The following is a 57,671-nucleotide window of genomic DNA, read 5'->3' as shown; positions in this document are numbered from 1 at the left end:
GCAATGATTTAACTAAAATTTCCAAAGAAACATTGGATTTGGTCAGTAATAGCGAAATGATAGCAATCCACCAAAGTGACTATGTGTACCAGGCGAGACGTTTGGTTGACTATGGAGAGATGGAGGTTTGGGCCAAACCGCTAACAGATTCAATGAGTGGTGATGTTGTGGTTGGCTTACTTAACCGATCGGATAAACAGGATTTTATTACTGTTAACCTTTCGGATATTGGTATTGATGCCTCGGAAGGATATACTATTCGGGATATTTGGGCAGCTAAAAACTATGAAACCTCCAAAAGTCTAACTATTCGTATGGAGGTCCCTTCCCACGGGATTGTGGTGCTCAGGATTAAAGGCAAGGCCAAGCCCTTTAATGTTTTTCAATTCAATGACAAGAATAGTTGATGAAATTATAAGGGTCGGGCTACCATGATTCCCGTATTGCTCTTAATTCCTTTTAGGTAAGCGGCCAAGGGCTGTTTGGATACTTCTACCGCCATAGATCCGGTAGAAGCATGCAATAAATGTATTCTCCCATCGGATTCCCTAGTAGCTATTCCCGTGTGTGTAATATCTAGCCCTTTTATAGAAGTGGTAAGGGCAATTATATCACCAGATTGAATTAGATGTTCATTTGCTTTTATATTGTCCTGCGGAAGGATACAGATGGATTGCATTTTTAAAAATTCCTCTGAGGCCTTAATTTTGTCAAAGTTGTCAGCATCTTTTAGAAATGGATAAAGTTCCCTGTGCGTACTCATAAAATTGATGGCCTTACTACTTTCCACACCACCTATTTCGGAGGTCATATCCCTTAAAAGACCTTTTTTCTCATTGTTGGCGATCCATTCCGAAAAATAATGAAGCCTTGATGCATAGCCGTTGAGTTTGCCATCCTTATACCGAATGGTTTCTAAATAATTGAGGTAGGAATTGAAGTCCGTTTTATGATTTTTTACCATTAGGCTAAAGGCCAAAACGTTCTCTACAAAGGTGGTGCAATCCAACCCATGCAAATTGACAACCAAAGATTCCGTCTCCCCAATTTCCAAGGTTTTGGCTACATACGGAATCCCGATAAACGTTTTACCAATAGCTACAACAGTGGCCCCAATGTCATGTTTATCCAACTCTGAAATTGCCATAATCTTGGAATTGAAGGCTTCTTTGTCCTTTGGGGAGCATATTAAATTTTGTGCAGATCCATGAGGGATAATGCATAGGAGAAAGAGAAATAGGAAGGAATATTTCATTTTAAGTAATAGTTTAATTATAGTTCTATATCTTTTTGTATTTAAAATAATTAAGTACAATTGTTTTAACAAATTGTTCTCAACGGTTTAAATATTTTGTACTGCCAAGTATACAATTTTTGGTAATCCTTGATGCATAATTAATATCCTTGTATAAAATTCATCAAATAAATAATTTATAAATCAGCTTTAGCTCGTCTTCTTGCGCATTTCATTGGGAACACAATAGGCATTTATACAGATTCTGACAATATGTTATAATCTACTGGTTAGATAGCCTTACAACTAATGGATAAATCCGGTATATGTTGAAGGGTTGTTCACAATGGCACGTTGTCTATCTTTTAAATTATACTCTTCGGTAGTTAACTGTAATACTTCTTCTTCTGTATTAATGTCAGCTATGTTAAAACCCTTGTTGATATAATAGGGTTCGGACTGAACTCGGTTAGTATTTTTGAACACTAACATATACATTTTTAAGTTATTACTATAGTTATCTTTATCTCTTACTTTAAAGAAATATGCATGATGCCCCATAGTGGGATAATACATTTTTAGGTCCTTAACAAATGTTATGGCATGTTGCTCAGGGTTTAATTCCAAATTCTTATAAAGGATAGATTCGGCAATATCCTGTTGGTTTCTGTATTGGGAAGGGAAAAAATTACTTTTCCCAATACGCTTTAATTTTTCAAACAGCAGTAAGCGGGTTTCTGGATTTTCGGCCAGGGATATTATTAAACTTTTCGGTATTTTATTTTCTCCGCCAAACGGATTTTCTTCGTTTTTTAACAGAAGGGCAATGTAGGAAGATTGTATTTGTGGGTCGTTGACCGTGGATAGACGGTTAAAAAACATGGCTACCTCTGTTTCTTTTATGAAAGGGTAGAGCAACACGGCATAATTTTCAAGAATGTCATAATTATTATCTCGGGGACTTATTGTGGACTCCTCGTTCAATAGGTCCATCGAAAGACTTAGTTGTCTTTTCAATTGGATCTTGGCATCATTTAAAATCTGATTTTTGTATTTCTTGTAGCTCTTTGGTTTTATAAATCCGCGTGCCTTAAGCTTGGCAAGCATTGAGAAAATAGGCGATTTATATTCTTCTATGGCACTATAGTCTAGGATTTCGGGAAACAAAAGGTTGGCAAGGGGTAGACTGTCCAGATAGGGTTGGAATATATTTTGGATCTCCTGCTTGCTCGATACCAAAGGCAAATCGGTCGACATAAGTCGCAAGAGCAGCTCTAACGAGCTTTCATCTTGTTTTTTGCTGATGGCTTGTAGTATTTTCGTTTGTGCCTTGGAGTTGTTGTAGGATCTGGTATAGTAGCTCTCAAAGAATCTTGTGGCATCGATGTCTGGCATTTCTGCCAATTTTTGGATTAAATAAGCCTGGAGATATTTCTGATTGTCCTTAAAGTCGAACTCCGATATATAGTATTTAAGGGAATCCGAGTGCTTTTTGTTAAATTTCAGAAATGCAAATCCATCGTGGACTATACTGTCGTTCTGTCTAATGGCCTTAAAGAAGGCTGAAGTTTTATCGCTTAAAATGGATGAACCGATAAGGGTATCGTTGGGTTCAAAATTGTTAAAGAAATCCGTGACGAATTTGCTGGGGGTTATAACGGTATCTATTAATGCTTTTACTTCGTATAGAAGCCCTCCCTTTACTATATTCTTTATCATTATTCCCCTAGTACTGGCGGTGTCTGTCAGGGTTAGGTTAATTTCATGATATTTTTCGTTGTATTTCGGGCGGTCTTCCCGAATTATATTAAAGGTATTTTGGCGGTACAATTTTCTCCTAAGTTGCCAGACCGAGTCTATATTGGGAAACATTAGAAAATCATGGGCCTTATTGACCGTTACCAAGATGGCCTCGTTATTCTTATTCTGATAGACAGATTTCTTAGTATAGGCGCTATAAGGTTTGGGCTTTTTATGGCGTTCGTAGTAGTTATTGCTATTCTCTACAAATTTTGGGGGGTCAATGGGGCTGATTGTCGAGAAGAATAGAGCTGTATCCAGGACTTTTTTGAACTCTTCGGTATATTTTGGTTGCTTGATCTTAAAAGAATCGAAAAATTGCTTTGCGTCAGTGCTATCATTGGTTAAACTGCCAAGGAGATAGTAGTTATTTTCCTGTATAATGGTCTTTAAATAGAGCTTTTGCAATCCTTTTGGACCAAACTTGGCAGAAGAGGTCAAACTTTGGCCATCAAAAGGGTGATATTCCGGTTTCAGTTTAAGATCTTGATAAAATCGGGATTGAATTTGTTTTAGCTCAAAGGTGTCTGCCTCAATAAAATTGAAATCATTGAGAGTGGCCTTTTTTAGAAAGTTGTAGGAGGGGGTATCTGAATGCACTCCTTCAATAAATCGATTGCCCTTTCTATTGCGATTTGTGAAATTGTAAATAGTAGGCATTTCAATCTCGAAGTCATCGAAATCCGAAAAAAGTACCGTTCGTTTTTTTTCTAATGCTTTGAAGCTGATGCTGTTAAAAATGGTATCCGAATGTTTTACAACATAATCCCCTTGGCCGCTCATTTTAAACATAAGGATTTCCAGTGGGGTAATGTAAATGTGATACCGTTGAAAATCGCCGTTTTTCAGTTGATTTTTTATATCCAATCCAGGGTATATCCCGTTTTCTATTTTTCTCTTTTCCAGGATCTTTCCAGGAATGTTCTCAAACAGCAGTTTGTCAACATCGTCCAAGGAGAAGGTGTAATCCTTTTTTAGATGGGAAAACGTGGGAATACGGTTCACCATAAGATAGCTTCCGTTGGCCAAATCGGGGGAGATGTAAGTGGTATTGGTGTATTCGGCTATGGGATATAGCTGGTTGGGCAAAAGAATGGTAAAAAGTCCATCATCAGGAGTCCTGCTACCATATTCATTGCTGAGGATTTTGGTTTCCAATGAATCCTTTAAGGCTCGTCCTTTTGAGGAAAACCTGGAGGTAAGGGGCTTAACCTGGTACCCCATATTTCTTAGCAAGTGTATTACACCTTTTTTTCCCGGGAGGTGGGCGGCCCCAATCCCTGCAAATACTTTTGCCGTATGCATTAGGGAATCCAACCGTCTTGCCATATTCTTGTTTCGGGCATAGAGCATGTTCTGCAAATAATATTCGGTATACATTGCTTGGTCAAGGGAGTCAATAAGATTTATATTGCGTTCCCTATAAGCATCCTGTAAAAGTGACATTACATCCTGGGTCTGCATCTTTTTTTGGAGCCATTCGTCAGGTTTGGGTTTCATGGCATTCATGTTGGCCCTACCCACCAAGGCACTGGATTCCTCTAAATCCTCCAAAGCTTCTATGGGTTTGGAAAACTTCTTGCCTGCTTGATAAATGTACATATCAAGATAAGTTTCTTCTTCAAAGTTTTGGGAACTTTCATTAGTTCGGTACAAGATATTGTTCACCAAACGGTCATCCAAGGATAGATAGGAAGATACTATTTCCTTGGTGGGGTTTTTAAAGGTAAAGGGGTAGATATAGAAGCCCTTAGTGACAAATCCGGTGCCATATCCTATGCCACTACTGCGTATTTTTCCATATTCCTCAAGCCAGGAATCCGGATCTGATTCCAAGGCCACAATTTCACTTTTGTACAAGGCCTCGTAAAAAACGTCGTCCAATCTGAAGGCAATTTTTTGACTTACGTGCATTGTTCCGTACAAGTAAGATGATTCCTTTAGGTTGTTTCCGGATATCTCCCAAAGAAGACTCTTTTCTTCTTGGGCAAAAATTCCATTTGATAGGATCAGTAATAGAACACCTAAGTAATAACGCATACCGCAATCCAAATTTTAGTTAAAAATGCTTCAAAAATTATTAGGAATAAAAGCTTAGTGCATAATTAACGTTTTATTTGTACTAAAACAGCACGATCCATGCCAATCTATGGCGTACACCCACTATTTTTTAGGAAAGTTGGGATTAGTGTATTCGTTAATATACAAACGTGTGTGAGGTAAGCTGTCAGGGTAATTTTCTTGTAAAAAACCAATCAGTTTTTCCCGTACAAAAACCCTTAGATCCCAGGCCGTAGGTGAATCCACGGCACTCATTAGTGCCCTAATCTCTACACTTTGGGCCTTGGCATCAGTAACCTGGAGTACATTTACATTTCCGTCCCATAAATCTGTCGAGGATAATACCCTAGTAAGTTCTTCCCTTAGTTTATCGAAGGGAACATGATAATCGGTATGAATAAATACGGTTCCCAAAATATCTGCCGATGTTTTGGTCCAATTCTGAAATGGTTTTTCAATAAAATAGGTAGTTGGGACAATGAGTCGCCTTTTGTCCCAGATTTTAATCACTACATAAGTCAGCGTTATCTCTTCTATCCTGCCCCATTCGCCCTCCACAATTACTACATCATCAAACTTAATGGGTTGGGTAAAGGCAATTTGTATTCCGGCCAGGATACTTCCTATGAGTTTCTGTGCCGAGAACCCAATGATTATACCTGCTACCCCGGCGGAAGCAAATAGACTCACTCCAATTTCCCGAATACTTTCGAAACTCATTAGGGCCGCTCCCAACGCCAATACCACCACAATTACAATAAAAATTCGCTCCAGAATGTTGAATTGGGTGTATATTTTCCTCGCCTTTAAATTGTCCGAAGTTTCTACGTCGTAATTTTTTATTATTAATTTTTTGGCAACTGCGAGGGCTACCAAAATTAGCCAAGTGATGGAAAATATAATCAGAAGATTACTGGTCTTCTTAATGATTAAACTAAAATCGTCTAGATACAATAAGGTGTGAAGTGATTTTGAGCGGATCAAAAAGGATAGGAATAGGATGAAAAGAGGCTTGCCCACTCTCTTCATGGCATCCTTTGGAATAAGGTATTTTGGATTACTACCTAATTTTCGAAGGGTAAAATAGGTGCTGATGTATAATATCGCCAAAATTACAAAGGTTCCCGCAGCGTATAATAGGGCCTGGTTGTCAACGTTTTTAAATATATTTTCCATCTAGGTCTGGCTTATGTTCAATTATTATCAGTAACATACTGAAATCTATTCAATATAAAAATTTCGAGTTGTTATAAGGCCAGTTTATCTTTCAAAAACCCTTGTGATATTTTCTTAGGGCTTCGAAATAGGCTACTTCCGCACCTATCTGGTTCAAGAAACCTCCATTTTTTGGTACATCAAAATTAATATTCTTAACGGTATAAAAAGATAAATCTTTTTTCAACATCTTTAAATTGCCCCTGTCTATTCCAGTATAGATAAACTATTTGAAGGATTTAAATTATAGTTGCTCCGCAAGTGTTATTTTTGTTGTGTACGTAAATTAATAAAAAAGGAAGAATGAAAGGAGTTTTGTTGGTAAACTTGGGTTCCCCGGATAGTCCCACACCTAAGGATGTTAAACCTTATTTGGATGAATTTTTAATGGACGAAAGAGTTATTGATGTTCCCAATTGGCTTAGGAATATTATAGTTCGCGGGATTATTCTACAAACAAGACCCAAGAAATCTGCCGAAGCCTATAAGAAGATATGGTGGGAAGAGGGATCTCCCTTGATCGTTATTTCCCAAAGATTTGCGGACAAAGTAAAAAAGCAAAGTGAAATTCCGGTGGCCTTGGGTATGCGTTATGGCAGTATGACTATTAAGAACGCTCTCGAGGAGCTGTCCGAAAAAGGGGTAGATGAGGTGCTCTTAGTTCCGCTATATCCACACTATGCAATGTCCTCTTTTGAAACCGTGGTGGTAAAGACCATGGAGGTACAAGAAGAATTTTTCCCGAAAATTAAAATTACAACACTACCCGCGTTCTATAATAACGAAGATTATATCGAAGTACTTTCAGAAAGTATTGCTGCAGGATTAAAGGACTTTGAATATGATCATATTTTATTTTCATATCACGGCATTCCAGAAAGACATATAACAAAATCCGATCCCACAAAATTTCATTGCAAGATAAATGATAGCTGCTGTAAGACCAATTCGGTGGCGCATCATACCTGTTATCGTCATCAATGTTACGAGATGACCGAAAAGGTAAAGGAGAATCTCGGTCTTTCCAATCACAAGGTAAGTCTTTCCTTTCAGTCGCGATTACCGAACGATCCTTGGTTGAAGCCTTATACCGATTTTGAATTTGAGCGTTTTGGGAAAGAGGGTATTAAGCGTTTGGCGGTAATTACTCCGGCCTTTGTTGCGGATTGTTTGGAAACCTTGGAAGAGATTGCCATGGAAGGCAAACATCAGTTCCAGGAAGCTGGAGGGGAAGATTATAAGCATATTCCCTGTCTTAACGATAACGAGGCATGGGTGAATTTAATGGTAAAGTGGATCGGGGATTGGCAGAGTAAGGAAACCCTTCCTGCGTAATGGCCAAGGTTTCCTCAGAACAGTTGGGTAGAGAACCTATAGGGAAATTGCTGGTAAAACAGGCGGTACCGGCTTCAATAGGTATTTTGGTCATGTCACTTAACGTTCTGGTCGATTCCATTTTTGTCGGTAACTGGATCGGTTCCATAGCCATTGCGGCCATCAATGTAGTACTTCCGGTTTCCTTTTTTATAGCGGCCCTTGGTATGGCCATTGGTATTGGAGGTTCCAGTATTATTTCACGTGCCTTGGGTGAAAACAATAAGGAAAAGGCCTTAAAAACCTTTGGAAATCAAATTAGCCTGACACTTCTGGTTACCATTGTTATGGTGATTTTGGGGCTGTATTATGTAAATAGCCTTATTCCGGCCTTTGGTGGCAAAGGGGATATTTTTGGACCTGCAAAGATATATTATATCATTGTGCTATACGGGGTTCCATTTTTGGCCCTATGCATGATGGGGAATACCGTAATTAGGGCGGAAGGCAAGCCTAGATTTGCCATGAATGCCATGATAATTCCCTCGGTGGGCAATCTATTAATGGATTATATCTTTATCTATGTTTTTGATTGGGGAATGGAAGGGGCAGCTTGGGCCACCACCATTGGGTATTTTCTTTGTTTTGCCTATATCCTATATTTTTTTCTTTCGAGAAATTCCGAACTTAAATTGAATTGGTCCCATTTTGGATTTGATCGTCCAATCTTAAAGGAAATTGGGGCTTTGGGTTTTGTTACCTTGTCCAGGCAGGCCGTAATAAGCTTAATTTATTTGTTGATGAACAATATCCTCTTTGGTTTGGGGGGCGAGGCTATGATTGCCGTTTATGCCATTATTGCTAGGATGCTGATGTTTGCCCTGTTCCCTGTTTTTGGGGTTACACAAGGATTTCTGCCCATTGCAGGTTTTAATTATGGTGCTAAAAAATACCAAAGGGTACGAGAATCGATCAATACTGCCATCCTCTATGCCGCTGGCCTGGCGTTTATTGTTTTTGTAGGGCTCATGATTTTTCCTGCTGAGATTGCCGCCTTGTTTTTAAGTAACCAGCCAGATATGTCGGCCTCAGAACTGGCCATGAATTCATATGTTCTGGAACACACCCCCTCTGCCATGCGCTGGGTCTTCGCTGCAACGCCCATTATAGCCGTTCAATTGATTGGTGCAGCTTATTTTCAGGCCATTGGGAAGGCGGTACCTGCGCTATTGTTGACCTTGAGTCGACAAGGCTTCTTTTTTATACCGCTCATTTTAATTTTGCCCAATTACTTGGGCGAGCTTGGGGTGTGGATTTCCTTTCCCATAGCAGATGTGCTGGCCACGATGGTAACGGGTTATTTTTTAAGGAAAGAGATTCGGGCTACTTTGGTGGAAAACTGATTAGAGGCTACGACTAAAATAACAACAATATAATAATCCGGGTTTTAATTAATTCAAAGCTTAAAAAAGGGGTTGGATTTCCTATTGCTATATCCATGAAATATTATTACGGATAACAGGAGAGCACTACACGCCAATGCCGTATATGCCAGTATTTCCAAACCGTCCCTGTGTCGAATATAGATGGCAAACAATGCCCATACCCCAACAGCCGCAAATTCACGCATGTTTCTTTTGTAAATGATGAGCAGATTTATCAAAGTGGCCACTACCATGAGCACAATGGTCCATTGCACTTCGGATAGAAACCCACCATTCCATCCTATTTTGGTGAGATAAAGGGCAATGTTGGCTATCATGGCAACCGTAATCCAACCGCTGTAAAGACATATTGGCCACCAGGAAAAGGCAATTATTTCTTTGGGGGCATCCCATCGTTCCATATTGGTATTGATAATGATTTTAAGTAAGGCGATCAAAATACCCACCATAATAATAACGGTTAAGCCCATATATTCATAGGCAAAGGTTATCACCCACAGCCCATTCAAAACATTGGCAAGGGCAAACCAATATCCGGTTTGTTCAATGTGTGCAAGTTCTTTCTTATCAAAAAAAACAACTTTAATTTGAAATAGGGCATAGGCCAATAAGCCTAAAAAGATTAGGCCCCAAATGGCAAATGCATAGCTGGCAGGGGTGAAGAGATTGGTATACCGTTGGCTTAATGCACCTATGGTGATATCGTTTATGCGGACAGCTTGTGACATATAATTTACGGCAATGACCATAATCACCGAGAGTAGGTTTGTTATGGATAATTTCTTTTGCATTTCCTCAAGTTACGCAACTTTTGCAGGTAATAAAATCCTATTGCTCTAAAAATTAATCTCAATTTAATCGTAGCAAAGACGGAGCACATTTTTGGAAAGTGAATGAAATTGGGATATTTATTACTTGGCGTTGACCCTTGTATTAGGGCCATAAATCAGTATGGATACCAAAGATTAGTTTTTCAGAAATCCGTCTACTATCTTTACGGATACAATAGACATTGTATGACCGACTATTACAATTATATTAAAGCCCTTCACCTCATTTTTGTTGTTACTTGGTTTGCGGGATTGTTCTATATCCCCCGTTTATTTATCTATCATATTGAGGCCGATCAAAAACCCCCGCCAGAGAGGGAAATCCTTACCCACCAACTAAAGTTGATGACCAAGAGATTGTGGTTTATTATTACCTGGCCTTCGGCCTTTTTAGCTACTTTTTTCGCTATTTGGTTGTTGATCTTGTATCCCGCCTGGTTGCAACAGCCGTGGATGCACATTAAACTTGCCTTTGTGGTTTTGTTAATTGCCTATCATCTAAAAAATCATCAAATATTTAAACAGTTGCAAAGGGATGAGGTGAAATACACATCAAAATTTATGCGCATATGGAACGAAGGGGCTACCTTAATTCTTTTTGCAGTGGTATTTTTGGTGATTTTAAAAGGGACCTTTAATTGGATTTTTGGTGTTGTCGGCATCATTGTACTGGGAGTGCTTTTAATGTTGGGGATAAGGCTCTACAAGCGGATCCGCGAAAAAAATCCAGAGGCTTAAGTGCCATTTCGCTTTAAATCGATATCCTTTTTGGCGTGATAATTGTTAACTTTAAGATTTAAAATAGATTTCAGTTGTTGAGAAACATTTCTTTGCGTTCCCGAATTTTTATCTCCATGATTTTTTGGGTGGTGATTGCGTTTGTTTTAATTGCATCGGTGACCATTTACCAATACAGTGAGCAAAACAGGGATTACCATGCCGAACGTATGGAACGTAAGGAGGAGCAGATAAAACAGAGTATAGATCTAGTACTACAAAAAACCACCTATCCCGTAACTACGGAAAATTTGGGCAATATATTTCGCGATGAAATATATGAGATCGCCTTGGTGCAGAATATAAATTTTAATATTTATGATCTTCAGGGCCAGTTGATTAAAAGTTCCAGACCCAAGTTCGAAGTAGATTCCATTTCTACCTGTTTGGATGCGGAGGTGTTGAACAACTTGGCTGCCACGCCCACCAAAAGGTACGTGGAACAAAAATCGGCCGCAGGCTATAATTACCAAGCATCCTATACCTATATCGATGACAAAAGGTTTAAACATGTTGGGATTTTAAACCTACCTTATTTTGAAGACAATTCCTTTAATGATAAGGAATTAAAGGAAATACTATTAAGGCTAACAGGAGCATATTTGTTGTTGATGCTCTTGGCCATTGGCCTTGCCTATTTTATTTCCAAATATATTACCAGGTCTTTGCAAACCATTTCGGACAGATTAAATCAGACCGATCTAACTAAACGGAACGAAAAGATTATTGTGGAGAATCCAAGTGAGGAAATTGGGAAATTGATTACCTCCTATAACGAAATGATAGATGAGCTGGAAATAAGTGCTGCAAAATTGGCCAAAGGGGAAAGGGAGCAGGCCTGGCGGGAAATGGCCAAGCAGGTGGCCCATGAAATCAAAAATCCGCTTACGCCCATGCGTTTAAGTGTGCAGAATTTTGAGCGCAAGTTCGATCCTAATGACCCGGACATTACAAAAAAGGTTTCGGAATATTCAAAAACATTGATTCAGCAGATTGATACAATGAGTAGTATCGCCTCTGCATTTTCTAACTTTGCCAATATGCCGGCCCAGCAGAACGAGACCTTAAATGTAGTGAAGATCGTAAAAATGGCGGTGGATATTTTTGATGAGAACTATATTCATTTTTCCTCGGACGAAGAAGAAATAATAGCCAAATTGGATCGGACACAATTAATAAGGGTAGTTACCAATCTAGTAAAAAATGCCACTCAGGCTATTGTAAATGTTGATGCTCCCAATGTTTTGGTTACTGTCACCAAAGACGGGGATTTTGTGAAGTTGACTGTAGAGGATAATGGTATGGGAATTTCAATGGAATCAAAGGACAAGGTGTTCGAACCTAAGTTCACCACCAAAACTAGCGGCATGGGACTTGGCCTTGGGATGGTCAAAAATATTGTGGAAACCTATAAAGGAACCATCAACTTTACTTCCGAACCTAATAAAGGCACTGTTTTTACCATTCGATTTCCTATTGCATAGGCTCAAGAAATAGATTGGCATGATCGGAAAATATAGTCAGTACTGAATATGTAAACATTATCAGGGAAATTTAAATTTATATAAATGCAATTCAAAAATTTACTTATTACTTCAGAAGGAAACACGGCCATTATCACAATAGATAGGCCAACCAAATTAAATGCACTTAACAAGGCAACCATTGAAGAGTTGCACTACGCATTTAAGGATTTGGAGAAAGATAAAAATGTAAAGGTCATCATTTTAACAGGCAGTGGAGAAAAGGCGTTCGTGGCAGGGGCCGATATTTCCGAGTTTGCCAATTTTTCTGAGAAGGAAGGTGGGAAACTGGCATCAAAAGGTCACAAACAATTGTTCGATTTTGTAGAAAACCTATCCACCCCGGTTATAGCCGCTGTTAACGGATTTGCCTTGGGGGGTGGCTTGGAATTGGCCATGGCCTGTCATTTTAGGGTAGCCAGCCATAATGCCAGGATGGGACTTCCAGAAGTTTCCTTGGGGGTTATACCAGGATATGGGGGTACACAGAGACTACCGCAGCTTATCGGTAGGGGCAGGGCCATGGAAATGATCCTAACCGCTAGCATGATCGATGCCGCCAAAGCATTGGAGTTTGGTTTGGTGAACTATGTGGTTGAACAGGAACATCTTATGGACCTTTGTATGAAATTTGCTGGTAAGATATCGAATAATTCACCGGTAGCGATTAGTTATGCAATAAAAGCGGTAAATGCTGGTTTTAACAATAGTATTAACGGGTTCAAAGCGGAAATAGAGGCTTTTGGCAGTTGTTTTGGTACTTCGGATTTTAAGGAAGGTACCACTGCTTTTTTGGAAAAAAGAAAGGCCAATTTTCCAGGTGCTTAGAAGGAAGCCCTAAATAGTTTGTTATGAAAATCGGGAAAAATCTTGGGTTGCCATTTTTGTTTTTTTGTTTTTTCTTCATTGCCCAAGGGCAGGAGTTGCCAGTAAAATATAGCTTTGGAGATAAATATAACGATAGGTATAAATATTCCAACCTATTGGAAATTTCAGATGACGGAATGGGAGGTTCTATTTTGGTGCGTTCCTATTACACGGGAATAATCTTAAAGCCCAGGGGATATTATATTGAACGTTACAATAAGGATTTAGAGCTGGTAAGTGAATATAATTACAAACTAAAGGACCTTGATTTTGTAAATGCCTTTGTTAAGAACGGACAACTCAATATATTGTTGTTGGAATACAATGCGGGTAAGGGGTCTTATGATTATGTGGTACATAGAAGTCCTTTGGACAATTTTAATTTTACCGTGGAGACTATTCTTTCCATTCCCTCCCAACAGGTAAACGAGCCCTTGGACCATAATTACTACAAGAGGAATTTTTCATCAGGTTTTACTACCACTGCTTTTCTTAATGAAGATAAGTCGGCTTTTGCCATTAGTACCCACTTTAAAAAGGGTAGGGATGAAAAACACTTTGTCTATCTCTTTAACAGTAGTTTGAACAAACTTATTGAATACGATTTTTCTGCGGAAATAGAGGAAAAAAATTATGCTTTTGAAAACATGGTTACTTCAAAAGACCTGAACCAAGTATATCTGGTAGGTAAGGCTTATTATAAAAAGAAGCGCTTCGCGGCTACGGAACGCAAATTTCAATACGAATTACTAAAGGTAGCGAAGAACGAGGCTATTACACAGACTTTTGATGATCCTGGCAAATTTTCTGAAGCCCTAAAACCCATTATTATCAATGGTAAATTGGTATGTGTTGGATTTTATGCGGACAGAAAGGACAATAGATATAATGGTTTGGCCTATTTTGAACTAGACAAGAACTCCCTAGGGATCACGGTTAAAAAATACAATCCGTTCTCACAACAATTTATGGCGGACAAGTTTGGAAGGGAAGACGATATAGAGATTAAGAATTTAGTCTTCAAAGATGTTAGTGTCACCAAGGATAATTCCATTCTTTTTAATGCCGAGGAATATTTTGTTACCTCCAGTGTCCAGCAAGATCCAACCGGTTCCAGGGTAAAGATTGAAAGGTTTCATTACAACGATATTGTCAGTGCCAAATTAAGTGCTGAAGGAGATATCATCTGGGCTAGGAACATTAACAAATCCGAGGTGACCCAGGGGGATGGAGCATATGCCTCCTATAGCTCCTGTGGCAATGGCGAAAACACCTATTACTTGATAAGCACGGCTTCGGAAAACCCGCAGTTGCTGAGCGGTGAGCGGTTGATTTTTAGACAGGGCTTAAGTCGCAACAGAAATGTGTTTATGATACAGTTGGACAAGGATGGGAAGATAAGCTATGAAAAAGTGATAGATGACCATGAGGCACGACTTCCGTTAATGGTTTCCATGCCACTAATAGACAAAGAAAACAGCAATATGCTTTATTACGCCAAAAGGGGATCTAAAAAGCAATTGGTCAAAGTTGAAATTACCGACCCAGGTAGATAGATGCTTTTCTGTTGACCAATTTTAGCAATGGCTTAGAAAAGTCCGTTATTTAACAGCTTTAAGTTTACGTGTAATGGAAATAATCCATAAATTTGGATTAAATCCATTATTTTGCACGAGAAGAATTTTATAAAGGGTAGAGGTGCCCAGAAGAATACAGACAATAGGTTTGCCGAATTTTCCAATGAATTAAGGGATGATTTTTTGGAATTTTGTCGCCTCGAAGGGGAAATATCGGACCATAATAAGACACAGTACCTACCCATTTTTCCTAAAACCGTAGTGAACAAGGTAAATAGTCCCGATGTGGGCATGAACTATTCCATGAATCCATACCAGGGTTGTGAACACGGTTGTATCTATTGTTATGCCCGGAATTCACACGAATATTGGGGGTATAGCGCCGGACTAGATTTTGAACGAAAAATTTTGGTCAAGAAGGATGCTCCTGCCTTATTGGAAGCCAAATTGAAAAGCAAAAAATGGAAGGCTGCTACCATTGTACTATCTGGGAATACGGATTGTTATCAACCAGCGGAACAGCAATTTAAGATTACAAGGGCCTGTTTGGAAGTGTTTTTAAAATACCGTCACCCTGTGGGGATAATTACCAAGAATGTTTTGGTTCTAAGGGATCTCGATATCCTGCACCAATTGGCGGAAGAGAATTTGATAGGGTTAAACATTTCCGTAACCTCTTTATCGGAAGATACCAGGCGCATCTTGGAGCCAAGGACGGCCACGATTAAAAAGAGAATGGAGGCCATTCGCATCTTGTCCGAGAATAATATTCCTGTCAATGCCATGTTGGCTCCCATAATTCCTGGGATAAACAGTCATGAAATACTTAATTTGGCCAAGGCCGTATCAGATGCAGGGGCTCTTTCCTTTGGGTTCACCGTGGTAAGGTTGAACGGGGCCATTGGCCAAATCTTTGAGGATTGGATAAAAAAGACCCTGCCAGACCGGGCCAATAAAGTATTGCAGCAGATAGCGGATTGCCATGGGGGAACTTTAAATGACAGTCGCTTTGGTATCCGCAACAGGGGCGAGGGTAAAATAGCCCAACAAATTAAGGATATGGCCCAATTGGCACGCCAAAAGTATTTTAGGGACAAAACCTTTCCAGAACTTAATACGAGCTTGTACGAGGAATATAAGGATGGCCAGTTAAAGTTATTTTAGCGCGAGTTTAAAATAAAAATAATTGCAAGACATTAATTTCGTGTAAATTAAAAAATGGCTATTGTCCCCTCGACCGGAGTCGAGAGGTATTTTTGACAGTTATATCTTTAAATTGAGGTCTCTCCCGATAACCATCGGGATGCGCCTGCCTGGCGGTAGCTAGGCTCGACCGGAGAAAATTATCATAAATAACTCATTAACAATTAAATATAATTAGAACTCACGTTATTTTAACACATGGTTTTTAATATTCTTGGAGGAAGTATTGAAAACAAGCTTGGGTATAGTGTTCAGTCAAGCCTAAACCTACGGGTAATTTAATTATATCGAAGAGAATTTACGCTGCATATTAGGCATTGCCGTTCCATTCCTTGTAGAATTGCTCCAAAAATTCCAACATAAATTGATGCCTTTTTTCGGCCAGTTTTTTACCAGATTCCGTATTCATTTTGTCTTTTAGGAGCAGTAATTTCTCATAAAAATGATTAATGGTAGGTGCCTTGGATTTTTTATATTCCTCCTTCGTCATTTTTAGGTTGGGGGCAATTTCGGGGTTATAGAGTTCCCTATTCTTAAATCCGCCATAGTTGAAGGCACGGGCTATTCCAATGGCGCCAATAGCATCTAAACGATCGGCATCCTGTACCACCTCAAGTTCTTTGGAAGTAAAACGCTTTTTTGATTCCAAACTGGATTTATAGGAGATGTTTTCGATAATTTTTACCACATGGTGTATTGTCTTTTTATCTACTTCTAAGGAAGTTAAAAATTCATAGGCCATCTTGGGACCAACGGATTCGTCTCCCCCATTAAACTTGGCATCCGCAATATCGTGTAAAAGTGATCCTAGACTAACCACAAGTACATCTACCTTTTCATCTTTTGCTATCAGCAAGGTGTTCTTAAAAACGCGTTGGATATGAAACCAATCGTGTCCACCCTCGGCTCCTTTCAGCGTTTCCTTGACGAAAGCAATGGTTTCTTCAATGATTTGGGTGTTGCTCATACAGATGGAGTTATGGCGCTGGTTATGGTAGTTTCTATGTTTTCAATAAGTACGTCCACATCTCCTGTGTTTTCCAATGGTTTATGCACGTCAAAAGTGATGTGATTCCCTATTCCGTAGGGAAATTTGCCATATCTTAACATTTTCCAGGAATTGTTGATGCTTATTGGGATTATTAGAGCGGAAGGAGCCTTTTTTAAAAGGACCTTTAATCCGGTAGTATGGAATTTTTTAGGTAGACCGGTCTTACTTCTGGTACCTTCAGGGAATATCACGGCCGAACGATTATATTTTTCAATATAAACCCCCAGTTTTGCAATTTCGGTCAATGACTGCCTACTGTCCTTTCTGTTTATGAGCACAGACCCGCCATGTCTTAAGTTATAGGATACACTGGGGATTCCTTTGCCCAATTCCATTTTACTAACAAACTTGGGATGATGATTCCGCATATACCAAATTACAGGAGGAATATCGTGCATGCTTTGATGGTTGAGCACTATAATTGCGGGTCTATCTGTCGGTATGTCCTGTGGGTTGTTAAAAGAATAACGTGTGCCCAGTACATGGGTGCATCGCAATAGGCAGAGGTTTAACAGGGCCACACTTTTTCTGTGGGCATTATAGCCAAACCAATTGAAGCAAACCCATTGAACGGGGTGGAACAGGAGCAATGTTGACCCAAATAATATGAGGTAAAGGGCCGACAAGGGAAGTGCCAATACTTTTTGCATGCTACAAAAATAAAAAACCGCTCTTTTACAAAGCGGTTTCATTCAAGAATATTTACCGAATATTAATGGGGCAAGCCCGCATTAACAAAATTCGTTGTAAGCTTCCATTAAATTTTCTGCAATTACCTCTGCAGGCCTACCTTCAATATGATGACGTTCTATCATATGAACTAGTTCCCCGTCCTTAAACAAGGCCATACTAGGCGAAGACGGTGGAAAAGGAATCATGGCATTCCTGGCAGCATTAACTGCCTCGGTATCTACACCCGCAAAAACAGTAACCAAATGATTTGGTTTTTTGGCATTCTGAAGGCTCATTTTGGCAGCAGGTCTTGCATTGGCTGCAGCACAGCCACAAACCGAATTGACTACTACCAGAGTAGTTCCTTTTTTACTTATTGCATTTTCAACCGCATCGGCCGTATATAATTCTTCAAAACCGGCAACTGCCAAGTCTTGTCTCATAGGTTTTACTAATTCCGCAGGATACATAGTATTATTTTTTATTCGATTATTAATAAAGTTTTCAAAGATAACCATTTTAGACTATCCTAACGAAATACCTTAACTTTTCATTAGACCTTCTGTTGTACCTTAAAATTATATCTTTGCCAAAATTTGGAATAAGGATGATTAAATGGTTTGCCGCAATTTTAGGATATTATGTCTTTAGATTTCCAGGGGCTATACTGGGATTTATTATTGGTAGCTTTTTCGATAATTTAAAAAGCTCTGGCGGTGGCGGAGGGCGTTCTGTTTTCAGGGATATCACCCAGCAAAATGTTTCTCCAGCCGATTTTGAGATTAATTTGCTTTCGCTTTGTTCCATTGTTATTAAAGCAGATGGTTCCGCTAGCCAGACCGAGATGGATTATGTTAGACGATATTTCGTAAGCACCTATGGGAAGGATAAGGCAAATGCTATTTTTAGGACTTTTAATGAGGTTGTTAAAAAAAGGGAAGTCTCGGCTGAGCGTATCTGCAACTACCTAAATCAAAGAACTAGATATGAAGTTAGGCTTCAATTATTACATTTTTTATTTGGCATAGCCCAGGCAGATGGAAGTTTGAGGCCGGCGGAAATAGATAAGATTTCGGAGATTGCCAGATATTTTAGGGTAAGTCGGATCGATTTTGAAAGTATTAAGGCCATGTTCGTCAAATCAGCGGATAATGCCTATAAAATTTTAGAAATTGAAAAATCTGTAACGGACGAGGAGGTTAAAAAGGCCTATAGGACCATGGCCAAAAAGTATCATCCAGATAGGGTAAATACCGAAAACGAAGCTATTAAGAAAGGGGCCGAGGAAAAGTTTAAGGAAGTTCAAAAGGCCTACGAGATTATTCAACAGGAAAGAGGTATTTAGAAGAAGCAATCAATTTAAATTTTATTCAGCACAATGGGAGGTTTTTGGTTTTACGTTCAGATGGGTTTGGAGCATGTTTTGGATTTGAATGCCTATGACCATATCCTGTTCTTGGCGGCCTTGGCGGTACCCTTTACCTTTGCAAATTGGAAAAAAGTATTGGTGCTCGCTACTATTTTTACCATTGCACATTGCATTTCCCTGGCCCTCTCGGTTTATGGAATAGTGGAGGTTGACGTTGGAGTAATAGAATTTCTTATCCCTGTTACTATTTTCTTTACGGCAATCCACAATTTATTCCATTTTAATAAGCCTGCGGAAACCAGGAATATGGTACTATACAGTGTAGCTACAGCTTTTTTTGGCCTAATTCATGGTTTTGGGTTCTCCAATTACTTTAAGATGTTGATGGCCGGGGAAGAGGAGAAAATTTCACCATTACTTGGTTTTGCGGCAGGGATCGAGTTATCTCAAATATTAATTCTAGTTGCTGTTTTGTGCGCCAATTATATTTTTAGATCACTATTCGTGGAGAAGCAATCCCTTTTTACGCAGCTAATGTCCATTATTATCCTATGTATTACAATACCTATGTTGTTTAATACGTTTCCTTGGTAGGATTTGGTTAAATCTTAACCTTTTAGGATTGTATGGGTTGTGGGGAGGAGCTATCTTAGTACGGAAAAGTTATTTTATTCCCTATTCGCTAATATTTTCAATAAAAAGTTCCCTTACCTTTGTAAAAACAAACTAGTGGGGAGCTACTAAGGGGTTTAGTGATATTTTACGAGGAAAAAGGCCCATAAGAAATGGGAAAAATTATCGGATGAAGGAACGTAAACAGGAAAAGTACGACAAGGCGTACTTACGAATGGCTAGTGAATGGGGCAAACTCTCCTTTTGCAAGCGTAAACAGGTTGGGGCCATTATTGTCAAGGATAGAATGATTATTTCGGATGGTTACAATGGGACTCCAACAGGTTTTGAAAATATTTGTGAGGACGAAGAAGGATATACCAAATGGTATGTACTTCATGCCGAAGCCAATGCCATATCCAAGGTCGCCTCTTCCACCCAATCCTGTGAAGGCGCTACATTATACATAACTTTGTCGCCTTGTAAGGAATGTAGTAAATTAATACATCAGTCTGGCATAAAACGTGTAGTATATCAGACAGCTTATAAAGACAACTCTGGTTTGCAATTTCTTGAAAAAGCTGGAGTTCAGCTCGTTCACCTGCCGGTCATAGTGAATGTATAAATACGATTTTGAATCATGAAGAGAAAAGTTTCCTACATATGGCCTACAATAATTGCCCTAGCTTTGGCTGCGGGTATTTTTGTGGGTGGAAAATTGAATTTTAACGATTCACCTGAGAAACTTTTTACGACCAACTCCAAAAAGGACAAGCTTAATAGGTTAATAGATTATATTGATTATGAGTACGTGGATGACATCAATACGGATAGTATTGTTGATGTTACCGTAAACAACATTCTGGAGAAATTGGATCCACATTCGGTATATATTCCGAAACAGGAGATGGACAAGGTCTCTGAGAATATGAAAGGTGATTTTGTGGGGATAGGGGTTAATTTTTATATGTATAAAGATACCATTTCCGTAATTAGGACTATAGAGGATGGGCCAAGTTTTCTTAAGGGGCTGCAGGCTGGGGATCGAATATTAATGGCTGACAATGATACTTTATTTGGTGAGAACATCCCTAACAATCTGGTTGTGGAAAAACTTAAGGGAGAAAAAGGTTCCCCGGTAAGATTGCAGGTTTATAGAAAGGACGACAATAGGACCTTCAGTGTAAATATTAAACGGGATGTAGTTCCTATAAAAAGTGTGGAGGCTTATTATATGCTTACCAAGGATATGGGTTACATAAAGGTCAATCGCTTTGCCGAATCTACTTACAAAGAGTTTAAGGCGGCCTTAAGGAAATTGGAGGCCCAAGGGGCAAAGAAATTAACCTTGGATCTAAGGGACAACCCCGGTGGTTATCTAGGGATTGCCGAACAAATGGCGGATGAATTTCTGGCCGACGGAAAATTGATTTTGTTCACGAAAAACAAGAAAGGTAAGATCGATAAAATATTTGCCACCAAAAAAGGGGATTTTGAGGATAAACCCGTGTATGTTTTAATTAATGAGCGTTCTGCTTCTGCCAGCGAGATCATAGCCGGATCCCTACAGGATAATGATATAGGCACTATTGTGGGGCGCAGGTCTTTTGGGAAAGGTTTGGTACAGCGTGAAATGGATTTGGGTGACGGCTCTGCCGTTCGCTTAACGGTATCTCGATATTATACCCCAACTGGCCGTTCCATTCAGAAATCTTACGACAAGGGCAATAAGGACTATTATCAGAAATTTACGGACCGTTTTCATAGTGGGGAACTAATTTCGGTAGACAGTATCAAAGTGGCCGACTCGCTAAAGTTTAAAACCCCTAAAGGTAAGGTGGTTTATGGAGGGGGAGGTATTATCCCGGATGTTTTTGTGCCCATAGGAAGCAATGAATCGGAATATTTTGAGAGCATGGAAAGTTTGGGCTTCTTGTCCTATTTTGTGTTTGAGCATTTGGATGGGAACAGGGCTCAATATAAAGGGTATTCCAAAGAGGAGTTCATAAATAACTTTAGGGTAGATGATATCCTTTTTGAGTTATTTATAGATTATTGTCTGGCGAGAAATATTAAATTGGACTTTTATGCTTTTGAGGAAAGGATAAAATTATACATAAAGGCAACCTTGGCAGAACAGTTGTTCGACCCAAATGCCTATGCCGAAATAAAAAGTGGCGGGGATGATATGTTGAAGAAAGTGTTGGAATTGGACAAACCAACAATAAGGCAAAAGGAGGCCAATAGAATAGAAGCTACAAACTAATCTTCTTGTTCAATTTTTTTCTGGATCTTTTTGGACGTACTGTAAATCAATAATAGGGCTATGGCACATAAGGCAGCCACTATTCCTATTAAGGCTATTATACTATTTCCCTGAAAAGGGTCCTTAAAATCTACCAAGGTCACATTATAGGCTATAAGGCCCAATCCCAGTACAATGAGTACTACTATTAAAATTTTGTTCATCTGATCTTTTGTTTTAAAGATTAAAATAACTGGTTGATATTTGAGGTAAACAGCTTAACTGCTATGGCCAAAAGAATAACACCAAATATTTTTCGGATTACATTAAGTCCGTTTTTACCTAAAATACGCTCTATTCTTCTGGAGGATTTTAGGACAAAGTATACAAAAATAACATTTATTATAATGGCGATAATGATATTCTCTACGTAGTATTCGGCCCTTAATGAGAGTAAGGTGGTTACGGTACCCGCACCGGCAATAAGGGGAAAGGCTATGGGCACTATAGAGGCGCTTTCGGGTTGGTCGTCCCTATAAAGGGTGACACCCAATACCATTTCTATGGCCAAAAAGAAGATTACAAAAGAACCTGCAACGGCAAAAGAGTTGACATCGATCCCTATTAAATTTAGGATTTCTTCCCCAACGAACAAAAAGGCCACCATAATGCAGGCCGAAACAATAGATGCTTTGCCCGATTGGATATGTCCTACTTTGTTCCTTAGACTTATTATGATGGGAACGCTTCCTATAATATCTATTACAGCAAAAAGAACCATACTCGCTGTAATTATTTCCCTAAAATTAAAATTGAACTCCATAACTAAAAAAATATTATCCTAGTTTCTAACATACTTGTTTCGCCTTTTCGTGCTAAGACGCGGCAAATTTACGTTTAATTAGGGGTATTTGGATTTATTTAAAGGAAAATATATCCCTTAAAGAATTATATTTGCTGCCTAATAAAATGGTATGTTCCAACTGGGAAAAACAATAGTATCGGAGGAAATTATTGAGAACGATTTCGTTTGTAATTTAAATGCTTGTAAAGGGGCATGTTGTGTTGATGGGGAAGCCGGGGCACCCCTTGAAGATAAGGAAACGGAGATTTTGGTAGATATCTATAGCAAGGTAAAGCCCTTTTTACGCCCTGAAGGTATTGTTGAAATAGAAAAGCAAGGTGCCTTTATTCGTGGTGAGGATGGAGAATGGGAAACACCTTTGGTAAATGGCAGTGAATGTGCCTATGTCATTTTTGATGAGAAAGGTATTACCAAATGTGGCCTGGAAGAGGCTTATAATAATGGGGCTACCAATTGGAAAAAGCCGGTGTCCTGTCATTTGTACCCCATACGGGTGCGCGAGTATTCCGAACTTACTGCAGTGAACTATCATAAATGGGAAATCTGCGACCCTGCCTGTTCCTTGGGCAATGAGCTTAAGGTGCCAATTTACAAATTTGTAAAGGAGGCCTTGATTCGCAAGTTTGGCAAAAAATGGTATGCGGAGTTGGAGCAAATTGCACTAGAGCATACTAATGGGTAGGGATATGTAAGACCACTTTGGTGCCCAAGGCTACCTTATTGGAATCGTACAAGTCTATTATTTCTACCTGAAAGGAATTTTCAAAGTCCTTGGAGAAATTGGCCAACCTTTCCTTGGTAATATCGATTCCAATGGACTTTCGCTTCAAAATCTTACTTTCCTTTATTCTTTCGGAGGCATCCCGGCCAACACCGTTGTCCGTTATACTTATTTGTATGAATTTTTCATTTTCCCGGGTTACATGAAGATGAATTTTCTTTTCTCCATCTTTTGAGGAAAGTCCGTGCCAAAGGGCATTTTCCAGAAAAGGCTGTAGTATCAACGAAGGAATCTTAACCGTATGTTCGTCTATGGGGTCGTCTACGCGCACCGTAAAATTTATCTCGTGCGAAAATCTAATATTTTCAATGTTCATGTATAGGTCTATAGTCTCCAGTTCATCGGCCAGGGATATTTCTTTTAATGAGGAAGCTTCAAGAATTTTGCGTACCAATTTGGAAAATTTATTAAGGTAGTGCACCGCATTCTTCTTTTCATTGTTAATGATATATAGTTTAATTGAATTTAGGGAATTGAATAAAAAATGGGGGTTCATCTGGCTGCGCAACATACTTTGCTCCAGTGTGAGTATCTGCTTTTCATTTTTTAGCTCTTTTTGGCGATAAAGTATATAAAGGATAAAAGTTAAAAGGGCCATCCCCAATGCTCCAATAATTAAGGTATTTGTTTTTTTGCGAAGCCGAAGGTTCATAAATTCGTTTTCCCTTGCCAAGGCCTCTATTTGATTGGTTTTTTTTTCAGTTTCGTATTTTATGATCAAATCGTTGATATAACGGCGATTGACTTCACTATTAATTTCTTCGTTAAACTTTTCCGCCATTTGGTAGTACTCCAAAGCATTCTTGTAATCGCCCTTGTAAGTGTACAATTTGGATAAATAATTATACCCATGGGCAATATAACTAGGCAGATGGTGTTTTTGAGACATTTCCAATCCCGCAACTAGGTATTTTTCAGATTTACTATATTGTTTCAGTTCCATCAGTGCCCAGCCCATATTGATGTTAATGGCAGCAATAATGGACATATCCCCTAAGGATTCCGCTGCCAATAGGGTGGGATCAAGAATTTCCAATGCCTGTGTTAGTTTGTTTTGCTTTATGTAGATCTGGGCAATACTATTCTTACATATAACCCTGCCCTTATCGCTGTCAATTTCATTATTGTAATCCAAAGAGGTCCTGTAGTAGTGAAGGGCCTCTTCCAATTCACCTTTGTATTCCAAGCATTCCCCAATATTTTGATAATTAATGGCAAGGCCTAACTTATTGCCAAGCTCTTTGGCAGAAGCCATTGCCCTTTTAAATTGGGCAATGGCTATATCGTATTGTTTTAAGATTAAATAAAGGTTACCGATGCTGTTTAGGGATACATTGATACTTTTTTTAAGATCATTGGAAGGATTGTTCACGGTTTCGGCCAATTCCAAAGCTTCCTGATGGTAATCCAAGGCAATTTTAATGGCGTCACTTCTTCTATAGACTACGCCCAACATATTTAAACTATAGACCCGGAATTCTAAGTTGTTAGCTTCCAAGGCGGCCTCTAAAGCCTTTTCATGGAGTTCAACGGCCTTGGGGTAATTGGAAATATCCCTATATTTTCTTCCAAGCTGGTTAAGGGCGTAGGATTGTCCTATGGGGTATTGCTTTATTGCCGCCTCCTTATTGAAATAGCGCATATAAATGGTATCCGTTCTTTTGGGATTCAGCACGGAATCCAGTCCTTCATAGGTTGTTGGCCTTGCTTGTATTAGGCTGTCCGTTATTCTTTTAAATTCTTCTGAAACGACTTGTGAATTGGCGTTGGAATGGGAAAGAGTGGCAAAAACTAAAAAAAAAAAGGAACTAACCTTATTTAAGAATTGAAGTCGACAAAAGATAGAAAATAATAAGGAGGGAAAATTCATAATGATAGACTATATTAAATCTAGAAAGTCGGACTTTTTTTGTCTTGAAACAGGTATTTTATGGTTGGACTGTAAAATTACGTATCCATCTGTTTTAAGAAACTCCTTTATTTTGTTTAGGTTGATGATAAAGGAATTGTGAATTCTAAAAAAAGTGTCCTTTGGCAGTATTTGATTTACCTCCTTTAATTTCTTGGTAAGCAAAATTTTTTGTCCATCACTTAAAAACAACGTACTGTAATTGCCGTCGGATTCCGCAAATAGAATTTCATCACTCTGTAAAAATAATAATTTCCCATCTGTATTGATCGTAATTTTCTTTTGAAGTGAATCGGAATTGAATTTTAACAAAATCTTCTCCAGCTTTTCCGCAGTATAGTTTTTGCTGTTGAACTTTTTTATTTTGGCTATGGTGGCATTTAAATCATCTGTATCTATGGGCTTTAGAAGATAATCTATCGCTTCGTTCTTAAGAGCCTTTATCGCATATTGGTTATAGGCAGTGGTGATGACCACTGGAAACTCCTTGTTCTGTAACTTCTGAATAAATTGAAATCCATCCATCGTGGGCATTTCAATATCTAGGAACAAGCAATCCGGAGGATATTGCTCCAAATATTTTAACGCCTCAAAAGGATCCGTAAAGGAGGCGACCACTTTAATCTCATCACTAAAATTGGTCAGCTCCCAAGAAAGACTCTGTAGGGCTTTAATTTCGTCGTCTACTAAAACTGCTTCTAACATATTTAAGGAAAGATACTCAAAATTAAAAATATTGTTCGTTATGCTTTTAATATTTTGTGTCAATGGAATTGAATTAAGTATGGTTGGTGGTTATTGGATTAAGATTGGACCTTTCACCAACTGCGGTATGGCCCGATGCCTTTTTAGGAAGGAATGGAATTGTATGACTCTTGAATTAAACCGATGTCATTCATACAGGAATTTTTACCATTTACACAATTACGGTGTTTATGCTCTTGCATTTCACATACATTTGATTCACCAAATATTTCCTTAAATAGGGGATTATGTTTAACATATAGTGCCAAAACCCAAGTGATGAACAAATGTATAATGTTTTTTATCGTTTTAGTTTTAGTCCTTGTTGTAGCTGTCATTACCGACAATAAGAGCGCTACGTCCCAAGAAAATAGTTTAGTGGAACACAAGGTCGATACAAATAAGAATAGGACTCTTGTAGATAACAAGGTTTTAGTGGACAGGAGGTAGTAAGAATTTTATGTTGGCCATATAGTAGTAATCCGTAAAAATTGTTTAAGAATCAAGAGCATTCAATGACCATAAATATTAGTAAACAAAATTAACTGCCAAATAAAGTGCGGTCCTGTAGGATTATGTTTTAAATACGAACATGTCATTGTTGCAAAACTATCCGAAGGGTGTTGATGTAAATTTGAAAAACGCAATCAACTTGTAAGTTTTGGATTTCGCATAGTCTTTAGGTTTCGGGGGAACTACCTAAACGTGTGATGCCGATTCTCGTAATTCATAAATTCATTGCATCGGAAGGATCGCACCGATTTGGTGGTTATTTTTTTATTTTTCATACTGAATTTTGGGGTAGTGGAATTACCCCGGGAGGTCACAGTTCTGGTACAGCTTCTACGCCTACAGCATATTTTCATTGATTTCTTCTCGGATATAGCTTATCTTGTAGCGTACCATTCAGGATTGGACTAGTTGTGGGCAAAAAAAAATTAATAGAGCTTATCTTCAAAATATGCGTTGGTGCAATTTATCTTTATTGTGCCCAAATACTCTATTCCCAAGACCAGATTAAATTTAGACAGCTTTCGGTTAACGACGGACTTTCACAGAACAGTGCCGTTTCCATTGCTCAGGACAGTATCGGATTCTTATGGATAGCTACCCAAGATGGCCTTAATAAATATGATGGAAGCACATTTAGTATTTATCCTTTTACGTTTGCGGATGTAACAAGGGCCACACATAGTTATTTAGGGAAAGTCTATGTAGATGGAAAAGGTAATGTCTGGGCTATTCCCAGTGATCGAATTCCCTATAAATTGGATACACAGTCCAATATTTTTGTTCCACTTCAAGGAATTGAGGATGCCAGTTCAATTTTCATGGACAAGGATTTTAATCTGTGGATAGGAACTTACTCCAATGGGCTCTATTTGATGAAGGCGGATGGTGATAAGGTTAGTCAAATGCTTTCCCCCAACATTGTGGGCAGCACTATTTATAACATTACCCAAAATGAAAAGGGAGACCTACTATTGTGCATGGACAATGAAATTGTGGAATATAATTACAACAAGGTACGCTTGCAAAAAGTAAAGGCCAAAACAACAACTGGCAATCCTATAGTTACCAATTATAGTGATATTGTTACGGATAAGCGGTCCTGGGAATGGATAGGTACTTTTGGCGACGGACTTTATTTTAGGAATTCCGGGGAGAGCGTGTTTAGGCGTTTGGAAGAACTGGGCTTTAAAGACAGCTTGCCGATGGATTTGAACATAACCGACCTGCATCTGGATGCAATGGGGAGACTTTGGATCGCCACTTATGGACAGGGACTTTATCTGATTAAATTTGAACAACCATCCATTACACATTTTAGTACAGCCAAGCATAATCCCACGGCACTTCACTATAATGATATATTGAGTATTTATGAAGATTATTCAGGAACGCTATGGTTTGGCACGGATGGGGCGGGAATTAGCTATTACGATCAGTATTTGGAAAAATTTAATTCTTTTACAGATTATCAGACACCAGAGAATGTTAGTATAGATGTTGTTAGGTCTATTGTAGTTGATAGGGAGAATTCGGTTTGGATAGGTACTTCGGGCAAAGGCCTAACACAATATATCCCTGAGGATGACAGTTGGAGGACATTTAAGGCCGAAACTGAAAAAGATAATACCATTTCATCCGATCGCGTTATGAGTTTAATGATAGATAAAGAGGACAATTTATGGATAGGGACCCAGGACGGGGGCTTAAATATGCGCGACCCCAAAGGGGACTTTTTGCATTTTTCCGATACCAGTGAAAGTTCACTTTCAGTAAATACCATTTGGTCTATTTATCAAGATGAAGAGCATCGGATCTGGCTGGGAACACGTGACGATGGCCTCATTCAATTTGATAAGGGTAAGGGTGAAGTAAGAAGGTATGATTACGATCCAAATCGTCAAAATGGCATCCCTAGCAATAATGTTAGGGTAGTTACCTCGGATGGCAAAGGAAATTTGTGGATTGGCACTGAGGGCCATGGAATTTCGTTGTTCAATATTAAGGAGGAGACATTTACGAACCATCAATTTGTGACCAATGGAAACTCCTTGTCAAGTAATAGGATAAAATGCCTTTATTATGCTCCCGATAGTATACTCTGGATCGGTACCAATGGCTCAGGTCTCAATGCGTACGACATTGAAAATAACAGGTTTTACCAATACAGTGTAAGGGATGGTTTGGCAAATAATGTTATATACGGAATATTACCGGATAATGATGGAACGTTATGGCTAAGCTCAAATAAAGGTATAACCAAATTTACTCCTGCAGCGACATTGGATGCTGCGCCCAGTATTGTAAATTACAACAATTACGAAGGCTTGGCAACGGAATTTAATACCGGTGCATATTTTAAGGATGGGGAAGGCAATCTTTATTTTGGTGGTTTGGATGGCTTCTATTGGTTTAAACCTAATAAAATAAAGGAAAATACCACAGTGCCAAAAATAGCGATCACTGGTTTTGATGTGTATAATACAGCCTTCCCAATTGCGGATGGACTTGCTTTGAAAGCAAATCAGAACACACTATCCTTTAGCTTTTCCGGTCTGCAATATTCGCTCCCAGAGAAAAACCAGTACCAATATAAATTGGTGAATTTTGATAGTGACTGGGTGTATGCCGGACAAAAGAACTTTGCGCGTTATACGCGTTTGCCACCCGGTAATTATGAATTTCAAGTAAAGGCCAGTAATTATGATGGGGTCTGGAACGAAGATCCGGTCGGCTTTTCTTTTTCCATTATGTCGCCATGGTATTTGACACCTATGGCCAAATTTTCTTATGTGATCCTATTTTTATTGCTGGCCTACGGCATATATAGTTACTTAAAATGGCAATGGCAATTACAATTGAACCTTCGTTTAAAAATGGAAGAAACCGAACGGTTTAAAAAATTAAATCGTTTTAAATCAAAGCTGTATACCGATATTTCACATGAATTCCGAACTCCCCTCACCTTAATTTCTGGACCGGTGGATGCTAAATTATCCCAAGGCGGGCTGTCGGATATGGATTTTGCCAATTTTTCCATGATCAAGAGGAATATCAATCGTTTAATAGCCTTGGTGGATCAACTGTTACATTTGGCAAAGTTGGAAAAGGGCAAATTGAAATTAAAGATTTCTAAGGGGGATATGGGCCTCTTTTTGGGGATGTTGGCCTCTTCTTTCAGATATAGGGCCAGTATTAAAAGAATAGATTATGTGGTAGAAATAGGTGACTTAAAGTCTGTTTGGTTTGATGAAGATGCATTGGAAAAAATTATTATCAATCTTCTTTCCAATGCTTTTAAATATGTAAGTGAAGGAGGAACGTGTCAGTTTATTGCCAAAAGGGAAGACGGCAGAGTGCAAATCAGTGTCAAAAATACGGTAGCACAATATTCAGAAGTGGATCTGGATAATCTCTTTACCCGATTCTACCAGCAAGATGAATATTCCGAGGGCGCTGGCGTTGGTCTTTCGGTTGTAAAGGAATTGGTAAGTCTATATCAAGGTACCATAACCGTGGAAATGGAGGAGGCAAAGCTTATACACTTTGCACTGAGTTTGCCCTTAAGGAAATCCAATTTTACAAACTTGGCAGTTGTGGAATTGGACACAGAGGTGGGTAAGGCCAAATTAAATCCAGATCACAACGACTATAATTCACCCAGGCTAGATGCCGGTCATGGGAACGGGTCGGGTGATCAGCCAATTTTATTAATTGTTGAGGACCATAAGGAGATAAGGGAGTTTCTAAATTCGGCTTGGAAAACTAGGTACAGGATATTGGAGGCAATTAATGGACTTGATGGAATCAATACGGCTCTGGAAGTGGTTCCGGATATTATAATTTCGGATGTACGAATGCCCCTTTGTGACGGAATTGAACTTTGTAATAAATTAAAGACCGATGAACGCACCAGCCATATCCCCATTATATTGCTCACCGCTGGAGTAGGTGAAGATCATGAGTTGTTGGGCCTTCAATCAGGGGCAGATGATTTTATTACCAAACCCTTTAAATTAAAAATTCTTCAAGCAAGGATGGATAACCTTATTGGAAACAGAAAAGTGTTGCGGAACCGATATAGCCATGAGTTAATATTGGCGGCAAAGGATATCGCAATTACCCCAACGGATGAAATGTTTCTAAATAAGTTGCAAAGCGTGCTGGATAAACATCTTGCGGATCCCAACTTTAATGCGGAGTCGTTTTGTGAAAAGTTGGCCATGAGCCGTATGCAGCTTCATAGAAAGCTTTTGGCGTATACCGGTCTTTCCACTACTGCCTTTATCAGATCACAACGCTTAAAACAAGCCGTTCATATTTTGAAGACCTCGGATGCATCGATCAGTGAAATTGCCTATGCCGTAGGTTTTAATACGCCTTCCTACTTTATTAAGTGTTTTAGGGAAACCTACAATAAGACCCCTGCGGAATATCAGAATACATAAGAAGTATGGCAACGGAATTCCAATGTTACATATATTGCACACTTTGTTACATATCGGATATTCATTTTGGGATTGCTTAGGTATATTTAGAGGGTAGATAATTGGGCAATGAACTTTTTAAAATATGCGTTTTAGATGCTGAATTCTATGAAAGGATTACCAAGAACATTATAACTTTCATTTGGATATTACCTTATGTGAAGTATTAATAATACTATATTAACTCAAACTCCACTATTATGACATTTACAAATATTAAAGCCGTGAGCTTAGTTTTTTTAGCGATGATTGCCATTTCGGTATTCATGATCTTTGCCGCTTTGTCCCTCTAACTTCTTAAACTAAACGCCAAATAGACAAAAGGTAATAACGGGATACAGTATTATCCAAATTAATGGATGGTTATTGTGCCGAAGTAGATAAACCGAATAGTATGTTTTATATATACTTTTTGGTTTATTTTTTTTGTTCCATATTTTGAAAGAAACCCGTCTTAATTTTTCTTTTTCGATTTGGACTACAAAGGTAATGAACATCACTTGCGAACCAACATTTCAACATTTTGTGTTAAAAACTTTGTGGTTAATAGTGAGTAATACACTTTAGTTATTGGGGGTATTTTGCAATCTTTGTTATCTCCTATCGAGGGCCAATTTTCGCCTAAGTTTAAGAAACCCTATAAATCTAAAAAAGATATGTCAGCAGCTATAGAGCCGATTCTGCAAGAAAACCTTAACCGATTTGTTATTTTTCCTATTAAACATCATGATCTGTGGGATTGGTATAAAAAGTGTGAGGCTAGTTTTTGGACTGCCGAAGAAATTGACCTACATACGGATCTTAATGATTGGACCAACAAGTTGAATAGCGATGAGCGTTATTTCATAAAACATATTCTGGCCTTTTTTGCTGCCTCGGATGGTATTGTAAATGAAAACCTGGCGGAAAATTTTGTAAGTGAGGTCCAGTATGCCGAGGCAAAATTCTTTTACGGGTTTCAAATAATGATGGAAAATATTCATTCTGAAACCTATTCACTTTTGATCGATACTTATGTAAAGGATGAAAAGGAGAAGGATTTGCTTTTTAATGCCATAGAGAATTTTCCGGCGATAAAGAAAAAAGCGGATTGGGCGTTGAAATGGATAGAATCCCCCAGTTTTGCAGAACGTCTAATTGCTTTTGCCGCTGTTGAGGGTATTTTCTTTTCCGGTGCGTTCTGTTCTATATTTTGGCTTAAGAAAAGAGGGTTGATGCCAGGGCTTACTTTTTCCAATGAATTGATATCCAGGGATGAGGGCATGCATTGTGATTATGCGGTTCATCTTCACAACAACCACCTTGTAAACAAGGTTCCCAAAGCTCGTATTACCGAAATTTTGGTGGACGCCTTGAATATTGAGAGGGAATTCATTACAGAGTCACTTCCAGCTAGTTTAATAGGAATGAATTCCAAGTTGATGACACAGTACCTTGAGTTTGTAACAGATCGTTTGTTGGTGGAGCTGGAGTGTGATAAAGTATATAACTCTACCAACCCTTTTGACTTTATGGATATGATTTCCCTGCAGGGCAAAACCAATTTCTTTGAAAAAAGAGTGGCCGAATATCAAAAGGCAGGGGTTATGAACAAGGATAAAGATGACGATTCCCAGAAAATCAGCTTCGACGCGGATTTTTGAGATTTAGGATTATAGTAAAAATCCCCTTTGGGTTATAAGGGGATTTTTATGCGACGAATTTGATATGTTAACGTTTTTAACATATCGGGCCATAACCCAAATTTATGTATCATTTAAAAAAATTGTAGCAACATGTATGTAGTAAAAAGAGACGGCAGAAAAGAGCTGATGATGTTCGATAAGATCACGGCTAGAGTAAGAAAATTGTGTTATGGACTTAATGACCTCGTGGATCCATTAAAGGTTGCCATGCGTGTAATTGAGGGGCTTTATGATGGGGTAACTACCTCGGAGCTGGACAATCTGGCTGCTGAGATAGCGGCTACAATGACTACTTCACACCCAGATTATGCAAAGTTGGCAGCACGTATATCCGTTTCCAATTTACATAAGAACACCAAGAAATCCTTTTCGGAAACGATGAAGGATCTTTATGAATACGTTAATCCAAGAACAGGAAAAAAAGCACCTTTACTATCCGATGAGGTTTATAAGGTTGTTTCTGAGAATGCGGACAGGTTGGACTCTACTATTATTTATAACCGGGATTTTGGCTACGATTATTTCGGGTTTAAGACTTTGGAGCGTTCCTATCTTTTGAAATTGAATGGGAAGATTGCGGAAAGACCACAGCATATGCTTATGAGGGTGTCCATCGGGATTCACTTGAACGATTTGGATTCGGCCTTGGAGACCTATGAGTTGATGTCCAAAAAATACTTTACACACGCTACACCTACCTTATTCAATTCTGGCACACCAAAGCCCCAAATGTCATCTTGTTTCCTTTTGGCAATGAAAGACGATAGTATTGATGGTATTTATGATACACTAAAACAAACCGCGAAAATTTCACAATCCGCTGGGGGTATAGGTCTTTCCATTCACAATGTAAGGGCTACAGGTTCTTATATTGCCGGTACCAATGGGACCTCCAATGGTATTGTACCCATGCTACAAGTTTTTAACGATACGGCACGGTACGTAGATCAGGGTGGTGGAAAGCGTAAAGGTAGTTTTGCTATCTATGTTGAGCCATGGCATGCGGACATATATGATTTCTTGGACCTGAAGAAAAATCATGGAAAGGAAGAGATGAGGGCTAGGGACCTTTTTTATGCCATGTGGATTCCGGATTTATTCATGAAAAGGGTAGAGGCCAATGAGAATTGGACCCTAATGTGCCCCAATGAATGCCCCGGACTCTTTAACCATCACAGTGAGGAATTTGAGAAGTTGTACACCAAATACGAAGCGGAAAGCAAAGGGCGCAAAACAGTTAAGGCGCGTGAGCTTTGGGAGAAGATTTTGGAATCCCAAATAGAGACCGGAACACCATATATGCTTTACAAGGATGCCGCCAATAGGAAGAGCAACCAACAGAATTTAGGAACTATTCGTTCCTCAAACCTTTGTACGGAAATATTGGAATATACTTCTCCTGATGAGGTGGCAGTATGTAATTTGGCCTCTATTGCCCTTCCCATGTTTATTAAGAACGGGGAGTTTGATCATAAGGAGTTGTTTAGGGTCACAAAACGTGTCACCAAAAATTTAAATAGGGTAATAGACAGGAATTATTATCCTATCAAGGAAGCCGAAAACTCCAATATGCGCCATAGGCCTATTGGTTTGGGTGTTCAAGGTTTGGCAGATGCATTTATTATGTTGAGATTGCCATTTACCAGTGACGCGGCCAAGGAATTGAATCAAGAGATTTTTGAAACGCTATATTTTGCTGCGGTTACTGCTTCCATGGAAATGGCTAAGGAGGAGGGGGCTTACTCTTCCTTCGAGGGCTCCCCAATATCCCAAGGTAAATTCCAACACAATTTATGGGGCGTTAAGGATGAAGACCTGTCCGGTAGATGGGATTGGGCAAAATTGCGTAAAGAAGTGAAAAAGAACGGGGTTCGCAATTCCTTGTTGGTGGCGCCAATGCCTACAGCTTCTACATCCCAGATATTGGGCAACAATGAGTGCTTTGAGCCATATACCTCCAATATTTACACGCGAAGGGTGTTGTCCGGGGAGTTTATTGTAGTAAATAAACACCTATTGGAAGATTTGGTAAATCTTGGTCTTTGGAACGAGAATATGAAGCAGGAATTAATGCGTGCCAATGGATCTATTCAGCATATTGAGAGTATTCCTGAGGATATTAAGGAATTGTACAAAACGGTTTGGGAATTAAGTATGAAGGATATTATTGATATGTCCAGGCAACGCGGTTATTTCATAGACCAGAGTCAGTCCCTAAACTTGTTCATGGAAAATGCAAATTATTCCAAACTTACTTCAATGCATTTCTATGCTTGGAAGAGCGGACTTAAAACGGGCATGTACTACCTAAGGACCAAAGCGGCTGCGGATGCCATAAAATTCACTTTGGACAATAGCAAGAAACAACAAATCCCTGATGTTGTAAAGGTGGATACCTTGGTGGAAGCCCCTGTTGTTGCCAAAACTATTAAGGTGGAAGCTACTTCGGTTAATCCACAGGATACGGAAGTAGAGCCTATGACGGCAACTGAGATGAAGGAATTGATTGCCAAGGCAAAAGAGGGTCAGGCAGATGACGATTGTTTAATGTGTGGCTCTTAAATGGCTTGTATTGCATGGTTGTGATATAAAAAAAGACCCGAAGTTCTCTTCGGGTCTTTTTTTGTCTATAGTAAAAGGGAAATTACAGGAATGTATCATCCCATTGAATATTGAAATACACTGCCTATTATCACTTGGAGATATAAGGTTTTAATACAAATGCACATAGGAATGCTAAACAATAAATTACTAGAATTGTGGTGTAATTATCCATTTTGCCCCGAATTGAATTAGCTTATTGATTTATATACGATGAAAATGGAAAAACGGACTATAATTATGTCAAAATCAGGAGAGTAATATAATACACCAGTTTCATTTTTTAAAATGATGGTGATATATTATTCTTCCCAGGACGAATAATATAAGGTAGATCGCTATGGTATAAAAGTAAAGTTCCATCTTGTTTCTTTGACGGGGAAACTAGATGGAACCTTTCTAAATGCAACGTTAAATTGTTGGCTATTGGTCTGAAAAGGTATTTTTGGACTACAAAAAGTTGTCTTCGGATTTGTAGGCGTTTATTACGGCCAATTCACCCTCTTTGTCAGGTTTGGAATTTCCGTGTTCCATGCCCAAGACTCCTTTAAAACCTTTACTGTGGATATATTTGAATACGTTTTTGTAATTAATTTCACCTGTAGTGGGCTCTTTTCTGCCTGGATTGTCCCCTATTTGTATATAGTCGATCTCATCCCAGGTGAGTTCCATATTGTGGATTAGATGACCTTCCGTTTTCTGCATGTGGTAGATGTCAAATAATATTTTACAGGAAGGGCTGTTTACGCCCTTGCAGATCATATAGGTTTGATCGGAATTCTGTAAATAAAGATCTGGGGAATCGGATAAGGGTTCAAGAACCATTACCAAGCCATGGGGTTCCAAAATCTCGGCACCTCTTTTTAAGGCTTCAATAACATTGCCATCCTGAATACCGATCGGCAGTTTTCTTTCAAATCCCCCAGGGACAACGGTCATCCATTTGGCGTTAACGCGTTTGGCTACCTCTACAGCTCTTTTGCATCCATCCAAAAAAATATCAATGTATTCCTGTTTACCGGCCGCTAGGGTGTTCGCCATATTTCCTCCCTTATCGATTACAAATACGCCCATGGTCATATTGCGTTTGGCCAAGGTTTCGCCTATTTTGGTCTGTGTTGCCACGTCCCTGCGCATCATGCCATTATCTTCAAAGGCCGTAAACCCTTGGTCTGCCATGAAGTTTATTTGGTCAATTAGGTCATCGCCGGCAAGGTTCTTGAACATCCCAAAATGGGGGGCGTATTTTAAGTTGAACGTATGTTTCTGATCTAAAATAGGGTTGGCCCCATAGGCCAAGGAACCTCCTAGGGTAACCGCACTACTGGTAAGGGCGGTTTTTTGGATAAAATCTCTTCTTTTCATTTTTTTGGATATGGTTGGAATTTTATGATAAAATAAGACTAAAAGAACCAAGTGGTATTTGGCCGTCCTAGTTCTTTTAGTTTTTTTATCAATGTTCAATAATTTTAATACTTAAAGTGACCAAGCTTTTCCCCCGGACAACTCTTGAAGGTCTCCGCAGGCAATAAATTCTCCTGGTACAGGTAGATAAGGCAATACATTTTCTCCCACAATCTCGGATGACTTGTATCCCAATATCACCAGGCCTCTTAAATTGTTGGCAAAGGCAAATCTCGATACTTCATCATCCAGGGTAGCGGTTTCCCCACTCTTCATGGCTTCAGTATAAGTGTTTATTACCTTAAAGTTTTTGGCTTGTTCGTCCTTGGAAATTTTGAGGGCGGTAGCTAGGACCGGTTCCAAATGTTCGGGAGTTAGGTCTGCAATATCCTTCTCACCCGAATCCTGTAGGGCCTTGTCCATGAATTTACCCATGGTCATTTTTAATAGATCTTGCTGTTCTTTTTCCATTACCTGATCGGCAAAACGGTCTATAAATATATGCACCTGTACCTCAGAGGCAGAAGGTGTATCTGTCTTGGGAAGTATGATGTCTACCAAGTGGGTTAGAACGGATCCTTCCCCAGAAGATAAAAAGTCTGGGGTCCATACATTGGCAGCGTCCTTTTTGCAACTTTGAACGATGCTGATCAAGGTCGGGGTGGCGACTGTATATCCCAATGCCAGCCCCATATTTTTAAGTGCTTTTCTTCTATCCATTATATATTTCCTTTTTTAAGTTCTTTAACCGCATGGTCGGCGGCCCTAGCGGTGAAGGCCATATAGGTCAATGATGGGTTAACACAACTGGCCGAAGTCATAAAGGACCCATCGGTAACATAAACATTGGGTACGTCATGTAACTGGTTGTTGCCGTTAAGTACCGAAGTTTTTCTGTTGCGTCCCATTCGGGCAGTACCCATTTCGTGTATACCCAGCCCTAGACCGGTTGGTCCATCATGTCCCTTAACATCACGCAATCCTGCTTTTTCCAACATTTCTACAGCAGATTCCTGCATGTCCTTACGCATGTTGAACTCGTTTTCCTGTAAATCGGCATCGAATGTTACGGTGGGTAGTCCCCAGCTATCCAAATTGTCATAGTCCAAGGTCATTCTATTATCTTCATAAGGGAGCACTTCACCAAAACCGCCAATGCCCATTCTCCATCCTCCAGGTTTCAAAATACTGTCCTTAAAGTCTTTTCCGTAAGAGAGTTCAGCAACGGTTTCTTCCCAATTTCCTCTACTGGCCCCGCCTTGATAACCAAAACCACGTTTGTAGTCCTTTCTATCGGAAGCACCTCCTAGGTTTCTAAATCTTGGAATATAAATGCCATTAGGTCTTCTACCTTTGTAATACTTATCCTCGTAACCATCAAATTTACCGGAAGCACCTACACCTAGATGGTGGTCCATAATATTTCTTCCCAATTGATCCGAGTCGTTGCCCATACCATTCGGGAAGCGGTCAGATTTGGATTGCATCAATATAGAAGTGGAAGCTATGGCAGAGGCACACAGGAATATGACCTTTGCTTTAAATTCGTGAGTTTCCTTGGTCAACCTGTCTATTACCTTTACCCCGGTAGCCTTCTTGGTATTGGGATCGTATATTACTTCATGAACAATAGAGTCCGTACGCAAGGTCATGTTGCCTGTGGCTTCCGCAGCGGGCAGGGTAGATGACAAGCTACTAAAGTAACCTCCAAAAGGACATCCCCTGATACAGCGATTTCTATATTGACATTTTGTACGTCCGTCAAAATTTTTGGTCCCGGTAATATGGGCAACCCTACCTATGGTTACTGCACGGTCGTCAAAACCTTCAGTTACCTTGTTCTTAAAGTGTTCTTCAACACAATTCATTTCCATGGCCGGCAAAAAATCACTATCCGGCAACTGTGGTAGGTTGAGTGCCTCTCCACTTACACCTATAAACTCTTCCACCTTTGAGTACCACGGGGCAATATCTTTATAGCGTACGGGCCAATCAACCGCAATCCCATCTTTTAGGTTGGCGGTAAAATCAATGTCGCTCCATCGGTAACTTTGACGTCCCCACTGTAATGAACGTCCCCCTAAATGGTATCCTCTCATCCAATCAAATCGCCTAATTTCGTTATAAGGGTGTTCTAAATCATTTACAAACCACATTTTGCTTGCGGCATTCGTGGTATATCCGGTTCTGTTCTGTTTGGGCTGTTTTTCAATGTCTTCCCTAGTGGGTTCACCGGCATTCGGGAAATCCCAAGGATCCAGATTGGCTGTCTCGTAGTCTTCGATGTGTTTCACCATCCTTCCACGTTCCAGAACAAGGGTTTTGAGTCCTTTTTCGCATAATTCTTTGGCCGCCCAACCTCCGCTAATTCCCGTGCCTACGACAATTGCATCATAAGAATCCTGCACTTCATTGTTTTTCAACTTGCTCATTTATGAAATTGTTTATTTAATAAATTTATTAAATATAAAATTAATTTTTTACATTTAAACCCTATATTCATTAATACTATAGCACTATAACGTTATAGTAAATGTTAATTCTTGGATTTAATCTCAATACTCAAAATGAAGCGTAAAAATTTAAAGATCAAAGGAGTCAATGTTGTTTTGGTTGCCTTATTAATAGGTGTGTTGTCTTGTAAGGAAGCTCCTAAAGAGCAACCTAAAGATATGGAGACCTCAGAGGTATCCATGAAAGCTGAGGAACCGTTTTTTAAATTGTCTTTGGCCCAATGGTCCATGCATAAAATGGTGCGTCAAGATGGTGTGGATCCCTATACATTTGCTGAGAAGGCCAAGAATTGGGGCTTTACCGGATTGGAATATGTAAGTGGATTATATTACAAGGAATTGGAGGCTGCTAATTTTTCCAAGGAAGCCATGGCCGCCTTCGTGGAAAAAAGTAATGCGGAAAGCAAAAAACACGGTATGCAAAATGTGTTGATCATGATCGATGGTCAAGGAGATCTTGCTACCGAGGATGCTTCAAAAAGAAAGGAAGCTGTTGAAAATCATTTCAAATGGGTAGATGCCGCTGCGGATATGGGGTGTCACGCTATTAGGGTAAACCTTTCCGGGAGCAAGGTTCCGGAAGAATGGGTTGCAAGTTCAGTGGACGGTCTAACCCAATTGGCCACCTATGCGAAAGATAAAAATATAGAAATTTTGGTGGAGAACCATGGTGGTTTGTCGTCCAATGCAGCTATGTTGGCAGAGGTAATGACCAAGGTTAATATGGATAATTGTGGTACCCTTCCGGATTTTGGCAACTTTTGTATAGAACGAACCAAGGATGGATGTGCCGAGGAATATGACATTTATAAAGGTATTAGTGAATTAATGCCACATGCATTGGCCGTAAGTGCCAAATCCTACAATTTTGATGCCGAGGGCAACGAAACTAAATTGGACTATCCCAGAATACTTAAAATAGTTAAAGATGCTGGTTATACCGGCTTTATCGGTGTGGAATATGAAGGTAGTGTTTTAAGTGAGGAGGAAGGAATTATTGCAACAAGGGATTTATTGATAAAAGCAGGTAAAGAACTTAATTAGCACCGTGTTGTATGAAGGCTTTTTTCAATCAATTGTTCGATTATAACTTTTACTGCAATAAAAAATTGATTGAAGAGTGCCAAAAACTGGAAAATGTTCCAGAAAGGACTATTGAACTCTTCAGTCATATATTAAATGCGCACCATATATGGAATGCCAGAATTCTTGGTAAAAATGTGGAATACGGTGTTTTTCAGTTGCAATCGCTTAAGGATTGGGGCGACATACATTATGAAAATCAAAGGAGCTCTTTTGAAATAATTACCAACGCGGATAGTTTTGAAAAGCGATTGGATTATGAAAATTCACAGGGTAGGTTGTTTAGTAATACCGTTCAGGATATGCTGTTTCATATCATAAACCATTCTACCCATCATAGGGCCCAGATTTCCGTTGACTTTAGAAATAACTCCATAGAACCCTTGGTCTTGGATTATGCCTTTTATAAGCGATAAATATACCTGCTAGACCGTGAATGTAAAGATCAAAGTTCAGTTATCGACAATGATGTTCCTCGAATTTTTTATTTGGGGAGGTTGGTTTGTAACATTGGGCACCTTTTTGGGCCACAATCTTAAGGCCACGGGAGCAGAATCGGCAATGGCGTATTCCACACAATCCTGGGGGGCCATTATTGCACCTTTTGTTATAGGGTTGATTGCCGACAGATATTTCAATGCGGAGCGCATTTTGGGGGTATTGCATCTCCTTGGTTCGGTAATGATGTATCAAATGTATATGGCCGTGGACTTTGCCAGTTTCTATCCCTATGTACTTGGATACATGATTCTGTATATGCCGACCCTGGCCTTGGTAAATTCAATATCTTTTAGCCAAATGAAAAATCCAGCCAAGGAGTTTTCTTTTGTGAGGGTTTTTGGTACTGTAGGTTGGATAGTGGCCGGACTAATAATTAGTTATGTATTCCTATGGGATTCGGGAGCCTCTAGGGAAGAAGGCCTATTGAAAAATACTTTTTTAATGGTGGCGATCGCTTCTGCAGCTTTGGGACTGTTCAGTTTTACTTTGCCCAAAACACCTCCCAAGTTAAAAACAGATGAAAAGGTTTCCATTTCCGACATTTTGGGATTGGATGCCCTAAAACTATTGAAGGATAGAAATTTCTTCATATTCTTTGTTTCCTCTATTTTAATATGCATTCCTTTGGCCTTTTATTACCAAAATGCCAATCCATTTTTGTCCGAGATCGGGATGGAAAATCCCACAGGTAAAATGACCATTGGCCAGGGTTCTGAAGTTTTATTTATGCTGCTATTGCCATATTTCTTCAAGAAATATGGATTTAAAAATACGTTGATCGCCGGGATGCTGGCTTGGACCATTAGATACCTGCTTTTTGCATACGGAAATGCCGGAGATTTGGCCTTTATGTTAATCTTGGGTATTGCCCTACACGGTATTTGTTATGATTTTTTCTTTGTGTCCGGGCAGATCTATACAGATTCAAAGGCCGGTAACAAGTTTAAGAGTGCGGCCCAGGGATTGATTACCTTGGCTACCTATGGTGTTGGAATGTTGGTTGGTTTTTGGGTTGCCGGAAAAATAACGGATAGTTATTTGCTTGGAGAAGGTGTGCACAGTTGGACGGATATTTGGACATTTCCTGCTATTTTTGCCTTAGGGGCAATGGTGCTGTTCGCCATATTTTTTAAAAAAGAGGAAGTAGAGTATAAAGAGTAATTAGGAATATATAAATTATGAGCAAGAAAATTAGATTAGGAATTTTAGGAGGAGGAGGAGACTCCCTTATTGGGGTGTTGCACAGGGTGGCATCGCAGATTAATGATAATTACGAAATTGTTGGGGCAGTTTTCAATCCTGATTTTGAGGCGAATGTTGCTTTTGCCAAGGAAATAGATGTGCCTACCAATCGTATCTATAAGGATTTTGATACCTTGGTGGAAGAGGAATTGAAACTTCCAAAAGAGGAACGTATTCAGGTGTGTTCAGTACTTACCCCTAACTTTCTGCATTTTCCTATGGCTAAAAAGTTATTGGAAAATGGTTTTCATGTAATTTGTGAAAAGCCTATGACCACCACCTACGAGGAGGCCAAAATATTACAGGCTACCTTGGAAAAGGCCAAGACCGTTTTTGCAGTTACCCATACCTACACAGGGTATCCTATGGTTAGGCAAATGAGGGAAATGATAAAGGCTGGGGCCATTGGCAAAATACATAAGGTAGATGCACAATATTATCAAGGGTGGATCAACTCCATTATCCATGATAAGGCCAAACGCTCGACCGTTTGGAGATTGGACCCTAAAAAAGCCGGTATTAGTTCCTGTATGGGCGATATAGGGGTGCATGCCTTCAACATGATAGAATATACAACAGGATTGACCATAAAATCCATTTTGGCAGATTTCAACTACTTGTACGAGGATAACCAAATGGATGTAGACGGTACGGTTTTGATCCGAATGGGCAATCACGTGAAAGGGGTTATTCGATCCAGTCAGGTGGCTACCGGGGAGGAAAACGGACTAACTATAGCTATTTATGGAGAGAATGGTGGACTTAGATGGGAACAGGAAAATCCCAATTATCTTTATGTGCTAAGTGATGATAAGCCACTACAGGTTTATAAGCCGGGCCATGCCTATAATTCCAAGTTGTCCTTGGACGGAACAAAATTGCCTCCAGGGCATCCCGAAGGTATTTTTGATTCTATGGCAAATATCTATTTAGGTGTTGCCAGGGCCATTCGCGGAGAGAAATATAACGACGGCGAATTTCCGACCATGATGGATGGTGTTCGCGGGCTCGATTTTATAGAGAGTTCTGTGGAGTCCAATAAAAAAGGAAACGTTTGGGTAGATTTGAAATAAAATAGAATAACGTGTAAAAAAAGGGCTGCAATTGCGGCCCTTTTCTATTATTGTAATTTAAGGTTCTTGGATTATCCAAAAACCTTTTCAAACTCTACACATACCACGATCATACTATCGCGGGGCACACGTTCAAAAGGTGCCAGTTCCCTGGTAAAATAATCCCAGTGGAATTTTTTCCAATGTTCCAAACTTTTGTCGCCCAAACTCTCTAATTGAACATAATCTTGGCCAATACTAAAAAACGGCTTCAGTTTTACAGCGGTTGTCCTTATGATACACCTGGCCTTGCCGTTCCAATCGGTTAAGACTGTAAAGGCCCCTATTTTAGGGAGTGGTTCCTTTCTATATTGTAGGCCTAATAGAGAATAAGAGGCCGCTTTCTTAAGGTTTTTTAAAACTAGATCCACGCCTTGGTCGGCATCTCGTTCATTGTCGCTGAAATGAATCACTTTAGGCGCTTCTTCAAAAGCGAATTCTAGGTGGGCGTCCAAAAAATCACCCCACATATTTCTGGCTGAGCTATTTTCCATTAAGAAAGTTTACTCGATAATCGAGATTAAAATGCTCCGACGCTTGCGTCGAAATGTTATTAATAGTTTCCTTCCGATGCCTCAGGGGCTTGCCCTGAGGTAATTGACCTGTATTAATTTGTAGGGCCGTAAACTTGTCCGCCCGTGTACTACTCGTAATACTGCTTAATGAAACGTTGGCGTATTGGGATAATTGCACGGAAGTTCCTTTATTTTTGCTGATCTTTGATACTGCTCCCGATTGTTTTCCCAATCGTATGGGGCTATTGGTCTCTATTTCAAAAGGGTTGGCATCAAAAGACGCAAAAGGTTCCCCGTATTTTGGTCCGGAAAATATTCCAAAGATTTGGAATTGGACCATAATACTGCCAAATTCTGATGGTTGATTCATGGTTTATTATTCTGATAATTCTTTTGTAATTCCTATATTTATCACTTCGCTATAAAAATGATGAAATCTAATTTATAGCCTAAATATAGGATTTAATTATTAATTTTTTTGAAACGGAATAGCTGTAGTCAAGTTTGCCCAAAAATTAGTATTCCAAACATTTCAAATGGCCCTATATATGATTGGGGGTATATGAATAAACTTTTAGGAATTACATTTTGTAGAATTAGGAGTGTAGTTGTTTTTGATGAAATTTAATATCAATTCGATTAGAAGAAAAAAAACTAATGTTGGGCTTCCCGAATAGGGAAATAGCAGCTGTCCAATATGGAACACAATTATAAAACAAAAATAGAAATACATGAAAACAATTAAGGGGCCAGCCGTTTTTTTGGCACAATTTGTCGATGAAAAAGCACCATTCAATTCTTTGGACGGAATGTGTAAATGGGCATCCGATTTAGGATATAAGGGAATACAAATTCCAACTTGGGTCGATTTTCTTATTGATTTGGATAAGGCGGCCGAGAGTCAGACCTACTGTGATGAGTTAAAGGGAAAGATAAATTCCTATGGATTGGAAATAACCGAGCTTTCCACGCATTTACAAGGACAGTTGGTGGCGGTTAACCCAGCTTATGATCTAATGTTCGACAATTTTGCACCCGATAAGGTGAAGAATAATCCAAAGGCCAGAACCGAATGGGCAGTTGATGTGGTAAAAAAAGGAGCTACTGCGAGTCGTAGGCTCGGACTAAATGCACATGCTACTTTCTCAGGTTCCCTACTTTGGCATACCGCCCACCCTTGGCCACAACGACCTGCTGGATTGGTGGAAATGGGTTTCGAGGAGCTGGCAAAAAGATGGTTGCCCATACTAAACCACTATGATAAGGAAGGTGTAGACGTATGCTACGAAATTCACCCAGGGGAAGACCTTCACGACGGGGATACTTTTGAACGTTTCTTGGCCGCAACCGGGAACCATAAACGAGTTAATATTTTATACGATCCAAGTCATTTTGTTCTGCAGCAATTGGACTATATTGCCTATATAGACCATTATCACGAGTTTATCAAATCGTTCCACGTAAAGGATTCCGAATTTAATCCTACTGGCAAGAAAGGAGCTTTTGGTGGATTTAACGATTGGGGCGACCGCGCAGGTAGATATCGCTCTCTTGGCGATGGACAGATAGATTTTAAGACTATTTTCTCCAAACTTACACAGTACGGCTGCGATGTTTGGGCGGTAATGGAATGGGAGTGCTGTATAAAAAGTCCGGAGCAGGGAGCAAGGGAAGGGGCTAAGTTCATTCAGGACCATATCATTGAGGCCACTGAGAAAACCTTTGATGATTTTGCCGGGGCTGCAATAGATAAGACCGTATTGAAGAAAATATTAGGACTATAAAATCAATAGATTAGAAAATGAAAAAATTAATATTTAGTGTAATTATAGCTGTTGTGGTTATGGGCTGTAAGGAGAAGACCGATAATAAAAATATGGATGTGGATTCGGACCCCTTGGCCAATAAGGAGAATGGAACTCCACCTCCACCAGCTCAGGTGGAAGGGGACTGGCAGGTACTTTTTGATGGCACCAACTTTGATGCTTGGAAACGGTATTTGGAAGATGGCGTTGGGGATGCTTGGAAGATAGAGGATGGTGCCATGGTATACTATCCGCCTAAAGAGCGCAAGAAAGGGGAGAAATATAATTTAGTGACCAAGGAAGACTTTACCAGTTTTGTATTATCCATAGATTGGAAAATTTCGGAGGGAGGAAACAGTGGTATTTTTTGGGGCGTTAAGGAAGTAGAAAGTCTTTCTGAAGCTTACCATTCAGGACCTGAAATACAGGTGTTGGACAATGAAAAGCATCCTGACGCAAAAAATGGACCTGTAAGACAGGCAGGGGCTTTGTACGATATGGTTGGTCCTAGTGAGGACGCTACCAAGCCTGTGGGAGAGTGGAATACTTGTGTAATTACCGTAGACCATAAATCCAATCAAGGAAATGTAGTATTGAATGGAACGGAAATAGCATCGTTTCCAGTCCATGGTGAGGAATGGGAAGAAATGATATCCAAATCCAAGTTTAAGGGATCCGAACATTTTGGGAAATACAAAACCGGAAGAATAGGATTGCAGGATCACGGGGATATAGTTTCCTATAGAAATATCAAGATAAAAACATTGGATTAATCAATTAGAAAAAACTTATGAAAGTGAGATCTATTTATATTCCTTTATTATTGTTACTGGCATTAGCCTGTAAGGAAAAGGTCAGTGTGGATCCATTGGAGCCAAAAGGTACAGAGACAACAGGGGAAGAAATTGTGGTGCACGGGGAATACTCGGGTCCGGAACCTACCACTCCGGAGGAGACCGAGTTTTATAAGCCGGTACCTCCAGTGGTTAATCCCAATGATCCCATAAAAAAGGCGCCCAGTGATGCCATTGTACTTTTTAACGGGGACAATTTGGACAATTGGATCTCTTCCAGGGATAGTACTGCGGCCAAGTGGATCGTTAACAGGGATGGTAGTATGACCGTTAATGACAAGACAGGCGATATTCAGACGGTTCAGAATTTTGGGAGTATCCAATTGCACTTGGAATGGAAATCTCCTGCAGAGGTTCAGGGCAAGGGACAGAGTAGGGGAAATAGCGGGGTCTTTTTAAATGGGCTTTACGAGGTTCAGGTATTGGACAACAATGACAATGATACTTATGTAAATGGACAAGTCGGATCCATATACAAGCAACATGTTCCACTTGCCAAGGCTTCTGTTCCAACAGGGGAATGGAATACCTATGATATAATTTATCACGCGCCAGAGTTCAACAAGGAAGGTAATAAAATTAAATCCGGAACAGTAACGGTTATACATAATGGTGTACTGGTTCAGGACCATGTTGAAATTAAGGGAACTACGCCATATATAGGTTGGCCCAAAAATCCTGCCCATGGAAAAGGGCCTTTAAAACTTCAGGACCACGGAGACAACAGTAGGGTAAGTTATAGGAATATATGGGTGAGGGAGCTGTAGATGGAATGGGCGTTGTTCTTAGGGTCCATTGCTCCAGGGATGCTATTCATGGTTTTTGCCTGGTACTTTAATACATACCCGCCCAAAAGCATCAATTTTATTTACGGCTACCGCACCCGGAAAAGCATGAGGAACCAGGAAACCTGGGATTTTGCCAACGGAATTGGAGCCAAAATGATGTTTTATGTAGGCTTATCTACTTTAATCGTAGGAACGGCCGGCTATGTAATCTCTGCTAAATGGGCCATGGGTATTTCCATATTTTTTCTTGTCATCGCTGTGTTTGTAGGCATATTTTGGTGCGAGCGGCAATTGGAGGTTAATTTTGACAAAAACGGAAACCCCGTGAACCACGTGGAGCCATCCAATTAGTGAAACGGTACATATTTTAGCAACCAAAGGTTTTTATAAATGACTTTTCAAGGGTCGTGGCCGTCAAGCTGTACAAACCCCAATTTTATTTACCTTTGACAAAATTAAAAACAATTTATGATCCAATCTATGACAGGGTTCGGGAAGCATGTAATTCAACTTCCTTCTAAAAAAATTACCATTGAAATTAAATCACTCAACAGTAAAAGTCTCGATTTAAATGCCCGGATACCTTCCACCTATAGGGAAAAGGAATTGGAATTGCGCAGGACAATTGCCAGCTCCTTGGTAAGGGGCAAGGTAGATTTTGGACTATATATTGAAAATACGGGCACCGAAACCTCTTCGGAGGTCAATGAAGTGGTGGTAAGACAGTATATGAAACAATTGGGGCATATCGTTTCAGGGAATGAAATGGGACTGTTGGAAATTGCCATGCGCATGCCAGATGCCATGAAAACAGAACGGGAGGACATTGATGAAGAGGAATATAATGTTATAAAGGAATCCCTAGAGAAAGCCTTAAAGGAAATAAATATTTTTAGAACGGAGGAAGGAAAGGTTTTGGAATCCGATTTTGAGGCCAGAATAAGCGTTTTAAAGGGTTTATTGGAAAAGGTTGCTATAATGGATTCCGAAAGGCTCTTAACGATCAGGGAGCGCTTGGAAAAAGCTGTGGCAGACTTAAAAGCCGATCTGGATACAAATCGATTTGAACAAGAGCTGATCTATTATTTGGAGAAGTATGATATCACAGAAGAAAAAGTCCGTTTGCTAAATCACTTGGATTATTTTGCCGCTACGCTGAAATCCGATGAATCCAACGGTAAGAAACTGGGATTCATTAGCCAAGAAATAGGAAGGGAAATCAATACCATTGGTTCCAAGGCAAATTTTGCGCCTATGCAGCAGTTGGTGGTGCAGATGAAAGACGAATTGGAAAAGATTAAGGAACAAATGCTTAACGTTTTATAATGAAAGGAGGAAAGCTAATTATTTTTTCTGCCCCTTCAGGTAGTGGAAAAACAACTATAGTAAAACATTTATTAAATCAACCGGAGCTCAATTTGGCATTTTCCATTTCTGCTACCTCCAGGCCAAGACGTGGTAAGGAAAAGCACGGAGAGCACTATTATTTTATGTCCTTATCCGAATTTAAGAAACATATTAAGGAAGATGATTTTCTGGAATGGGAGGAAGTCTATAGGGATAATTTCTATGGGACTTTAAAAAGTGAGGTAGACCGCTTATGGTCCGAGGGCAAGAATGTAATTTTTGACATAGATGTGGTAGGAGGTTTGCGGATAAAAAAGAAGTTTCCGGACCAGACCCTTGCCGTTTTTGTGAAGCCGCCTAGTGTAGACGAACTTAAGATAAGGTTGAAGAAGCGCAGCACCGAATCCGAGGACAAGATAAATATGCGGATTGCCAAAGCTTCGGTAGAGTTGGCCACAGCCCCCCAATTTGATACGGTCATCAAAAATTACGACTTGGACACCGCTCTGGAGGAGGCACATAGGTTGGTAGCAGAGTTTGTTGGGGCTGAAATCAAGAATAAGATATAGTAAGTAAAGGATGGGTCAAGGTATGCCCTACGAAATTAACTCTGGAATATTTCATTAAAAATAGATACTGAATCAAGTTTCTTATGAATAAAAAAATAGGACTTTATTTCGGTACTTTCAATCCGATCCATATAGGACATTTGGTGATTGCCAATCATATGGTGGAATTTTCGGATTTGGATGAGGTTTGGTTTGTGGTAACGCCACAAAGTCCATTTAAAACCAAAAAAAGCCTACTGGACAATCATCATCGCTATCAGTTGGTAGCCGAGGCCACCTTGGATTATCCCAAATTAAAACCGAGCAAGATAGAGTTTGATCTTCCCCAGCCCAATTATACGGTGAATACCCTTGCTTATTTACAGGAAAAATATGATGACAAACACAATTTCTGTTTAATCATGGGGGAGGACAATTTAAAGGGGCTGCATAAATGGAAGAACTATGAAGTAATTCTGGAAAACCATACTATTTATGTCTACCCAAGGATTTCTGAAGGAGAAGTGGTACATCAATTTAATGATCATCCCAAAATTCAATACGTTGCTGCTCCTATCATGGAAATATCCTCAACTTTTATAAGGGCGCAGCATAAATTGGGTAAAAATATTAGACCTCTGCTTCCGGAGAGGGTCTGGAAATATTTGGATGAAATGAATTTTTATAGATAGGGCAATGCGAGGTTTTACTCAAAATATCCTTCCCTAATTTTGTCAACTGCTCGTTCCCAGATGTCGCCTTCCTAGTGGCTTATTAAATTTAAAAAGAAGCCAAAACCATCATTGGTAATGAAACTAATTTTTTGTCCCCTTTCGGGAATGGGCTCTATTTAGATATAGTGTTGGGCCAAATTGGAAATCCGATAATTTTAACTCTCTCCAATTGAGAAGATTCAATTATTTATTTCCATTGGGGCCAGGGCAAATTAATTGAATTTTCGGCCTTTTGGTTCTGCCCCCACAAGGGGTGCCAAAAGACCGAAAAATTTAAGTTTTAGAGCATGATGGCTATTTTATAATACCGCTTAGGCGAGCCATACTTTCTTCAAATCTCCTTTAAAGGAGTTCCCATTGTTATTGGGACCCGTAATATGCCATGGCTTTTTGTAGAAGTTCCATGCCCATTATTCCAATTATTCAACCTCTAACTTTGCGGGCTCAACCGTGCTGTCGTGTTCATTATAATACAGCTCCAGAAGGTTCATGGTAGCATTGATAAAATCTTTGGTCTCTAGAAGAAAGGTAAAGTACAAAGTGGTATTTTTTGGACTTGATTCTTCATTGCGGGTTCTGGCAATCTGTTTTTCTATTTTTTGGGAAACCATATCCAGAAGGCCTTGTTTGCTCGCAAATATTTCGCTTATTTGCTCGAAAGATCTATTGCCAAATGTTGATTTTGTTGCACTTAACAATTTCTGTAATTCAAGATCTATCTCCTTTAGCTCCTTAATCTGATTGTATTTTAATTTTTTGTGGTTATTGTGGATGTGTTTATGGCTAATCTTATTTAAATATTCCAGGGATTGGGCCATATCCTGCAAATATCCCAAAATGTTGATATACAAATTACTGGCACCTATACTGGCTTCATCCAAATTTTTAATAAAATAGAAAATGTGGTCCCTTAATTCATCTATTTCATCGGAAAGTTTGCCTACACCTTTCCTATTCTTTTTAAGAAGTTCCAAATCTTGTTTGGCAAGGCCATCTATGATGTTAGTGTATATTTTATTGCTTCTTTTTGCAACGTTGGAAATATTGTCGGCGCTCTCCTCTATTACCCCTTGGATAGAGCTGCTTTCAGCCTTTCTTAAGCTGTCTTCTGCCTTTATTTCCTTGGATTTTTTAGTATGGGAAATATAATTTCTTACCAATAATAGCACGGCGATCAATAAAAGAACGGCTACCATGGAGGGTACATGGATATTGATAAGGGAAACAATAACTGCAGCAGAAACAAAGGCGATAATGGCCGTGAAGAACCAGCCGCCGATAACGTTCAATACTCCTGCAACGCGGTATACGGCACTTTCGGCACCCCATGCCCTATCGGCCAAGGAAGTACCCATAGCCACCATAAAGGTTACATAGGTGGTGGATAAAGGCAATTTATAGGATGTGGCCAGGGAAATCAATACACCCGCAACCATTAGGTTTACAGAGGCCCTAACCATATCAAAAGCAGGCAATTCGAAGGTTTTATCCTTTGACAACGCAATTATAGGTTTTTTAAAATTGTCATCAATTTTTTCTTGCAATGATTTTGGTATAAGTGATGTAGCTACCGTATTCAAAAGTACAGCCGATCTCACGATGCCCCTGGACAGAAAATTGGGCTGAAAGCGTTCCTTTGATTCCCCTTCCCTGGAAAGATTTATCTCTGTTTGGGTTACATAGCGGGCTTTTTTGGAAAACCACAGGGTAAGCACCATAATCATTCCCGATACGAACAACAATGCGGTAGGTGTGGCAACTTTTTCGGCAAGCACGGACATGTTAAATTCGGTAGGAGGAATTCCGGAAGCCTGCCAAGCTTCAAAGGATTGCCAAGCTGCAATGGGAACTCCAATAAAATTAACAAGGTCGTTCCCTGCAAAAGCCAATGCCAGTGCAAAGGTACCTACAATGATGATGAGCTTATAAACATCATATTTAAGAATGGCCGAAATAATATATGATACAAGGGTCCAAAGAACAAGACTTCCTATTACAATGGTTCCAGTGTTGTTTTGAATTATGTCCAATGCGGCATCACTGACAAAGGTGGCTCCTTTTAAACCTTTTATTAAAATAAAATAGGTGATCGCGGTCAATGCAAAACCTCCGAATACGGCCCCTATAATCTTAGCTTTTTTTCTAAAGTCGAATGAAAGTAGAATGCGCGACAGATATTGTACCAAGGCCCCAATGGAAAATGCAATAACCACCGATAGCAGTATCCCCAAAATTATTTCAGTAGCCTTTGAGGTATTTATATAATTATATATTTCAATATAATCGCCCCCACCTGATACAATTTTAATGAAGGACATGGCAACTGAGGCTCCCAATAGCTCAAAAACTATGGATACCGTAGTTGAGGTCGGCATCCCAACGGTATTGAAAAAATCCAATAGAAGGATATCCGTTATCATTACGGCCATAAAAATAATCATGATCTCACTGAACATGAACTCGCCGGGATTAAAGATTCCCTTTCTGGCCACCTCCATCATGCCACTTGAAAAAATTGCGCCTACTGCGATACCCAAACTGGCCACGATCATAATAGTCCTAAACGAAATGGCTTTGGAACCAATTGCCGAATTTAAAAAGTTCACCGCGTCATTACTAACCCCGACTACTAAATCTGCTATTGCCAGGAAGGCAAGGGCAATAATCATTAATAAATATAAATTGTCCATTATCTTATAAAAAAAATAGTTTGCAAATATCTAAAGTCTCTTTGTTCGTAACGTTATCTTAAGGTTATATTTTTACTAAAAATGTACGTCCATTTGTAGTCTAAACATCAATTCATTAGGGTCGTTCCCTACAGACAGGTAACTAATATCCGTTTGCACCTTTAATTTGTGGCCTACAAGATATTTGGAAAGCCCTAAGCTGTATTGGTTTTCTGGGTTTTGACCAGTGATATTTTCATCCAATTTTATCTTGGTATATCTCCCAGAAACCTCCCAATTATTGTTAAAAAGATATCCGGTTTGTAGGTTCAATCCATTTCCTACCTGTACCACTTCTCCGGTCAGGGATCCATCGGCATTCTTGGCAAAGGGGTCATCGGCATTTCTTTTGGCATATTCTGCCATGAAGGAGAATCCGTCGTATTTGAACATGGCATCCAAAAATAAGGTGCTGATATTGGTTTTGTGAAAACCAAAATCTGTGACCATATAGGTCCCTTGGCTACCTCTGGTCTTTACTGCCTTGTGGTTTAGGTCATAGGTCGTTGCCAATAATAGCTTTGGGGATTTTTCCCTTTTTAAATCGCCGCCGCTGTAGTCGCCGTTGCCCTTAAATTCACCGAAAGGGAGTAGTTCCAGCCTTCCACTGTATTGATGTCCCCCTAAATTTCCTGTGGTTATATTTCTACCTTCCCCTTGGGAAATGGCGATAATTTCCCTTATTAAAAAGGTATGCGTTAGTTGTGTATGATGTCTAAGTTGTAGTCCAATATCACGATCTAGGGTGAATTGACTATTTAATAGGGAGCGATCTACCATTTGTAGGTTACCGGAGGAAATAACGCGTTCTATATTGCCAGGGAGTTTGGTTTGACCGACCCAAAGGGTGAAATTTTGATAGAAATTCCACATTACTACCGCATCCAGAATATATCTTGGCGCGTCACTGGTATACTGTGAAGCCCCGGAAAGATCTCTATTGGATAACCCCAATTCAATTTTGTAGGCAAGTTTTGGCGAATAGACAAAGCCATCAAATTTCAACCGGGCCCTCCTAATAAGCGTGTTGAATGTGGGGTCTGTATAATCACCGTTCGAATTTTCAATCCAAGTAGCGCTGCTTAATAGCTGTATTCTAGTGCCAATATTAGCACTCCAAGTACTGTCTTTGCCCATTAAATTAAAAAGGCCTTTGCCAAATTCAGGAGCATTGGTTTCTTGGGAAAACGAGATAGAAAATGTGCACAGCATTAGCCCTAGGGCTAAACATTTCATTGTCATTGTTAATTAGTTTTTGTCGGGGCACAAAGTACCAAACTTATTGGGAGTTGTGAAAGAATTTTACATAAAAAGAAAAAGCTACCTTGGCCAGAGGTAGCATAAGATTTCAAATCAATAGTCGACAAAAACTAATTTATATGAATGAAACCAAAAAAGTCTAAAGACAAAGGCGAAGATGGGGAATAGCAAATTATAAAGGGTAACCTTAAGTTTAATTTATTGTTAAATTAAGTTATACAGGTTCAGTTTGCAGTGGAAAACAGTTTTATTATGTGTTGAATGGCTAAAAATGTATCTTGCTGCCGTTAAATAAAGACTATGAATTGGGAACAGCTTTTATCCTTAAAGCGCTTTGGGGATACCCACAAAAGAATAAGAAAAGAACAGGATGAAACCCGATTGGGTTTTGAAGTGGATTACGACAGGGTGATATTTTCTGCTGCCTTTAGGAGCCTTCAGGACAAGACCCAGGTAATACCCCTTTCCAAAACCGATTTTGTACATACCCGCCTGACCCATAGCTTGGAGGTTTCAGTGGTGGGAAGGAGCTTGGGAAGGATAGCCGGGCAGAAAATTTTGGAAAAGCATCCTTATCTCAGCGAGGTACATGGGTATAAATTTAATGATTTTGGTGCCATAGTAGCGGCCGCTGCTTTGGCTCATGATATAGGAAATCCACCCTTTGGGCATAGTGGGGAGAAGGCCATTGGGGAATACTTTAAAACAGGTAATGGCAAACAATTTGAAACGGCCTTGACCCTAAAGGAGTATCAGGATATTATAGATTTTGAAGGCAATGCCAATGGCTATAGATTACTAACAGAGACCCGTCAGGGCGTTGAAGGGGGGTTACGACTTAGTTACGCCACCTTGGGCGCTTTTATGAAGTACCCAAAGGAATCCTTGCCCAAAAAGCCTACCAAGCATATCGCCGATAAGAAATTTGGATTTTTTCAGCAGGATGTGGCTTCTTTTGGGAAAGTAGCCGATGAACTGGGACTGGCATCAAGGGGAAAGGGCAATGATATTGGTTTTTGCAGACATCCACTAACTTTCTTGGTGGAGGCTGCGGACGATATTTGTTATACCATTATCGATTTTGAGGACGGAATCAATTTAGGACTTATTTCTGAGGATTATGCTTTGGAGTATCTAATAAAGTTGGTCAAGGACAGTATCAACATAAAAAAGTATAATAATCTGATCTATATGGAAGATCGTCTGAGCTACTTACGGGCTTTGGCAATCAACACCTTGATTACGGATGCCATTAGTATTTTTATTGATAATGAAGAGGATATCTTAAAAGGCGAATTTTCAGTCTCTTTGATGGATAAAAGTAAGTTCAAGGCCCAGATAGAAGACATTATTACACTAAGCGTGCAGAAAATATACAGGTCCCAAGAAGTTTTGGAAAAAGAAATAGCCGGGTATAGGATTATCTCGGACATTTTGGATGTGTATACCACAGCATTGATCAGGAAAAAGGAAGGGGACAGTTCCAATTATGACCGACTAATGATTTCCACTTTGCCCGAACCTTATAGGGAAACAACAGGTTCTACATACTCCATACTCTTGAATACCTGCTGTTATGTGGCCAGTTTATCGGATAGTGCTGCGGTACATATCCACAATAAGATTATGGGTAAGCAGCTCTAAAAATCATAGACCAGACCAACGCCCAGCAATTGTTTAAATTGTACTTTACGCTTTCCGGGGGTTGTAATGGTACCGTCGGCAGCTTTAACCTCGTCGAAAATAATGTCGTGGTCATATAGGACATGGGTGCCTATTGAGGCCTTGACATATTTGTTTACGGTTAAGTCCACGTTTACTTCCCAGTCCACGTCAATGTTTCCAAAATTGTTTACATAGTCTGAGTATAGCTGTAGCCGATGATTTAATTTTACATTTTCATAAACCATGGTTTCCCAAGTGTTTGAGACCAAAAAACCAAATTCCAAATAAACGTTTTCGCCCTCCTTTATTATATTTCCATCGGTATCTAAGAGAGCTTTTTGCACCCCAAAGGCACCGTTGTTGGCCAAGGTTTGGTCCAGCACAAAGGTAGATTTGAAGGTAAGGGGGGCTAAACGCAAGTTAAATTTTTTGCCTTCTGGAATATAGGAGGTACCAGCACCCAAGAGGGCATAACCGGGAGCCATAAATCTGGAAATGGGTTTATCCCTATTAGGGTATTTGTAACCATTGGAAAACTGGGTTCTAAATTCTGCGCTGGCAGAATAATACCAATTGCTGATCGTATCCCTTCTAAAAGCAAAGGTGGAGGAAAACCGAAGCGCATCATCCGATTTTCTTAATTTAAATCCTTCCTGGGCATTAAGGCCATATCGTATGTCCAAGTTGTTGTTTAGTTGAACGTATCTAAATTTATAATTTCGAACAAATTTGGCACTGGCCAAACCGGAAATGGAATTGTTTCCCCCTGCATTCCAATTTACAAAGGCTACCTCACTAAAATTAAATCCAAGTTTGTTCTCCTTTTCCCAAAAGGAAGGAATACTGAAACGGTTGTATTTTTCTTCCAAAGGTTTGGTTCGCTTAAAGGAAACAACGGGATTGGTAAGGTCTGCCCCCCGTGGAATATACTTTATTTTGTCCTGCAGGGTGCGTATTACTATGGTATCTATACGCATAGAGTCGACACGCATTGAATCTACCTGGGTAGAATCCGGAGTTTGCGGAGCAGGAATAGTGTCTTGGGCAAATAAAAAATTAAAATTTAGAAACAGAAGGACAATAATGAAAATTTTACCGTACATACTAATCAGTATTCAAGAGGTTGTTAATATAGTTTTTTAAGGTCGATATATCTATTTTAGCTATTTTATGGAGCTCTTCAACGGTTCCCTGCTCTATAAAAGCATCTTCAATGCCAAAAATCTTTAAAGGGACAAAACTATGGATCTCGTTGGCATATTCCAAAATTGCACTTCCAAACCCCCCTATTTTACAGCCATCCTCAATGGTGATGACGTTCTCATAGGTGGAGAAAACTTTGTGTAACATCATCTTGTCCAAAGGTTTTACAAAACGCATATTGTAATGGCCAATTTGACCCCTGTCATCTACGTCTTTTAGTAAATCCTTGACCATATTCCCAATATGGCCGATCGAAAGTACCGCAATTTTCGTTCCTTTTTTTAATTCTTGGGATATTCCTATCGAAATTTTATTAAATTGTTGTTTCCAATCCAGTGTAACTCCTCTTCCTCTAGGATACCTTATGGCTATGGGTTGCCCCAAGCCTAATTGTGCCGTATACATGATATCCCTGAGCTCTATTTCGTTCAAGGGCGCAAAAATAATAAGATTTGGAATACACCGTAAATAAGCCATATCATAAATTCCGTGATGGGTTGCGCCGTCCTGTCCAACAATACCTGCACGATCCAAACAGAAAATAACAGGAAGATTCTGCAGTGCTACATCATGGATAATCTGGTCATAGGCACGTTGTAAAAAAGTAGAGTAGATATTGCAAAAAGGAACCAAGCCTTCTGTGGCCATTCCACCGGCCAGGGTAACCGCATGTTGCTCCGCAATGCCAACGTCAAATGCCCTCTCAGGGATTTGTTCCATCATATATTTAAGGGAGCTTCCAGTAGGCATGGCTGGGGTTATGCCCACTATATTTTTATTCTTCTTGGCTAGTTCTACGAGAGTATGTCCAAAAACATCCTGATATTTTGGAGGTTGTTTTTCGGAGGCTTTGGGCCAAAGGTCGCCGGTTTCCTTATTAAATTTTCCAGGAGCGTGATAGACTACTTGGTTTTCCTCGGCTTTTTTGAGCCCTTTTCCCTTAGTGGTTATAATATGCAGCAATTTAGGGCCTTCTATGTCCTTTAAACTA

At 39.5% G+C, this 57,671-nt stretch carries 49 protein-coding genes (2 of these 49 cut by a window edge); 28 read left to right on the top strand and 21 right to left on the bottom strand.

Annotated features, from left to right (window positions below; genetic code table 11):
* Positions 1-407, top strand: the 3' end of a protein-coding gene (locus MWU84_RS11210) for a glycoside hydrolase family 27 protein (RefSeq protein ID WP_246901570.1). The gene continues 814 nt to the left of window position 1, outside the view; only the last 407 of its 1,221 coding nucleotides appear in the window; its start codon lies off the left edge, out of view; its stop codon occupies positions 405-407.
* A gap of 5 nt (positions 408-412) precedes the next feature.
* On the opposite strand, the gene MWU84_RS11205 is transcribed toward MWU84_RS11210, so the two are convergent.
* The 4 genes from MWU84_RS11205 to MWU84_RS11190 form a co-directional block, all read right to left on the bottom strand.
* Positions 413-1,255 carry an N-acetylmuramoyl-L-alanine amidase-like domain-containing protein gene (locus MWU84_RS11205; RefSeq protein WP_246901569.1) on the bottom strand — a complete coding sequence of 281 codons (843 nt, stop codon included), beginning with the start codon at positions 1,253-1,255 and terminating at the stop codon, positions 413-415.
* Positions 1,256-1,540: 285 nt separating this feature from the next.
* Entirely contained in the window at positions 1,541-5,074 is a 3,534-nt protein-coding gene (locus MWU84_RS11200; RefSeq protein WP_246901568.1) for a TraB/GumN family protein, read from the bottom strand.
* A gap of 123 nt (positions 5,075-5,197) precedes the next feature.
* Positions 5,198-6,271: a mechanosensitive ion channel domain-containing protein gene (locus MWU84_RS11195; protein ID WP_246901567.1), complete on the bottom strand. Its 1,074-nt coding sequence runs from the start codon at positions 6,269-6,271 to the stop codon at positions 5,198-5,200.
* Positions 6,272-6,362: 91 nt separating this feature from the next.
* A complete protein-coding gene (locus MWU84_RS11190; RefSeq protein ID WP_246901566.1) occupies positions 6,363-6,500 on the bottom strand; it encodes a hypothetical protein in 138 nt (45 codons plus the stop codon).
* Positions 6,501-6,613: 113 nt separating this feature from the next.
* Between MWU84_RS11190 and hemH the strand changes: the two genes are divergently transcribed.
* Both hemH and MWU84_RS11180 read left to right on the top strand, forming a co-directional pair.
* Positions 6,614-7,645, top strand: coding sequence for a ferrochelatase (hemH, locus tag MWU84_RS11185; RefSeq protein ID WP_246901565.1), 1,032 nt, complete (start codon positions 6,614-6,616; stop codon positions 7,643-7,645).
* A complete protein-coding gene (locus tag MWU84_RS11180) occupies positions 7,645-9,027 on the top strand; it encodes an MATE family efflux transporter (RefSeq protein ID WP_246901564.1) in 1,383 nt (460 codons plus the stop codon). The genes hemH and MWU84_RS11180 overlap by 1 nt, the downstream gene beginning before the upstream one ends.
* 53 nt (positions 9,028-9,080) lie before the next feature.
* Here the strand turns inward: MWU84_RS11180 and MWU84_RS11175 are convergent, their stop codons facing one another.
* A complete protein-coding gene (locus MWU84_RS11175; protein WP_246901563.1) occupies positions 9,081-9,860 on the bottom strand; it encodes a tryptophan-rich sensory protein in 780 nt (259 codons plus the stop codon).
* A gap of 225 nt (positions 9,861-10,085) precedes the next feature.
* Here MWU84_RS11175 and MWU84_RS11170 point away from each other — a divergent pair, with 225 nt between their 5' ends.
* The 5 genes from MWU84_RS11170 to MWU84_RS11150 all read left to right on the top strand — a co-directional run bounded on the left by MWU84_RS11170 (position 10,086) and on the right by MWU84_RS11150 (position 15,807).
* Positions 10,086-10,637 carry a CopD family protein gene (locus tag MWU84_RS11170; RefSeq protein WP_246901562.1) on the top strand — a complete coding sequence of 184 codons (552 nt, stop codon included), beginning with the start codon at positions 10,086-10,088 and terminating at the stop codon, positions 10,635-10,637.
* A 116-nt stretch (positions 10,638-10,753) separates the two neighbouring features.
* Positions 10,754-12,160: an ATP-binding protein gene (locus MWU84_RS11165; RefSeq protein ID WP_246901623.1), complete on the top strand. Its 1,407-nt coding sequence runs from the start codon at positions 10,754-10,756 to the stop codon at positions 12,158-12,160.
* Between the two features lie 84 nt (positions 12,161-12,244).
* Entirely contained in the window at positions 12,245-13,027 is a 783-nt protein-coding gene (locus MWU84_RS11160; protein ID WP_246901561.1) for an enoyl-CoA hydratase-related protein, read from the top strand.
* Between the two features lie 23 nt (positions 13,028-13,050).
* Entirely contained in the window at positions 13,051-14,622 is a 1,572-nt protein-coding gene (locus MWU84_RS11155; protein WP_246901560.1) for a hypothetical protein, read from the top strand.
* A 111-nt stretch (positions 14,623-14,733) separates the two neighbouring features.
* Positions 14,734-15,807, top strand: coding sequence for a PA0069 family radical SAM protein (locus tag MWU84_RS11150; protein ID WP_246901559.1), 1,074 nt, complete (start codon positions 14,734-14,736; stop codon positions 15,805-15,807).
* Between the two features lie 349 nt (positions 15,808-16,156).
* Here the strand turns inward: MWU84_RS11150 and MWU84_RS11145 are convergent, their stop codons facing one another.
* From MWU84_RS11145 to MWU84_RS11135, 3 genes are all read right to left on the bottom strand, one after another.
* On the bottom strand, positions 16,157-16,813 hold the full coding sequence (locus tag MWU84_RS11145) for an HD domain-containing protein (RefSeq protein WP_246901558.1): 657 nt from the start codon (positions 16,811-16,813) through the stop codon (positions 16,157-16,159).
* Positions 16,810-17,547, bottom strand: a complete 738-nt coding sequence (locus tag MWU84_RS11140) for a lysophospholipid acyltransferase family protein (protein ID WP_246901557.1) — start codon at positions 17,545-17,547, stop codon at positions 16,810-16,812. The genes MWU84_RS11145 and MWU84_RS11140 overlap by 4 nt, the downstream gene beginning before the upstream one ends.
* A gap of 81 nt (positions 17,548-17,628) precedes the next feature.
* Entirely contained in the window at positions 17,629-18,039 is a 411-nt protein-coding gene (locus MWU84_RS11135; protein WP_246901556.1) for a BrxA/BrxB family bacilliredoxin, read from the bottom strand.
* A 137-nt stretch (positions 18,040-18,176) separates the two neighbouring features.
* On the opposite strand from MWU84_RS11135, the gene MWU84_RS11130 reads away from it, so the two are divergent.
* The 4 genes from MWU84_RS11130 (at position 18,177) to MWU84_RS11115 (ending at position 21,816) form a co-directional block, all read left to right on the top strand.
* Positions 18,177-18,914 (top strand): TerB family tellurite resistance protein, encoded by a 738-nt coding sequence (locus tag MWU84_RS11130; protein ID WP_246901555.1) that lies wholly within the window; start codon positions 18,177-18,179, stop codon positions 18,912-18,914.
* A 33-nt stretch (positions 18,915-18,947) separates the two neighbouring features.
* Positions 18,948-19,532 carry a HupE/UreJ family protein gene (locus tag MWU84_RS11125; protein ID WP_246901554.1) on the top strand — a complete coding sequence of 195 codons (585 nt, stop codon included), beginning with the start codon at positions 18,948-18,950 and terminating at the stop codon, positions 19,530-19,532.
* A 208-nt stretch (positions 19,533-19,740) separates the two neighbouring features.
* Positions 19,741-20,175, top strand: a complete 435-nt coding sequence (locus MWU84_RS11120) for a dCMP deaminase family protein (RefSeq protein ID WP_246901553.1) — start codon at positions 19,741-19,743, stop codon at positions 20,173-20,175.
* Positions 20,176-20,190: 15 nt separating this feature from the next.
* The gene (locus MWU84_RS11115; RefSeq protein WP_246901552.1) at positions 20,191-21,816 is read left to right on the top strand and encodes a S41 family peptidase; all 1,626 of its coding nucleotides are present in this window, start codon (positions 20,191-20,193) and stop codon (positions 21,814-21,816) included.
* Here the strand turns inward: MWU84_RS11115 and MWU84_RS11110 are convergent.
* Both MWU84_RS11110 and MWU84_RS11105 read right to left on the bottom strand, forming a co-directional pair.
* The gene (locus MWU84_RS11110) at positions 21,813-22,019 is read right to left on the bottom strand and encodes a hypothetical protein (RefSeq protein ID WP_246901551.1); all 207 of its coding nucleotides are present in this window, start codon (positions 22,017-22,019) and stop codon (positions 21,813-21,815) included. The genes MWU84_RS11115 and MWU84_RS11110 overlap by 4 nt on opposite strands.
* A 20-nt stretch (positions 22,020-22,039) precedes the next feature.
* The gene (locus MWU84_RS11105) at positions 22,040-22,618 is read right to left on the bottom strand and encodes a MarC family protein (protein ID WP_246901550.1); all 579 of its coding nucleotides are present in this window, start codon (positions 22,616-22,618) and stop codon (positions 22,040-22,042) included.
* Between the two features lie 151 nt (positions 22,619-22,769).
* On the opposite strand from MWU84_RS11105, the gene MWU84_RS11100 reads away from it, so the two are divergent.
* Positions 22,770-23,342, top strand: coding sequence for a DUF3109 family protein (locus tag MWU84_RS11100; protein ID WP_246901549.1), 573 nt, complete (start codon positions 22,770-22,772; stop codon positions 23,340-23,342).
* Here the strand turns inward: MWU84_RS11100 and MWU84_RS11095 are convergent.
* Together MWU84_RS11095 and MWU84_RS11090 are read right to left on the bottom strand one after the other, a co-directional pair.
* A complete protein-coding gene (locus MWU84_RS11095) occupies positions 23,332-25,311 on the bottom strand; it encodes a tetratricopeptide repeat protein (protein WP_246901548.1) in 1,980 nt (659 codons plus the stop codon). The two genes, MWU84_RS11100 and MWU84_RS11095, sit on opposite strands and share 11 nt — an antisense overlap.
* A 9-nt stretch (positions 25,312-25,320) precedes the next feature.
* Entirely contained in the window at positions 25,321-26,055 is a 735-nt protein-coding gene (locus tag MWU84_RS11090) for a LytTR family DNA-binding domain-containing protein (RefSeq protein ID WP_072859978.1), read from the bottom strand.
* 962 nt (positions 26,056-27,017) lie between these two features.
* On the opposite strand from MWU84_RS11090, the gene MWU84_RS11085 reads away from it, so the two are divergent.
* The 3 genes from MWU84_RS11085 (at position 27,018) to MWU84_RS11075 (ending at position 35,338) form a co-directional block, all read left to right on the top strand.
* The gene (locus MWU84_RS11085; RefSeq protein WP_246901547.1) at positions 27,018-31,052 is read left to right on the top strand and encodes a two-component regulator propeller domain-containing protein; all 4,035 of its coding nucleotides are present in this window, start codon (positions 27,018-27,020) and stop codon (positions 31,050-31,052) included.
* A gap of 695 nt (positions 31,053-31,747) precedes the next feature.
* Complete coding sequence (locus tag MWU84_RS11080) at positions 31,748-32,734, top strand: ribonucleotide-diphosphate reductase subunit beta (RefSeq protein WP_246901546.1); 987 nt, start codon at positions 31,748-31,750, stop codon at positions 32,732-32,734.
* Positions 32,735-32,866: 132 nt separating this feature from the next.
* A complete protein-coding gene (locus MWU84_RS11075) occupies positions 32,867-35,338 on the top strand; it encodes a ribonucleoside-diphosphate reductase subunit alpha (protein WP_246901545.1) in 2,472 nt (823 codons plus the stop codon).
* A 489-nt stretch (positions 35,339-35,827) separates the two neighbouring features.
* On the opposite strand, the gene MWU84_RS11070 is transcribed toward MWU84_RS11075, so the two are convergent.
* The 3 genes from MWU84_RS11070 to MWU84_RS11060 form a co-directional block, all read right to left on the bottom strand.
* The gene (locus tag MWU84_RS11070) at positions 35,828-36,742 is read right to left on the bottom strand and encodes a TIM barrel protein (RefSeq protein ID WP_246901544.1); all 915 of its coding nucleotides are present in this window, start codon (positions 36,740-36,742) and stop codon (positions 35,828-35,830) included.
* Between the two features lie 111 nt (positions 36,743-36,853).
* Positions 36,854-37,501 (bottom strand): gluconate 2-dehydrogenase subunit 3 family protein, encoded by a 648-nt coding sequence (locus MWU84_RS11065; protein ID WP_246901543.1) that lies wholly within the window; start codon positions 37,499-37,501, stop codon positions 36,854-36,856.
* Complete coding sequence (locus MWU84_RS11060) at positions 37,501-39,213, bottom strand: GMC family oxidoreductase (RefSeq protein ID WP_246901542.1); 1,713 nt, start codon at positions 39,211-39,213, stop codon at positions 37,501-37,503. Before MWU84_RS11060 ends, MWU84_RS11065 begins: the two co-directional genes overlap by 1 nt.
* A 135-nt stretch (positions 39,214-39,348) precedes the next feature.
* Here MWU84_RS11060 and MWU84_RS11055 point away from each other — a divergent pair, with 135 nt between their 5' ends.
* Genes MWU84_RS11055 through MWU84_RS11040 form a run of 4 tightly spaced genes read left to right on the top strand, consistent with a single transcriptional unit; the run spans position 39,349 to position 43,193 of the window.
* Positions 39,349-40,338, top strand: coding sequence for a sugar phosphate isomerase/epimerase family protein (locus MWU84_RS11055; RefSeq protein ID WP_246901541.1), 990 nt, complete (start codon positions 39,349-39,351; stop codon positions 40,336-40,338).
* Positions 40,339-40,349: 11 nt separating this feature from the next.
* The gene (locus tag MWU84_RS11050) at positions 40,350-40,793 is read left to right on the top strand and encodes a DinB family protein (protein WP_246901540.1); all 444 of its coding nucleotides are present in this window, start codon (positions 40,350-40,352) and stop codon (positions 40,791-40,793) included.
* A gap of 16 nt (positions 40,794-40,809) precedes the next feature.
* Positions 40,810-42,039, top strand: a complete 1,230-nt coding sequence (locus MWU84_RS11045; RefSeq protein WP_246901539.1) for a nucleoside permease — start codon at positions 40,810-40,812, stop codon at positions 42,037-42,039.
* Positions 42,040-42,056: 17 nt separating this feature from the next.
* Positions 42,057-43,193, top strand: coding sequence for a Gfo/Idh/MocA family oxidoreductase (locus tag MWU84_RS11040; RefSeq protein ID WP_246901538.1), 1,137 nt, complete (start codon positions 42,057-42,059; stop codon positions 43,191-43,193).
* 71 nt (positions 43,194-43,264) lie between these two features.
* Here the strand turns inward: MWU84_RS11040 and MWU84_RS11035 are convergent, their stop codons facing one another.
* Both MWU84_RS11035 and MWU84_RS11030 read right to left on the bottom strand, forming a co-directional pair.
* Positions 43,265-43,726, bottom strand: a complete 462-nt coding sequence (locus MWU84_RS11035; RefSeq protein ID WP_246901537.1) for an ASCH domain-containing protein — start codon at positions 43,724-43,726, stop codon at positions 43,265-43,267.
* Complete coding sequence (locus MWU84_RS11030) at positions 43,716-44,117, bottom strand: hypothetical protein (RefSeq protein ID WP_246901536.1); 402 nt, start codon at positions 44,115-44,117, stop codon at positions 43,716-43,718. The genes MWU84_RS11035 and MWU84_RS11030 overlap by 11 nt, the downstream gene beginning before the upstream one ends.
* A gap of 361 nt (positions 44,118-44,478) precedes the next feature.
* Between MWU84_RS11030 and MWU84_RS11025 the strand changes: the two genes are divergently transcribed.
* From MWU84_RS11025 to nadD, 7 genes are all read left to right on the top strand, one after another.
* Positions 44,479-45,531 (top strand): sugar phosphate isomerase/epimerase, encoded by a 1,053-nt coding sequence (locus MWU84_RS11025; protein ID WP_246901535.1) that lies wholly within the window; start codon positions 44,479-44,481, stop codon positions 45,529-45,531.
* 17 nt (positions 45,532-45,548) lie between these two features.
* The gene (locus MWU84_RS11020) at positions 45,549-46,325 is read left to right on the top strand and encodes a DUF1080 domain-containing protein (RefSeq protein WP_246901534.1); all 777 of its coding nucleotides are present in this window, start codon (positions 45,549-45,551) and stop codon (positions 46,323-46,325) included.
* A gap of 131 nt (positions 46,326-46,456) precedes the next feature.
* Positions 46,457-47,173, top strand: coding sequence for a DUF1080 domain-containing protein (locus tag MWU84_RS11015; RefSeq protein WP_246901622.1), 717 nt, complete (start codon positions 46,457-46,459; stop codon positions 47,171-47,173).
* Complete coding sequence (locus MWU84_RS11010; protein ID WP_348647865.1) at positions 47,174-47,545, top strand: SdpI family protein; 372 nt, start codon at positions 47,174-47,176, stop codon at positions 47,543-47,545.
* A gap of 117 nt (positions 47,546-47,662) precedes the next feature.
* A complete protein-coding gene (locus MWU84_RS11005; protein ID WP_246901532.1) occupies positions 47,663-48,520 on the top strand; it encodes a YicC/YloC family endoribonuclease in 858 nt (285 codons plus the stop codon).
* Positions 48,520-49,110, top strand: a complete 591-nt coding sequence (gene gmk / locus MWU84_RS11000) for a guanylate kinase (protein ID WP_246901531.1) — start codon at positions 48,520-48,522, stop codon at positions 49,108-49,110. The genes MWU84_RS11005 and gmk overlap by 1 nt, the downstream gene beginning before the upstream one ends.
* Positions 49,111-49,193: 83 nt before the next feature.
* Positions 49,194-49,781: a nicotinate (nicotinamide) nucleotide adenylyltransferase gene (gene nadD / locus MWU84_RS10995; protein WP_246901530.1), complete on the top strand. Its 588-nt coding sequence runs from the start codon at positions 49,194-49,196 to the stop codon at positions 49,779-49,781.
* A gap of 461 nt (positions 49,782-50,242) precedes the next feature.
* Here the strand turns inward: nadD and MWU84_RS10990 are convergent, their stop codons facing one another.
* Together MWU84_RS10990 and MWU84_RS10985 are read right to left on the bottom strand one after the other, a co-directional pair.
* Entirely contained in the window at positions 50,243-52,513 is a 2,271-nt protein-coding gene (locus MWU84_RS10990; RefSeq protein ID WP_246901529.1) for an inorganic phosphate transporter, read from the bottom strand.
* A gap of 75 nt (positions 52,514-52,588) precedes the next feature.
* A complete protein-coding gene (locus MWU84_RS10985; RefSeq protein ID WP_246901528.1) occupies positions 52,589-53,794 on the bottom strand; it encodes a porin in 1,206 nt (401 codons plus the stop codon).
* Between the two features lie 318 nt (positions 53,795-54,112).
* On the opposite strand from MWU84_RS10985, the gene dgt reads away from it, so the two are divergent.
* On the top strand, positions 54,113-55,456 hold the full coding sequence (gene dgt, locus MWU84_RS10980) for a dGTP triphosphohydrolase (RefSeq protein WP_246901527.1): 1,344 nt from the start codon (positions 54,113-54,115) through the stop codon (positions 55,454-55,456).
* Here dgt and MWU84_RS10975 read toward each other — a convergent pair.
* Both MWU84_RS10975 and MWU84_RS10970 read right to left on the bottom strand, forming a co-directional pair.
* Positions 55,453-56,580: a DUF3078 domain-containing protein gene (locus MWU84_RS10975; RefSeq protein WP_246901526.1), complete on the bottom strand. Its 1,128-nt coding sequence runs from the start codon at positions 56,578-56,580 to the stop codon at positions 55,453-55,455. The genes dgt and MWU84_RS10975 overlap by 4 nt on opposite strands.
* A gap of 1 nt (position 56,581) precedes the next feature.
* A protein-coding gene (locus MWU84_RS10970; RefSeq protein ID WP_246901621.1) for a 1-deoxy-D-xylulose-5-phosphate synthase crosses the window boundary here: on the bottom strand, positions 56,582-57,671 show its 3' portion. It continues 689 nt past the right edge of the window; 1,090 of the gene's 1,779 nt are visible here — the last part of the coding sequence; its start codon lies off the right edge, out of view — the gene reads right to left on this strand; the stop codon is at positions 56,582-56,584.

Origin of the sequence: Arenibacter sp. F20364 (assembly GCF_023015905.1) — a bacterium.
In the GTDB taxonomy this organism is placed as follows: Bacteria; Bacteroidota; Bacteroidia; order Flavobacteriales; family Flavobacteriaceae; genus Arenibacter.
Note: the sequence above shows the minus strand (reverse complement) of the source record. Positions and strands in the feature narration are given on the sequence as shown.

Excerpts from the sequence above, each read along its gene's own strand:
- MWU84_RS10990 (WP_246901529.1), bottom strand. The coding sequence starts at position 52,513 with ATGGACAATTTATATTTATTAATGATTATTGCCCTTGCCTTCCTGGCA.
- MWU84_RS11115 (WP_246901552.1), top strand. The coding sequence starts at position 20,191 with ATGAAGAGAAAAGTTTCCTACATATGGCCTACAATAATTGCCCTAGCT.
- MWU84_RS11030 (WP_246901536.1), bottom strand. The coding sequence starts at position 44,117 with ATGAATCAACCATCAGAATTTGGCAGTATTATGGTCCAATTCCAAATC.
- MWU84_RS11130 (WP_246901555.1), top strand. The coding sequence starts at position 18,177 with ATGATTAAATGGTTTGCCGCAATTTTAGGATATTATGTCTTTAGATTT.
- MWU84_RS11095 (WP_246901548.1), bottom strand. The coding sequence starts at position 25,311 with ATGAATTTTCCCTCCTTATTATTTTCTATCTTTTGTCGACTTCAATTC.
- MWU84_RS11135 (WP_246901556.1), bottom strand. The coding sequence starts at position 18,039 with ATGTATCCTGCGGAATTAGTAAAACCTATGAGACAAGACTTGGCAGTT.
- MWU84_RS11090 (WP_072859978.1), bottom strand. The coding sequence starts at position 26,055 with ATGTTAGAAGCAGTTTTAGTAGACGACGAAATTAAAGCCCTACAGAGT.
- MWU84_RS11035 (WP_246901537.1), bottom strand. The coding sequence starts at position 43,726 with ATGGAAAATAGCTCAGCCAGAAATATGTGGGGTGATTTTTTGGACGCC.
- MWU84_RS11110 (WP_246901551.1), bottom strand. The coding sequence starts at position 22,019 with ATGAACAAAATTTTAATAGTAGTACTCATTGTACTGGGATTGGGCCTT.
- MWU84_RS11160 (WP_246901561.1), top strand. The coding sequence starts at position 12,245 with ATGCAATTCAAAAATTTACTTATTACTTCAGAAGGAAACACGGCCATT.
- MWU84_RS11120 (WP_246901553.1), top strand. The coding sequence starts at position 19,741 with ATGAAGGAACGTAAACAGGAAAAGTACGACAAGGCGTACTTACGAATG.
- MWU84_RS11100 (WP_246901549.1), top strand. The coding sequence starts at position 22,770 with ATGTTCCAACTGGGAAAAACAATAGTATCGGAGGAAATTATTGAGAAC.
- MWU84_RS11205 (WP_246901569.1), bottom strand. The coding sequence starts at position 1,255 with ATGAAATATTCCTTCCTATTTCTCTTTCTCCTATGCATTATCCCTCAT.
- MWU84_RS11010 (WP_348647865.1), top strand. The coding sequence starts at position 47,174 with ATGGAATGGGCGTTGTTCTTAGGGTCCATTGCTCCAGGGATGCTATTC.
- MWU84_RS11050 (WP_246901540.1), top strand. The coding sequence starts at position 40,350 with ATGAAGGCTTTTTTCAATCAATTGTTCGATTATAACTTTTACTGCAAT.
- MWU84_RS11060 (WP_246901542.1), bottom strand. The coding sequence starts at position 39,213 with ATGAGCAAGTTGAAAAACAATGAAGTGCAGGATTCTTATGATGCAATT.
- MWU84_RS11190 (WP_246901566.1), bottom strand. The coding sequence starts at position 6,500 with ATGTTGAAAAAAGATTTATCTTTTTATACCGTTAAGAATATTAATTTT.
- MWU84_RS11055 (WP_246901541.1), top strand. The coding sequence starts at position 39,349 with ATGAAGCGTAAAAATTTAAAGATCAAAGGAGTCAATGTTGTTTTGGTT.
- MWU84_RS11065 (WP_246901543.1), bottom strand. The coding sequence starts at position 37,501 with ATGGATAGAAGAAAAGCACTTAAAAATATGGGGCTGGCATTGGGATAT.
- MWU84_RS11165 (WP_246901623.1), top strand. The coding sequence starts at position 10,754 with ATGATTTTTTGGGTGGTGATTGCGTTTGTTTTAATTGCATCGGTGACC.
- MWU84_RS10975 (WP_246901526.1), bottom strand. The coding sequence starts at position 56,580 with ATGTACGGTAAAATTTTCATTATTGTCCTTCTGTTTCTAAATTTTAAT.
- MWU84_RS11025 (WP_246901535.1), top strand. The coding sequence starts at position 44,479 with ATGAAAACAATTAAGGGGCCAGCCGTTTTTTTGGCACAATTTGTCGAT.
- MWU84_RS11020 (WP_246901534.1), top strand. The coding sequence starts at position 45,549 with ATGAAAAAATTAATATTTAGTGTAATTATAGCTGTTGTGGTTATGGGC.
- MWU84_RS11140 (WP_246901557.1), bottom strand. The coding sequence starts at position 17,547 with ATGCAAAAAGTATTGGCACTTCCCTTGTCGGCCCTTTACCTCATATTA.
- MWU84_RS11005 (WP_246901532.1), top strand. The coding sequence starts at position 47,663 with ATGATCCAATCTATGACAGGGTTCGGGAAGCATGTAATTCAACTTCCT.
- MWU84_RS11155 (WP_246901560.1), top strand. The coding sequence starts at position 13,051 with ATGAAAATCGGGAAAAATCTTGGGTTGCCATTTTTGTTTTTTTGTTTT.
- MWU84_RS11105 (WP_246901550.1), bottom strand. The coding sequence starts at position 22,618 with ATGGAGTTCAATTTTAATTTTAGGGAAATAATTACAGCGAGTATGGTT.
- MWU84_RS11070 (WP_246901544.1), bottom strand. The coding sequence starts at position 36,742 with ATGAAAAGAAGAGATTTTATCCAAAAAACCGCCCTTACCAGTAGTGCG.
- MWU84_RS11125 (WP_246901554.1), top strand. The coding sequence starts at position 18,948 with ATGGGAGGTTTTTGGTTTTACGTTCAGATGGGTTTGGAGCATGTTTTG.
- MWU84_RS11195 (WP_246901567.1), bottom strand. The coding sequence starts at position 6,271 with ATGGAAAATATATTTAAAAACGTTGACAACCAGGCCCTATTATACGCT.
- MWU84_RS11175 (WP_246901563.1), bottom strand. The coding sequence starts at position 9,860 with ATGCAAAAGAAATTATCCATAACAAACCTACTCTCGGTGATTATGGTC.
- nadD (WP_246901530.1), top strand. The coding sequence starts at position 49,194 with ATGAATAAAAAAATAGGACTTTATTTCGGTACTTTCAATCCGATCCAT.
- MWU84_RS11040 (WP_246901538.1), top strand. The coding sequence starts at position 42,057 with ATGAGCAAGAAAATTAGATTAGGAATTTTAGGAGGAGGAGGAGACTCC.
- MWU84_RS11170 (WP_246901562.1), top strand. The coding sequence starts at position 10,086 with ATGACCGACTATTACAATTATATTAAAGCCCTTCACCTCATTTTTGTT.
- dgt (WP_246901527.1), top strand. The coding sequence starts at position 54,113 with ATGAATTGGGAACAGCTTTTATCCTTAAAGCGCTTTGGGGATACCCAC.
- MWU84_RS11180 (WP_246901564.1), top strand. The coding sequence starts at position 7,645 with ATGGCCAAGGTTTCCTCAGAACAGTTGGGTAGAGAACCTATAGGGAAA.
- MWU84_RS11075 (WP_246901545.1), top strand. The coding sequence starts at position 32,867 with ATGTATGTAGTAAAAAGAGACGGCAGAAAAGAGCTGATGATGTTCGAT.
- gmk (WP_246901531.1), top strand. The coding sequence starts at position 48,520 with ATGAAAGGAGGAAAGCTAATTATTTTTTCTGCCCCTTCAGGTAGTGGA.
- MWU84_RS11200 (WP_246901568.1), bottom strand. The coding sequence starts at position 5,074 with ATGCGTTATTACTTAGGTGTTCTATTACTGATCCTATCAAATGGAATT.
- MWU84_RS11080 (WP_246901546.1), top strand. The coding sequence starts at position 31,748 with ATGTCAGCAGCTATAGAGCCGATTCTGCAAGAAAACCTTAACCGATTT.
- MWU84_RS11145 (WP_246901558.1), bottom strand. The coding sequence starts at position 16,813 with ATGAGCAACACCCAAATCATTGAAGAAACCATTGCTTTCGTCAAGGAA.
- hemH (WP_246901565.1), top strand. The coding sequence starts at position 6,614 with ATGAAAGGAGTTTTGTTGGTAAACTTGGGTTCCCCGGATAGTCCCACA.
- MWU84_RS10985 (WP_246901528.1), bottom strand. The coding sequence starts at position 53,794 with ATGACAATGAAATGTTTAGCCCTAGGGCTAATGCTGTGCACATTTTCT.